The 56,338-nt window shown below is 67.5% G+C and carries 53 protein-coding genes (1 of these 53 only partly in view); 41 read left to right on the top strand and 12 right to left on the bottom strand.

The annotated features are described in order from the left end of the window. Positions 1 to 1,768 carry the 3' portion of a glutaminase A gene (gene glsA / locus FZ033_RS08040; protein ID WP_149575630.1) on the top strand. Its footprint begins 74 nt before the window's first position, so the window shows 1,768 of its 1,842 coding nt (coding positions 75-1,842); its start codon lies off the left edge, out of view; it ends in the stop codon at positions 1,766 to 1,768. 36 nt (positions 1,769 to 1,804) lie between these two features. Here the strand turns inward: glsA and FZ033_RS08035 are convergent, their stop codons facing one another. Beyond that, positions 1,805 to 2,611 (bottom strand): transglutaminase-like domain-containing protein, encoded by an 807-nt coding sequence (locus FZ033_RS08035; RefSeq protein ID WP_149575629.1) that lies wholly within the window; start codon positions 2,609 to 2,611, stop codon positions 1,805 to 1,807. A gap of 152 nt (positions 2,612 to 2,763) precedes the next feature. Between FZ033_RS08035 and FZ033_RS08030 the strand changes: the two genes are divergently transcribed. From FZ033_RS08030 to FZ033_RS08005, 6 genes are all read left to right on the top strand, one after another. Next, entirely contained in the window at positions 2,764 to 3,531 is a 768-nt protein-coding gene (locus tag FZ033_RS08030) for an N-formylglutamate amidohydrolase (protein ID WP_188079397.1), read from the top strand. A gap of 140 nt (positions 3,532 to 3,671) precedes the next feature. After that, positions 3,672 to 5,039 carry an O-linked N-acetylglucosamine transferase, SPINDLY family protein gene (locus tag FZ033_RS08025; protein ID WP_149575628.1) on the top strand — a complete coding sequence of 456 codons (1,368 nt, stop codon included), beginning with the start codon at positions 3,672 to 3,674 and terminating at the stop codon, positions 5,037 to 5,039. A gap of 131 nt (positions 5,040 to 5,170) precedes the next feature. Continuing rightward, on the top strand, positions 5,171 to 5,437 hold the full coding sequence (gene rpsU, locus FZ033_RS08020; protein ID WP_149575806.1) for a 30S ribosomal protein S21: 267 nt from the start codon (positions 5,171 to 5,173) through the stop codon (positions 5,435 to 5,437). A gap of 748 nt (positions 5,438 to 6,185) precedes the next feature. After that, entirely contained in the window at positions 6,186 to 8,369 is a 2,184-nt protein-coding gene (locus tag FZ033_RS08015; RefSeq protein WP_149575627.1) for an FAD-dependent oxidoreductase, read from the top strand. A gap of 26 nt (positions 8,370 to 8,395) precedes the next feature. Continuing rightward, positions 8,396 to 9,268 carry a hypothetical protein gene (locus FZ033_RS08010; protein ID WP_149575626.1) on the top strand — a complete coding sequence of 291 codons (873 nt, stop codon included), beginning with the start codon at positions 8,396 to 8,398 and terminating at the stop codon, positions 9,266 to 9,268. Positions 9,269 to 9,283: 15 nt separating this feature from the next. Then, positions 9,284 to 9,676, top strand: a complete 393-nt coding sequence (locus FZ033_RS08005) for a hypothetical protein (protein WP_149575625.1) — start codon at positions 9,284 to 9,286, stop codon at positions 9,674 to 9,676. A 292-nt stretch (positions 9,677 to 9,968) separates the two neighbouring features. Here FZ033_RS08005 and FZ033_RS08000 read toward each other — a convergent pair whose 3' ends face one another. After that, positions 9,969 to 10,859: a LysR substrate-binding domain-containing protein gene (locus FZ033_RS08000; protein WP_149575624.1), complete on the bottom strand. Its 891-nt coding sequence runs from the start codon at positions 10,857 to 10,859 to the stop codon at positions 9,969 to 9,971. A 109-nt stretch (positions 10,860 to 10,968) separates the two neighbouring features. Here FZ033_RS08000 and FZ033_RS07995 point away from each other — a divergent pair, with 109 nt between their 5' ends. The 10 genes from FZ033_RS07995 (at position 10,969) to FZ033_RS07950 (ending at position 23,043) form a co-directional block, all read left to right on the top strand. Next, a complete protein-coding gene (locus tag FZ033_RS07995; protein WP_041575268.1) occupies positions 10,969 to 11,718 on the top strand; it encodes an SDR family NAD(P)-dependent oxidoreductase in 750 nt (249 codons plus the stop codon). Between the two features lie 41 nt (positions 11,719 to 11,759). Beyond that, the gene (locus FZ033_RS07990) at positions 11,760 to 12,608 is read left to right on the top strand and encodes a transketolase (protein WP_149575623.1); all 849 of its coding nucleotides are present in this window, start codon (positions 11,760 to 11,762) and stop codon (positions 12,606 to 12,608) included. After that, entirely contained in the window at positions 12,605 to 13,639 is a 1,035-nt protein-coding gene (locus FZ033_RS07985) for a transketolase family protein (protein ID WP_149575622.1), read from the top strand. Before FZ033_RS07990 ends, FZ033_RS07985 begins: the two co-directional genes overlap by 4 nt. A 154-nt stretch (positions 13,640 to 13,793) precedes the next feature. Continuing rightward, the gene (locus FZ033_RS07980) at positions 13,794 to 14,672 is read left to right on the top strand and encodes an NAD(P)-dependent oxidoreductase (protein WP_149575621.1); all 879 of its coding nucleotides are present in this window, start codon (positions 13,794 to 13,796) and stop codon (positions 14,670 to 14,672) included. Between the two features lie 85 nt (positions 14,673 to 14,757). Next, a complete protein-coding gene (locus tag FZ033_RS07975) occupies positions 14,758 to 15,795 on the top strand; it encodes a TRAP transporter substrate-binding protein (RefSeq protein ID WP_149575620.1) in 1,038 nt (345 codons plus the stop codon). A gap of 61 nt (positions 15,796 to 15,856) precedes the next feature. Next, positions 15,857 to 17,716, top strand: a complete 1,860-nt coding sequence (locus FZ033_RS07970) for a TRAP transporter large permease (protein WP_408068473.1) — start codon at positions 15,857 to 15,859, stop codon at positions 17,714 to 17,716. Positions 17,717 to 17,770: 54 nt separating this feature from the next. Continuing rightward, entirely contained in the window at positions 17,771 to 19,816 is a 2,046-nt protein-coding gene (tkt, locus tag FZ033_RS07965) for a transketolase (RefSeq protein WP_232847379.1), read from the top strand. Then, on the top strand, positions 19,813 to 20,802 hold the full coding sequence (locus tag FZ033_RS07960; RefSeq protein WP_149575618.1) for a D-2-hydroxyacid dehydrogenase: 990 nt from the start codon (positions 19,813 to 19,815) through the stop codon (positions 20,800 to 20,802). The genes tkt and FZ033_RS07960 overlap by 4 nt, the downstream gene beginning before the upstream one ends. A gap of 170 nt (positions 20,803 to 20,972) precedes the next feature. Then, positions 20,973 to 21,644 (top strand): response regulator, encoded by a 672-nt coding sequence (locus FZ033_RS07955; RefSeq protein WP_149575617.1) that lies wholly within the window; start codon positions 20,973 to 20,975, stop codon positions 21,642 to 21,644. Continuing rightward, positions 21,634 to 23,043 carry a sensor histidine kinase gene (locus tag FZ033_RS07950; protein WP_149575616.1) on the top strand — a complete coding sequence of 470 codons (1,410 nt, stop codon included), beginning with the start codon at positions 21,634 to 21,636 and terminating at the stop codon, positions 23,041 to 23,043. Before FZ033_RS07955 ends, FZ033_RS07950 begins: the two co-directional genes overlap by 11 nt. 55 nt (positions 23,044 to 23,098) lie before the next feature. On the opposite strand, the gene FZ033_RS07945 is transcribed toward FZ033_RS07950, so the two are convergent. The 6 genes from FZ033_RS07945 to FZ033_RS07920 form a co-directional block, all read right to left on the bottom strand. Continuing rightward, positions 23,099 to 23,986, bottom strand: a complete 888-nt coding sequence (locus FZ033_RS07945) for an ABC transporter permease (protein ID WP_188079376.1) — start codon at positions 23,984 to 23,986, stop codon at positions 23,099 to 23,101. An 18-nt stretch (positions 23,987 to 24,004) separates the two neighbouring features. Next, positions 24,005 to 24,823 (bottom strand): ABC transporter ATP-binding protein, encoded by an 819-nt coding sequence (locus tag FZ033_RS07940; RefSeq protein WP_149575803.1) that lies wholly within the window; start codon positions 24,821 to 24,823, stop codon positions 24,005 to 24,007. Positions 24,824 to 24,981: 158 nt separating this feature from the next. After that, the gene (locus tag FZ033_RS07935; protein ID WP_149575615.1) at positions 24,982 to 26,028 is read right to left on the bottom strand and encodes an ABC transporter substrate-binding protein; all 1,047 of its coding nucleotides are present in this window, start codon (positions 26,026 to 26,028) and stop codon (positions 24,982 to 24,984) included. A gap of 276 nt (positions 26,029 to 26,304) precedes the next feature. Further along, on the bottom strand, positions 26,305 to 27,411 hold the full coding sequence (locus FZ033_RS07930; RefSeq protein ID WP_149575614.1) for a YeeE/YedE family protein: 1,107 nt from the start codon (positions 27,409 to 27,411) through the stop codon (positions 26,305 to 26,307). 72 nt (positions 27,412 to 27,483) lie between these two features. After that, on the bottom strand, positions 27,484 to 27,858 hold the full coding sequence (locus FZ033_RS07925) for an ArsR/SmtB family transcription factor (protein ID WP_149575613.1): 375 nt from the start codon (positions 27,856 to 27,858) through the stop codon (positions 27,484 to 27,486). A 39-nt stretch (positions 27,859 to 27,897) separates the two neighbouring features. After that, entirely contained in the window at positions 27,898 to 28,272 is a 375-nt protein-coding gene (locus FZ033_RS07920) for a thioredoxin fold domain-containing protein (protein ID WP_149575612.1), read from the bottom strand. Between the two features lie 107 nt (positions 28,273 to 28,379). On the opposite strand from FZ033_RS07920, the gene FZ033_RS07915 reads away from it, so the two are divergent. Continuing rightward, positions 28,380 to 29,105: a cytochrome c biogenesis CcdA family protein gene (locus FZ033_RS07915; protein ID WP_149575611.1), complete on the top strand. Its 726-nt coding sequence runs from the start codon at positions 28,380 to 28,382 to the stop codon at positions 29,103 to 29,105. 22 nt (positions 29,106 to 29,127) lie between these two features. Then, positions 29,128 to 29,700: a SoxW family protein gene (locus FZ033_RS07910; protein WP_188079374.1), complete on the top strand. Its 573-nt coding sequence runs from the start codon at positions 29,128 to 29,130 to the stop codon at positions 29,698 to 29,700. Between the two features lie 49 nt (positions 29,701 to 29,749). Here FZ033_RS07910 and soxX read toward each other — a convergent pair whose 3' ends face one another. Both soxX and soxA read right to left on the bottom strand, forming a co-directional pair. Beyond that, positions 29,750 to 30,364 carry a sulfur oxidation c-type cytochrome SoxX gene (gene soxX, locus FZ033_RS07905; protein ID WP_149575609.1) on the bottom strand — a complete coding sequence of 205 codons (615 nt, stop codon included), beginning with the start codon at positions 30,362 to 30,364 and terminating at the stop codon, positions 29,750 to 29,752. Positions 30,365 to 30,377: 13 nt separating this feature from the next. Next, positions 30,378 to 31,208, bottom strand: coding sequence for a sulfur oxidation c-type cytochrome SoxA (gene soxA, locus FZ033_RS07900; RefSeq protein ID WP_149575608.1), 831 nt, complete (start codon positions 31,206 to 31,208; stop codon positions 30,378 to 30,380). A gap of 262 nt (positions 31,209 to 31,470) precedes the next feature. On the opposite strand from soxA, the gene soxY reads away from it, so the two are divergent. The 8 genes from soxY to FZ033_RS07860 all read left to right on the top strand — a co-directional run bounded on the left by soxY (position 31,471) and on the right by FZ033_RS07860 (position 38,537). Further along, complete coding sequence (gene soxY / locus FZ033_RS07895; protein ID WP_149575607.1) at positions 31,471 to 31,932, top strand: thiosulfate oxidation carrier protein SoxY; 462 nt, start codon at positions 31,471 to 31,473, stop codon at positions 31,930 to 31,932. Positions 31,933 to 32,002: 70 nt separating this feature from the next. Further along, positions 32,003 to 32,332 (top strand): thiosulfate oxidation carrier complex protein SoxZ, encoded by a 330-nt coding sequence (gene soxZ / locus FZ033_RS07890; protein ID WP_012113545.1) that lies wholly within the window; start codon positions 32,003 to 32,005, stop codon positions 32,330 to 32,332. Between the two features lie 110 nt (positions 32,333 to 32,442). Beyond that, complete coding sequence (gene soxB / locus FZ033_RS07885; RefSeq protein ID WP_149575606.1) at positions 32,443 to 34,134, top strand: thiosulfohydrolase SoxB; 1,692 nt, start codon at positions 32,443 to 32,445, stop codon at positions 34,132 to 34,134. A gap of 117 nt (positions 34,135 to 34,251) precedes the next feature. Further along, a complete protein-coding gene (gene soxC / locus FZ033_RS07880) occupies positions 34,252 to 35,574 on the top strand; it encodes a sulfite dehydrogenase (protein WP_149575605.1) in 1,323 nt (440 codons plus the stop codon). Then, positions 35,558 to 36,343, top strand: a complete 786-nt coding sequence (locus FZ033_RS07875) for a c-type cytochrome (protein ID WP_188079372.1) — start codon at positions 35,558 to 35,560, stop codon at positions 36,341 to 36,343. The genes soxC and FZ033_RS07875 overlap by 17 nt, the downstream gene beginning before the upstream one ends. A 40-nt stretch (positions 36,344 to 36,383) precedes the next feature. Next, positions 36,384 to 36,713 (top strand): c-type cytochrome, encoded by a 330-nt coding sequence (locus FZ033_RS07870; RefSeq protein ID WP_149575604.1) that lies wholly within the window; start codon positions 36,384 to 36,386, stop codon positions 36,711 to 36,713. Positions 36,714 to 36,759: 46 nt separating this feature from the next. Beyond that, positions 36,760 to 37,266 (top strand): DsrE family protein, encoded by a 507-nt coding sequence (locus FZ033_RS07865; RefSeq protein ID WP_149575603.1) that lies wholly within the window; start codon positions 36,760 to 36,762, stop codon positions 37,264 to 37,266. A gap of 5 nt (positions 37,267 to 37,271) precedes the next feature. Next, complete coding sequence (locus FZ033_RS07860; protein WP_149575602.1) at positions 37,272 to 38,537, top strand: NAD(P)/FAD-dependent oxidoreductase; 1,266 nt, start codon at positions 37,272 to 37,274, stop codon at positions 38,535 to 38,537. A gap of 9 nt (positions 38,538 to 38,546) precedes the next feature. Here FZ033_RS07860 and FZ033_RS07855 read toward each other — a convergent pair whose 3' ends face one another. Continuing rightward, positions 38,547 to 40,145 (bottom strand): DHA2 family efflux MFS transporter permease subunit, encoded by a 1,599-nt coding sequence (locus FZ033_RS07855; RefSeq protein ID WP_149575601.1) that lies wholly within the window; start codon positions 40,143 to 40,145, stop codon positions 38,547 to 38,549. Between the two features lie 32 nt (positions 40,146 to 40,177). After that, the gene (locus FZ033_RS07850) at positions 40,178 to 41,395 is read right to left on the bottom strand and encodes an HlyD family secretion protein (RefSeq protein WP_149575600.1); all 1,218 of its coding nucleotides are present in this window, start codon (positions 41,393 to 41,395) and stop codon (positions 40,178 to 40,180) included. A gap of 147 nt (positions 41,396 to 41,542) precedes the next feature. Between FZ033_RS07850 and FZ033_RS07845 the strand changes: the two genes are divergently transcribed. From FZ033_RS07845 to FZ033_RS07780, 14 genes are all read left to right on the top strand, one after another. Beyond that, a complete protein-coding gene (locus FZ033_RS07845) occupies positions 41,543 to 42,220 on the top strand; it encodes a TetR/AcrR family transcriptional regulator (protein WP_232847378.1) in 678 nt (225 codons plus the stop codon). A gap of 424 nt (positions 42,221 to 42,644) precedes the next feature. After that, complete coding sequence (locus tag FZ033_RS07840) at positions 42,645 to 44,552, top strand: type I secretion system permease/ATPase (protein ID WP_149575599.1); 1,908 nt, start codon at positions 42,645 to 42,647, stop codon at positions 44,550 to 44,552. Next, positions 44,539 to 45,954, top strand: coding sequence for an HlyD family type I secretion periplasmic adaptor subunit (locus tag FZ033_RS07835; protein ID WP_188079371.1), 1,416 nt, complete (start codon positions 44,539 to 44,541; stop codon positions 45,952 to 45,954). Before FZ033_RS07840 ends, FZ033_RS07835 begins: the two co-directional genes overlap by 14 nt. A gap of 51 nt (positions 45,955 to 46,005) precedes the next feature. Continuing rightward, on the top strand, positions 46,006 to 46,641 hold the full coding sequence (locus tag FZ033_RS07830; RefSeq protein WP_149575597.1) for a glutathione S-transferase family protein: 636 nt from the start codon (positions 46,006 to 46,008) through the stop codon (positions 46,639 to 46,641). A gap of 230 nt (positions 46,642 to 46,871) precedes the next feature. Next, a complete protein-coding gene (locus FZ033_RS07825) occupies positions 46,872 to 47,786 on the top strand; it encodes a LysR family transcriptional regulator (protein WP_149575596.1) in 915 nt (304 codons plus the stop codon). A gap of 110 nt (positions 47,787 to 47,896) precedes the next feature. Beyond that, positions 47,897 to 48,889 carry a threonine ammonia-lyase gene (locus tag FZ033_RS07820; protein ID WP_408068472.1) on the top strand — a complete coding sequence of 331 codons (993 nt, stop codon included), beginning with the start codon at positions 47,897 to 47,899 and terminating at the stop codon, positions 48,887 to 48,889. Positions 48,890 to 48,995: 106 nt separating this feature from the next. After that, on the top strand, positions 48,996 to 50,063 hold the full coding sequence (locus tag FZ033_RS07815) for a DUF4392 domain-containing protein (RefSeq protein WP_149575594.1): 1,068 nt from the start codon (positions 48,996 to 48,998) through the stop codon (positions 50,061 to 50,063). A 10-nt stretch (positions 50,064 to 50,073) separates the two neighbouring features. Then, positions 50,074 to 50,541 carry a RidA family protein gene (locus FZ033_RS07810; RefSeq protein ID WP_149575593.1) on the top strand — a complete coding sequence of 156 codons (468 nt, stop codon included), beginning with the start codon at positions 50,074 to 50,076 and terminating at the stop codon, positions 50,539 to 50,541. A gap of 196 nt (positions 50,542 to 50,737) precedes the next feature. After that, complete coding sequence (locus FZ033_RS07805) at positions 50,738 to 51,568, top strand: putative hydro-lyase (RefSeq protein ID WP_149575592.1); 831 nt, start codon at positions 50,738 to 50,740, stop codon at positions 51,566 to 51,568. 96 nt (positions 51,569 to 51,664) lie between these two features. Then, positions 51,665 to 52,921 carry an ABC transporter substrate-binding protein gene (locus FZ033_RS07800; protein ID WP_149575591.1) on the top strand — a complete coding sequence of 419 codons (1,257 nt, stop codon included), beginning with the start codon at positions 51,665 to 51,667 and terminating at the stop codon, positions 52,919 to 52,921. Between the two features lie 35 nt (positions 52,922 to 52,956). Next, positions 52,957 to 53,832: a branched-chain amino acid ABC transporter permease gene (locus tag FZ033_RS07795; protein ID WP_149575590.1), complete on the top strand. Its 876-nt coding sequence runs from the start codon at positions 52,957 to 52,959 to the stop codon at positions 53,830 to 53,832. 2 nt (positions 53,833 to 53,834) lie between these two features. Further along, a complete protein-coding gene (locus FZ033_RS07790; protein ID WP_149575589.1) occupies positions 53,835 to 54,845 on the top strand; it encodes a branched-chain amino acid ABC transporter permease in 1,011 nt (336 codons plus the stop codon). Beyond that, on the top strand, positions 54,842 to 55,576 hold the full coding sequence (locus FZ033_RS07785; protein ID WP_149575588.1) for an ABC transporter ATP-binding protein: 735 nt from the start codon (positions 54,842 to 54,844) through the stop codon (positions 55,574 to 55,576). Before FZ033_RS07790 ends, FZ033_RS07785 begins: the two co-directional genes overlap by 4 nt. Then, the gene (locus tag FZ033_RS07780) at positions 55,533 to 56,273 is read left to right on the top strand and encodes an ABC transporter ATP-binding protein (RefSeq protein WP_393992516.1); all 741 of its coding nucleotides are present in this window, start codon (positions 55,533 to 55,535) and stop codon (positions 56,271 to 56,273) included. Before FZ033_RS07785 ends, FZ033_RS07780 begins: the two co-directional genes overlap by 44 nt. The last annotated feature ends 65 nt before the right edge of the window (positions 56,274 to 56,338 follow it).

The following is a 56,338-nucleotide window of genomic DNA, read 5'->3' as shown; positions in this document are numbered from 1 at the left end:
CCGCTTCACGCCCTTGCATGAGGGCGAGGTCGCTTCCTACATCCCGGAACTCGGCAAGGCAGACCCGGACCATTTCGGCATCGCGGTGGCCACCACCGATGGCCACGTCTACGAGGCGGGCGACACGGCTGTGCCGTTCACCATCCAGTCGGTCTCCAAGGCCATCGTGTACGCCCTCGCCCTCGACATGCTGGGGTCCGAGAAGGTGGAGGCCGCCATCGGCGTGGAGCCGAGCGGCGAGGCTTTCAATTCCATCCGCCTGAAGGCCGACAACCGCCCCTTCAACGCCATGGTGAATGCCGGCGCCATATGTTGCAGCGGGCTCTTGGCCGAGGCCGCCGGAGATGAGGCCTTCGAGCTGATCCGCACCACCCTCAGCCGCTTCGCCGGGCGCGATCTCGCGGTGGACGATGCGGTGTTCCAGTCGGAGCGCCAGACCGGCGACCGCAACCGCGCCATCGCCTATCTGCTGCGCACCTATGGCGGCGTGCGCGGCGACGTGGACCACATCCTCGACACCTATTTCCGCCAGTGCTCCGTGCTGGTCACCGCCCGCGACCTCGCCGTGATGGGGGCGAGCTTCGCCAACCACGGGGTCAATCCGGTGACCGGAGAGACGGTGGCCTCCAACTATGCCGTGGCGCGCACGCTGGCGGTGATGATCTCCTCCGGCATGTATGACTTTGCCGGCGAGTGGATCTACCGCGTGGGCGTGCCGGCCAAGAGCGGTGTCGGCGGCGGCATCCTCGCCGCTTTGCCGTCCCAGCTGGGCCTCGGCATCTTCTCGCCTCGGCTCGACGCCCACGGCAACAGCGTGCGTGGCCTGCGCACCTGCTCCGCCCTCTCCGATGCCTTCGACCTGCACATGCTCTCGCGGCGCGACGACGTGCGCACCTGCATCGCCGCCGACTACGATTTCCGCACCGTGCCTTCCAAGCCCGGGCGCCAGCCCCACGAGCAAAGCATCCTGGAACAGCGCTCCAGCTCCATCCGCGTGCTGGAGCTGGCCGGCAAGCTCTCCTTCGCCACCATGGACTATGTGACACGCCGGCTCACCGACCCCGCCGGCGTGCCGGCCTTCCTGATCCTCAACCTGCACCGGGTCTCCACCATCACCGATGCGGGGCTGCGCCTGTTCACCGGCCTGATCCGCAACCAGCTTCCGGCCTCCACCACCACAGTCATCGCCGGGGTGGAAGGCAACTCGCCGGTGGCGCCGCAGGTCAAGGCGATGAAGGAGGAAGGCGTGCGCGTGCGCATCTTCCCCACCTACGACGCCGCCGTGGACTGGGCCGAGGACCAGATCGTCTACCGCCATGGCGGCTTCTCGCAGATCGGCATCGAGGCCGACCTGTCGGGCCAGGCGCTCCTTGCCGGGCTCTCGCCGCAGGAATTGGCGGACCTATCCCGCCTCGGCACCCGGGTGGTGTTCGATGCCGGCACGCGGATCATCGACGCCGGCGAGCCGCCGGCCCGCGTCTATTTCCTGGTGCGGGGCATGGTCAGCGTCCGCTCCATGCACGACGTGCGCCTGTCGACCCTGATTCCGGGCATGGCCTTCGGCGAGCTGGCGCTCATCGACCAGCCGCGCAGTGCGGACGTGTGGGCCGACACGGAGGCCGTCTGCCTGGAGATTTCCGCCGAGCAGTTCCGCGCCTTCCAGGAGACCCATGCCCGCGCAGCAGACCGCATCATGCGCAACCTCGCCATCCTTCTGGCCGGCCGGGTGCGCATGGCCACTGCGCGCATCGACATGCTGACGGGGTGACAACCCCCGCCAGCGCGCAGGATCGGAGTGTGCCGGTCACACCACCTCGTCGCTCACCACCTTGAAGCTGGAGAGCGTCGCCGGTCCGAACGAGGTGACGATGGCGACATCGGTGGCATCGCGCCCGCGTGCCATAAGGATGCGGCCGATGCGCTGGGTGTTGTGCCGGGCGTCGAACGTGTACCAGCGGTCACCCAGATACACCTCGAACCAGGCGCTGAAATCCATGGGGTTCACATCGACGGGCACGCCGAAGTCGCCGAGATAGCCGGTGCAATAGCGTGCCGGGATGTTCATGCAGCGGCACAGGGTGACGGCGAGGTGCGCGAAATCCCGGCACACGCCGCGCCGCTCGTTGTAAGCGTCGAAGGCGGTCCTCAGCGGGCTCGCATGGGCATAGTTGAAGGTGATGTGCCCGTGGACGAAATCACAGATGGCCTGAACGAGCGGCCAGCCCTTGGGCACGTGGCCGAACATGGTCCAGGCGACGTTGCTCAGCCGGTCGGTCTCGCAATAGCGGCTGCCCAGCAGGAACAGCAGCACATCCACCGGCAGGTCGCCGAGGGGATGCTGGACCGCGCTAGGCGCCACCACGTCAGGCTTGCCGCTGTCGCGGATCACGAAATCCGAATGGATCTTGAGCTGGCCCGCCGGTGCCTCGATGACGTGGCAGAAATTTCCGAAACTGTCGTGATAGGTATTAGCCTGGATCGGCGGATCGAACAGCATCCGGTCCACGCTCTCAAGATCGTTCACCCGCGAGGGGTGGACGCTGAGCGTCAGGATCATCGGAGTGGGCTTGGGGCACGTGTGGATAATCTCGTAGCCCGCGCGAATCTTCATGGGTGGGAACCTCATTGGGTTTGCGCGAGCAGAACGCGCGGATGTCTGCTATGGCTCGCGGCAACTTCAAAAACGGCGCAGGCGACCGTGGTCGCCGCGCAGGGGTGAGGACTGATTTGGACCGGACGGTATCCCTGCTGGCGGACGACGAGATGCCGCCTGTCACCGTGCTCAATGCGGAAGGAGCCTCCGCGTTCCTCATTGTCGCGGATCATGCGGGCAATGCCTTTCCGCGATCAATGGGCCGGCTCGGCATTTCCGAGGCGGATCAAGTGCGTCACATCGCCTGGGATATCGGCATTGCGGGCGTGTGCCGCACGCTGGCGGAACGACTCGACGCTACCCTCATACAGCAGAATTACTCGCGACTCATCATCGACTGCAATCGCCCGCCCGCCGTTCCCTCATCCATCCCCCAGGAGAGCGAGGCGACGCCGATCCCGGGCAACCTTGGCCTTGGCGATGATGCCAAGGCCTTGCGCGAGCGGGATCTCTTCCAGCCCTACCATGCGCGCATCGCTGCCGAACTGGACCGCAGGGCGAAGGCCGGCCGGCCCGCCGTGCTCATCGCCATGCACAGCTTTACACCCGCCTATCACGGCGTGGCGCGGCCCTGGCACGTGGGCGCGCTCTACAACCGCGATACCCGTTTTGCGAGCGCCATCCTGGCGGCGCTCCGGCAGGAAAGCGGCCTCACCGTTGGCGACAACGAGCCATACAGTGTCGATGACACGACAGACTACACTATCCCCGTCCACGGGGAGCGCCGCGGACTGCTCCATACGGGCATCGAGATCCGGCAGGACCTGATCACCGAACCCGCCGGGCAGGCCGAATGGGCGGATCGCATGGCGCGCGCACTCGCCACAGCGCTGGAAACCTGCCCGCCGGAGCAGGTTCCCGTGCCACTGGCCGGCTGAGGCTGCCTCGACGGTCCATTTCTTGCTTTATTATACCATCTGACCTTGGAGGCGGCGGGTCTGCGACCCCCACCCTGCGCGACAGATGCCCCCGCGAAACCGCTGGGGCGAATGGCAGCGGGCAGGAGGGTCCTCGACACATGGGCTCGAATACATTCGGACGCAGGCGGCACATGTGCGAGTGGGCGGACCTTGCCGCCGATGACACGGACCTCGCCGCCGTCCTTGCGGAAGGCCACGGCCACCATCTTTCGCCCTTCCACCTGCTGTCGGTGCCGGGCATGAGCGCAGGTGACCAGCGGACATGCTCCGAACTGTGGACCCGCGAGCGGCGGGTGACGGCGCAGGTCGAGCGTGACGCCCTCGCCTTCACCTTCCCGCCCTCGGAGCGGCGCAAGATCCGCCTTGGTTACCTCTCCAACGACTTCCATGAGCACGCCACCGCCCATCTCCTGATCGAGGTGCTGGAGGCGCATGATCACGATGCGTTCGAGGTCTGTGCTTATTCTTTCGGCGCCGACGACGGCCTGCCCATGCGCCGCCGGCTGATGGCAGCCTGCGACCGCTTCGTGGACATCGCCGCCATGGCGGACAGCGCGGCGGCGCAGCTCATCTATGACGACGCGGTGGACATCCTCATCGACCTGAAGGGCTTCACCGCCCAGGCCCGCTCCGGCATCGCCCTGCTGCGGCCGGCGCCGGTGGTGGTCAACTACCTCGGATATCCCGGCACCATGGGCGCGGGCATCTGCGACTATGTCATCACCGACCCGTTCCTGACCCCGCCGGCCAGCGCGGGCTTCTATTCCGAATCGTTCGCCTACATGCCAAACACCTATCATCCCCATGGCCGGCGAACGCCCGTGGGCGACAGGCCCTCGCGCCGGGAGGCGGGATTGCCGGACGACGGCTTCGTCTTCTGCTGCTTCAACCAGCCCTACAAAATTTCCCCCCAGATGTTCGATATCTGGTGCCGGCTCCTCGCCTGCGTGCCCGACAGCGTGCTGTGGCTGCTCGACACCCCCTATGCCGCCGGGAACCTGCGCAGCGAGGCCATCGCGCGGGGCATCGATGCCCGCCGCCTCGTCTTCGGCGCCAACGTGGGCCAGGCGGAGCACCTGCGGCGGCTCCAGCTCGCCGACCTGATGCTCGACACCTCGCCGTTCAACGCCCACACCACCGCCAGCGATGCCCTGTGGGCGGGCCTGCCCTTCGTGACCTGCCCCGGGGACACCTTTCCGTCCCGGGTTGCCGGCAGCATCCTTCACGCCATCGGCCTGCCGGACCTCGTAACCGACAGTCCGGAGGCCTATTTCGACCTCGCCTACGCCCTGGCGGTGGACGAAGAGCGTCTTGCGGATGTGCGCGCCCGCCTCGCCGCGAACAGGTTGACGGCGCCTCTCTTCGACGTGACGGCCTATACGGCCGACCTGGAAGGCCTTTATGGCGCCATGTCGGCCCGGCACCGGGCCCATCTGCCGCCGGCGACCATCGGCATGCACGGATAAATCCTGCGCCGATGCGGTAAATCGCGGCATATGTGCTAAGACGCCCACTTTCCGGTATGATGCCGGGAGCCCTCGAGCGAGCGGTCGCGTTGCGGCCGGGGATTCGCGGCAACCCTCAGATTGGAACCGTTTTGCAGGTACTCGTCAGAGACAACAATATCGAACAGGCCCTGAAAGTCCTGAAGAAGCGCATGCAGCGGGAAGGTATTTTCCGCGAGATGAAGCAGCGCAAGGCGTATGAGAAGCCCTCCGAGCGTCGTGTCCGCGAAGCGGCCGAAGCCGTGCGGCGCACCCGCAAGGCTGCGCGCAAGAAGGCCCAGCGGGAAGGCTTGATCGCCGCGCCGAAGCGGACCTTGAAGCCCCGGACTGGCGCCGGCGCCGCCCCTTCGCCGCGCTGAGGCAGCTGCCCTTCGGGCCGGATCGCGATCCGGCCCGCCACTCGCGGCACAGTCCCGCAAGCCCCTTCCCCAAGCCACCTCCCGAATGAATGCCTGCGGGGCACTCCCTGCGCAGATCTCCCTTGCCACCCCCGTCGCGGCGGTAGAGCGGGACGACATTCGAGCAGGGACTTGACCTCCGCCATGTCGATAAGCCTCGTGGCCCGGACGATGCCGGCACCGAAGCACCGATCGAGGTTCACATTCTCGCGATTATCATCTGCGAAAACCCAATATTTACCGACAGTTGTGCACAAATTACCTTACGTAATGATGGGTACTTCTATACACCATGGGACTGTCCCAGACGCCGCCATGGCTCGAATCTCGCAATTGCGAGCATATTGCGAATATGTCCAAAATATGTCAGTTTTAGCGTAATTCCGCGATAGTTTCTTGCTCAGTTTGCGCATGCTATGAATATTTCAGTCGAGATAAGAACAACAACAACCGAAACGAGGATGCCGACCCACTCTCGGTCCAGATAAAGACCTTTCGTTCAGGCAAGCCCGCGTTGGCCTGCCCCGAAGGACGTCTGCGACACGGCGCGACCCTGCAAGCACTAGTTTAGAAGAGCGCGCGACGCACCTGCACCCGTCAGGAGCGACATGCGGAGCGTGTCCTCTTCAAGAACCGAATGTTTCTGGAACACTGCGTCGCCGATTTCGCCTTCGGACCTGAAAGTATCGGCTGCACGAAGGAGGCCGAAATGCGGTATGCGCCATCTCCTGCCCAGTATTGTCGAGAGACTGCCGAACCCTGCACTGTCGCGATCATAGGAGGTGGACCGGGGGGTCTATTCACGGCCCGGCACCTCACCGACAAGCTCGGTGAAGCCTGCCGAATCAAGATCTTCGAAGCGAGCGAGCGCCTTGGCGGCAAGATCGTCACCGGCGAGTTCGCCGGCGTCGGGCCCTACGAGGCCGGCGTCGCGGAGATCTACGATTACTCCTCCCTCGGTCCAGATCCCCTCCGCCACCTGATCGAAACCGAGCTCGGCCTTGAAATCCGGCACATCGCCGGTGGCTCCTGCATCCTCGACGGGCAGATCATCCACGATGTGGAGCATCTGGGAGAGGTATTTGGATCCGAAGCACGGGACCAGGTCGTCCGCTTCAAGCAGAAATGCGCGGAACTCTTGAGCGTGGAGGATTTCTACGCCAGCACCCGCAACGTGGACAACCACCATTCCTGGGCCCGCAAGTCGGGCGAGGAAACACTCTATAATGAGATTACCAATGATGCGGCCCGGCGTTACGTACGCATCATGGCCCACAGCGATGTCGCCGCCCCACCGCATCTCACCAACGGCCTGACATTCCTCAAGAACGTCTTGATGGACGTGCCCGGATACATGGACGTTTTCTCCGTGGTCGGCGGCAACGAGCAGATCGTGGACGGGCTGTGCGAGCTGATCGACGCGGAAGTCCATCTCGGTGCCACGGTGAAGTCCGTGAAGCCGCTCTTCGACGGACGCTTCCAGCTGGATATCTGCACCCACGGCGCCATCGAGCATGAGGTGGTCGATTATGTGGTCGTCTGCCTGCCCCTGACCGCGCTGTCCATCATCGACTGGCGCTCGCCGCACCTCAAGGCGGCCATGGACCAGCATATCAACTACTTCGACCGGCCCGGCCACTACCTGCGTGCCACTCTGCTGTTCGAGCGCCCGTTCTGGCGCGAGCACATCTCCGGGGCCTGGTGGATGCTCGACGCCTTCGATGGCTGCTGCGCCTATGACGAGGGCGCGCGCACCCCCATCGGACCGTGGGGGGCGCTGGGCTTCCTCATCGCCGGCAACGCCGCCCTGGGCCTGGCCAACATGACCGACGAGGATATCGAGCGCCTCTGCCTCGACGCCCTGCCGCCGGCCTTCGGGGATGCCCGCCGGCTGCTGGTCGATCGCCGGATCCATCGCTGGATGGCATCGGTGAATGCGATTCCCGGCGGCTATCCGGTGCGCAGCGCCTTTGTAAACCACCGCCCCGCGGCCAAGCAGTATCCCGGCCTTCTGGCGGTGGGCGACTATATGTTCGACGCGACGCTCAACGGCGTCCTGGATTCGGCCGATGCCGCCTCCGACATCATCGTCAGCGAGGTCATGGCGCGGCGGCACTCGCAGTTCGCGCCCGCCACCGTGCGCCGCGACCCGACGACCGAAACCAGCGATACCGGACGAAACAGGGCGCTCAACGGCAGCTACCTGGCCGAGATCATGGAAACCGCATGGGGCGTGCAGCCCGGCGCGCGGATCCTGCATTTCGGCTCGGGTTCCGGCAAGCTGCTGTCGGACCTGCGGGCCCTCGGGTTCGATGCCATAGGCGTCGAGCCCTGCCGCGCCGCCTGGGAAGGCACCCCGCACCGGCTGCGCGGCCATAACCTGCGCATCTGTCCGCAGCGGCTGCCGTTTCCCGACGGTTCGTTCGATGTGGTCATCGAGACCGGCCTGTGCCGCCTCGAGCGCGACCAGCTTACCGAGGTCATCACCGAGATCCGGCGCGTCGCCTCCCGCGGCTTCATCCTCGGCTCGGTCACCAGCGACCTGCCTATCGAGGTCATCGAACGGTATGAGCTTCTCACCGGCATCAAGACGCTGACGTCGCGGTGGGGATGGTCGGACCTGCTGCTTTCGCTGGGCTTCCGCTTCGCCTTCGCCGATCCCGCCAAGCTCGACAGCGCCTGGCGCCTCTCGGTGGGGGCCGGTGTGGCGCCCAGCGAATGGTTCGAGGACGCGGAGTGCCTTCGCTACTGCACCTACGAAGCCAAGCAGGAAACCGCATCGCGGGATATCGCCACGGCTGCCGAGGTCGCGCGGATCATCGCCGAGCACCTCTACGACGACGATCGCGTCCCTGTCCGGCCCGTCGCCGCCCGGGCCGCCCTGATGCCTTGAAGCCCGAACACGAAAGGGGCCGAGTCATGCAAAGGACACTTCCCAACCCGACGGTCGAGATCGAAGCCCGTGCGTGGCGGCTTCGCTTCCTCGATGCCGCCCCCGAACGGGGGACTGCTCTTGAGGAGGCGGAGGTTTTCATAATCGAGGAGCCGCGCAGGGCTTTCGTGGTCGCCGAGCCCGTTGATGCGATAGCTCCATCGTCACGGTTTGACGATACCAACGGACGCTCCCTCTCCTTGCTCTGGATGCCGCCTCTGGCGTTCGGCGGCGACGACAACGCCTGGCTGGAAGACCTCCCCCTGGAGGGCCCCAAGGACGGTGGCCGTGTGGTTCGCGCGGGGCTGCGGACGGCGCGGGTGGTGTGGACCAACACCCGCGCCATCATCTACGCGGGCCCCGAACAGTTCGCGGACGCCCGTGACGCGCTGATCCGCTTCACGCTTCTCGAACGAAACATCTGCGAAATCGAACGCCGCATGCCCGAAGTGTGGGCTTCGATCAACCAGAATGTGAGGCTGACGCACACGGTCTGGCCCGGCGATCTCAGGCGCAACGGTGCCAAGGTCGGCCGGATGACCGAGATCGTCACCGAGATGAACAGCCAGGCCCTGCACAACGACTCCGCCCTGGAACAACTCGATCCCAGGCTTAGCCCTGGCTCGAAGCGGCTGTTCGCCGAACTCGCTCTTCAGGCCGATCTCTATGACCGCCTCGAAGCCCTCGGCGAACCCCTGGACTTCGCCTTCGAATATCACGAGGTCCTCAACACCAGGATCATCGAGGCATCCCAATGGTCCAAGAGCAACCGGATCGTGCTTTGGATCCTGGCTATCCTGGTCTTGGAACTTGCCCTCAACATCTATCCATTCGTCGAGCAGTTCGTCCCACGCAACTGAAGAGGAGAGCGTGTCATGAGACTTCTTGCTGCTGCGGCTATTGCCGTCCTGGCGACATGCGCCCACGCGTCCGACTTCGAGCTCACCGCCGATGAGATCCGCGCGCGGATGGTCGGCAATACCGTCGTCGGCATCGAGGATGGTGAGTTCTATGCCGAATACCTGAGCCCCAACGGCGCCATCTACGGCCGCAATCAACACGAGGCCTACCAGGGCTACTGGCGGATCGTCGGTAACAAGCTCTGCCTCGCCTACGACGAGGACAACGGGAAAAAGATCAGCTGGAACTGTGTCTTCGTCGCGTTGAGCGGGGACAAGATCATCTGGAACGACAACAACGAGACATCCTACGCGCGGCTACTTCCTGGCCGAGCGGAGAAGACAGCAGCGCGCGTATCGCGCAACTAGAACATCTTAATTACGCGAACTGATATCAAATTCGCTCGAAAAATCACGAGAACCAATTCCAATACACGACATCGCAGTCGGATTGGACAATGGTCTCCTGACTTAGATCCAGAGGTGGATTAGCCGCCCAGCCTGGTTTGACCTGAACAGTTCCGGTTCCACTTCTCCCCCTCCTCCTGGGCCCGCCGCAGCCTGGGAGCGAGCCCGGAGCATCGACGACCGTACTGTCGCAAGCCGTGTCGCGATGCTCCGGTGTCAGGGCTCAGGATACGGTCCGAGTTGCCTTGTGGGCTCACAGGGCCGGAGGCGGCTTCAGCCCCAGTTCCCGGGCCAGCCAGTCGGCGAAGATGCGGACCGCCTTGCGCGGCTTGGCCTTCGCCGGAAAAACTAGGAAGTGGCCCATGTAGCGAAGGTCATGGGCCACGCCGTCGAGGGGCGCCACCAGCCGGCCGTCGGCGATCTCGCGCTCGGCGAGGCGGGTGGATTCCAGCGTCACGCCAAGCCCGTCCACCGCCGCCGCAATCGCCATGAAGCTGCGGTCGAACCGGCTGCCGCGCGGGCTCGGCGGGGCAAGGCCGTTGGCGAGAAACCACGCATTCCAGCGCAGCCTCTTGTGCTCGCTCTCGATCAGCGGATGGTCGTAGAGGTCCGCCGGAATGCGGATGCCGGCCGCCATCTCGGGCGCGCAGAGCGGGCGCACCGTCTCCTCGCCGAGGGGAATGACGGTGAGGCCCTCCTGCCGGGGCGGGCCGTAGCAGATGTCCGCATCAAATTCATCATTCAGGAAGCGCGGATAATCCGTGCTGGCCGACAGGCGGATGTCGAAGCCGGGATTCTCGGCGATGAGCCGGCGCAGTCGCGGCATCAGCCACTGCGCCGCCATGCTGGGCGCGCAGTGCAGCCGCAAGTGGTTGCTGGCCCGGCCGCTGACCTGCTCAATGCCGTGCCGCAATTCGTCGAAGCCCGTGGAAACGCTGAGATGAAGCGCCTCGCCGGCTGGATTGAGCCGCACGACCCGCCCCTCCCGCTCGAACAATGGGACACCCATCAGGTCCTCCAGCTTGCGGATGGCGTGGCTGACCGCGCTCGGCGAGATGGCGAGTTCCTCCGCTGCGGCGCGGAACGAGCCGGTGCGAGCGGCAGCCTCGAAGGCGCGCAGGGCGCCGAGCGGAAGAGCATTCATGCTCCCTTAGATGAACCTAATTCACCGGTTCGCGCAATTTTTGTGTTTTTCCCGACGTAAGGTTTCCGACACACTCCGGCCAACCAAAATTGGATCGGGAGGACGTATCGTGCTGCTCAAGGGCAAGACCGCAGTCATTTCGGGTGGGGCCGGCGCGCGCGGCATCGGCTTTGCGACGGCCAAGACCTTCGCCGCCCAGGGGGCGCGTGTCGCCATTCTGGACCTCGACGCGGCCGGCGCCGCCAAGGCGGCCGCAGAACTCGGTCCCGAACATGTCGGCATCGGCTGCGACGTGACCGACAAGGCCGATTGCGCCCGCGCCATCGGCGAGGTGCTCGCCGCCACCGGCCAGATCGACATCCTCATCAACAATGCGGGCATCACCCAGGCCATCAAGGTGTGGGATATCGATCCCGAAAGCTGGGCCCGCATCCAGGACGTGAACCTGAAGGGCGTGCTCTATCTGAGCCAGGCGGTGATGCCACACATGCGCGAGCGCAAGGCCGGGGCCATCGCCTGCATGTCGTCGGTCTCCGCCCAGCGTGGCGGCGGCATCCTCGGCGGCGCGCATTATTCCGCCGCCAAGGCCGGCGTGCTCGGGCTGGCGAAGGCCATGGCCCGCGAGCTGGGCGCCGACGGCATCCGGGTGAACTGCGTCACCCCCGGCCTGATCCAGACCGACATCAACGCCGGCAAGATCTCCGACGACGCCCGCGTGAAGATCCTCGAGAACATCCCGCTCAACCGCCTCGGCGTGCCGCAGGACGTGGCGAACATCTTCCTGTTCCTCGCCTCGGATCTCTCCGCCTACGTCACCGGCGCGGTGATCGACGTCAACGGCGGCATGCTCATCCACTGAGCGCTCTGGCGCTGCGGCGTCCAGCCTTCGAGGAAATTCAGATGACCATCGCAACTTCCGGCCACAACCGGCAGCTCGCCGAACGCGCGCACGCCATCCGGCGCAACGCGCTGCGCATGGGCGAGGTGCAGGGCCAGGGCTACATCGCACAGGCGCTCGGCATCTCCGACGTTCTGGCGGCAGCCTATTTCCACGCCATGACCTACCGGCCCGAAGATCCGGAATGGGAAGGGCGCGACCGCTTCCTCCTGTCCAACGGGCACTATGCCATCGCGCTCTACGCGGCGCTGATCGAGGCCGCCATCGTCCCCCAGGACGAGCTTGAGACCTACGGCTTCGACGACAGCCGGCTGCCCATGTCGGGCATGGCCAGCTACACGCCGGGCATGGAGATGTCGGGCGGCTCGCTCGGCCTCGGCCTTGCCATCGCGGTGGGCCGCTGCCTCGGCCTCAAGCGCAAGGGCTCCGACCGCCACGTCTACACCCTGTTCTCCGACGGCGAGCTGGACGAGGGCTCGGTGTGGGAGGCCATCATGTCGGCCGCCCACTTCCAGCTCGACAACCTCATCGCCGTGGTGGACGTCAACAACCAGCAGGCCGACGGGCCGTCCACCTCGGTGCTCGGCTTCGAGCCGCTGAAGGAAAAGATGGAAGCCTTCGGCTGGTTTGTCCGCCGCGTCGACGGCAACGACCTCGAAGCGGTGCGCGAGGCCTTCGATGCGTGCAAGGCGCAGTCGGGCGGCGGCAAGCCCAGCATCATCATTGCCGACACGCTGATGGGCAAGGGCGTGCCGTTCCTTGAGGCGCGCGAAAAGAACCACTTCATCCGCGTCGATGCCCACGAGTGGCAACTGGCGCTGGCCGCGCTCGACGAGAGGAAGCCGTCATGAACCACGCGACCCGCAAGGCCGCCCCCGCCGCGGATGCGGCCGGCAAGCCCCGGCTGACCACCTCCGCGATGATCGCCTCCATCGCCGCCGAGGGCCAGCGCACCAAACCCGCCCCCTTCGGCCACGCCCTCGTCGCCCTGGCGCGCGAGAATCCGGCCGTGGTGGGCATGACCGCCGATCTCGGCAAATATACCGACCTGCACATCTTCTCGCAGGCCTTCCCCGAGCGCTTCTACCAGATGGGCATGGCCGAGCAGCTTCTGTTCGGCGCCGCCTCGGGGCTGGCCGCGGAAGGCTTCATGCCCTTCGCCACCACCTATGCGGTGTTCGCCTCGCGCCGGGCCTATGACTTCATCCACCAGACGATCGCGGAAGAAAACCGCAACGTGAAGATCGTCTGCGCGCTGCCGGGCCTCACCTCGGGCTATGGTCCCTCGCACCAGGCCGCGGAAGACCTCGCGCTGTTCCGGGCCATGCCCAACATGGTGGTGATCGACCCCTGCGACGCGCACGAGATCGAACAGGCGGTGCCGGTGATGGCGGCCCATGACGGGCCCGTCTATATGCGCCTGCTGCGCGGCCAGGTGCCACTGGTGCTGGACGAGTACGGCTACACGTTCGAGCTCGGCAAGGCCAAGATGCTGCGCGACGGCCCGGATGCCCTGATCGTTTCCTCCGGCATCATGACCATGCGGGCCCTGGAGGCCGTGGACCTGCTGCGCCAGGACAAGGTCGAGGTCGCGGTGCTTCACGTGCCCACCATCAAGCCCCTCGACGAGGCGACCATCGTGGAGGCGGCGCGCAAGAGCGGCCGCCCGGTGATCGTGGCGGAGAACCACACCGTCATCGGCGGCCTCGGCGAGGCCGTAGCGGGCGCGTTGCTGCGCGCCGGCGTGGCGCCGGCCGGCTTCCACCAGATCGGCCTGCCCGACGCCTTCCTCGACGCCGGCGCCCTGCCGACCCTCCACGACCGCTACGGCATCTCCGCCGCAGCCGTCGCGGACCAGGTCAAAGACTGGACCGGCCGCTAGCGCGGTTTCTTCTCGCGGACAGATGTCCGCTTCGCTTGAAAACGCTCTAAGCCACCACCGATCCGGGAAGGGGCCCGCCCCTTCCCACCCGATCCGCCGGAGAGCGGACGGACCAAGCAAACCATATGGCCCAAAGCGGCCAAGGGGAGGAAGAATGACAGCCATCGGCTTCATCGGTCTCGGCTCCATGGGTCTGCCCATGGCGCGCAACCTGGTGGCACGGGGCTTCGAAGTCACCGGCTTCGACCTGCGCGCCGAGGCCCGCAACGCCCTCGTGGAAGCAGGTGGCAAGGCGGCGGACACTGCCGCGGCCGCCTGCGCTGGGGCGGACATGACCGTGCTGATGGTGGTGAACATCGCCCAGGCCCGCGACGTGCTGTTCTCCGGCGGCGTGCTTGACGCCCTCGCTCCCGGCGGCGCCATCCTGCTCATGTCCACCTGCCCTCCGGCAGCAGTGGCCGAGGTGTCGGCGGAGGTGGAAGCGCGGGGCTTCGCCTTCGTCGATGCCCCCGTCTCCGGCGGCGTGGTGGGCGCTGCGGCAGGCTCCCTCACCATCATGGTGGGCACCGGCGATGACGCCTTCGCCCGCGCCCGGCCGGCCCTCGACGCCATGGGCGCCAAGGTGGTGCATGTGGGCAAGGACGCCGGACAGGGCGCCACCGCGAAGGTGGTGAACCAGCTGTTGTGCGGCGCGCACCTCGCCGTGGCGGCGGAAGCCCTGTCGCTGGCCGAGCGGCTCGGCGTGGACACAACTGCCATGCTCGACATCCTCGGCGGCTCGGCGGCGGCGAGCTGGATGCTGCGCGACCGGGGCCCCCGCATGCTGGAGGCGGACCCCACCGTCACCAGCGCCGTGGACATTTTTGTAAAGGACCTCGGCCTGGTGATGGAAGCCGGGCGCGAGGCCAAGGCGGCGCTGCCCATGGCCGCTCTAGCCCACCAGATGTTCCTCTCCGTCTCCGGTCGCGGCCTCGGCGCCGCCGACGACAGCCAGGTCATCCGCGCCTATCGCAGCCTGCAGGGCCGGGACTGACCCGCCTCCACCGACACGCAGAACGCCGACCGCCAACACGCGGAACATCAAGAAGGCCGCACAGCGGCCAATAAGGGAGAAACACATGACCAACACGCCCGCATCCAGGGGCCTTGCGCAGGGCCTCACCCGCCGCACCCTTCTCACCGCGGCGGCCGCCATCCCGCTGGCCGGCATCATCACCCGGGCCCGCGCCGCCGAATTCACCTACAAGCTCGCCACCGGGCAGGACCCGACCCATCCGGTCAACAAGCGCGCCCAGGAAGCCGCGCAGCGCATCCTGGAAGCCACCTCCGGCCGGCTGGAGATCAAGGTGTTCCCGGCCAACCAGCTGGGCTCGGACACCGACCTGCTCACCCAGGTGCGCTCCGGCGGCGTGGAACTGTTCAACCTCTCCGCCTCGATCCTCGCCACGCTGGTGCCGGTCGCCGGCATCGTGAACACCGGCTTTGCCTTCCCGGACTACGAGACGGTGTGGAAGTCTGTGGACGGCGGGCTCGGCACCTACATTCGCGAGCAGATCGCCAAGGCCGGCCTCGTCGCCCCCATCAAGTTCTGGGACAACGGCTTCCGGCAGGTGACCTCTTCCACCCGCGAGATTCGCACGCCCGAGGACATGAAGGGCTTCAAGATCCGTGTCCCACCGGCGCCCATGCTCACCTCGGTGTTCAAGTCGCTGGGGGCGGGCGCAACGCCGATCAACTTCAACGAGCTGTATTCCGCGCTTCAGACCAAGGTGGTGGAAGGGCAGGAGAACCCGCTCGCCATCATCTCCTCGGCCCGGCTCTACGAGGTGCAGAAGTCCTGCTCCATGACCGGCCATGTGTGGGACGGCTACCTCATCCTTGGCAACCGCCGTGCCTTCGCCGCGCTGCCCGAGGACCTTCGGACCATCCTGGTGCGCGAGTTCGACCGCTCCGGCGTCGATGAGCGAGCCGACATCGCCGCGCTCAGCCAGTCGCTCCGGGCCGACCTGACGGCCAAGGGCATCACCTTCATCGACGTGGATCGCGAACCCTTCCGCAAGACGCTCGCCGAGACTTCCTTCTATGCCGATTGGCGTGCCAAATACGGCAACGAAGCCTGGTCGCTCCTCGAGGCGTCCGTCGGCAAGCTGGGGTGACGTCATGGATCGCGCAATCACGGACCCGGTAATCACCGAGCCGAACATGGCTCATACCCATATGCTGGCGCCGGACGAGCCCGCCGGCGGCTGGCGCAAGGGCGTGCTCAAGGTTGAGCGCACGCTGATCAAGATGGTGGAAATTCCGGCGGCGCTTCTGGTGCTGGCGGAAGTGGTGGTGCTCTTCGTCGGCGTGGTGATGCGCTATTTCGTGCATTCACCCATCGTCTGGTCGGACGAGCTGGCCTCGGTCCTGTTCATCTGGCTGGCCATGCTGGGCTCCGTGGTGGCGCTCCAGCGCGGTGAGCACATGCGCATGACCGCGCTGGTGGGGGCGCTGCCCCTGCCGAGGCGCGCGGTGCTGGAGACGCTCGCCGTCGCAGCGCCGCTCATCTTCCTCGTGGCCATGTTCCATCCCAGCCTCGAATATGCCGAGGACGAGATGTTCGTGACCCTGCCCGCCCTCGACGTGCCCAACACGTGGAAGGCGGCGGCGCTGCCGGTGGGCCTCGCGCTCATGGGCATCGTCGCGTTGCTGAAGCTCGCCCGCAACGCCAATCCCATGCAGGTGGCCGGCGTCGTCGCCTTCCTCGCGGCGCTGACCGCGGTCGGCATCCTCGGCACGCCGTTTCTGAAGACCCTGGGCAACATCAATCTCGTGATCTTCTTCGTCGGCCTCGTGGCGGCGGGGGTGTTCGCGGGGGTGCCCATCGCCTTCTCGTTCGGCCTCGCCACGCTTGCCTATCTCTCCTTTACCACCAACGCCCCGCTGACGGTGGTGGTGGGCCGCATGGACGAGGGCATGAGCCACCTCATCCTGCTCTCGGTGCCGCTGTTCGTGTTCCTCGGCATGCTGATCGAGATGACCGGCATGGCGCGGGCCATGGTGGGCTTCCTCGCCAGCCTGCTCGGCCATGTGCGCGGCGGCCTGTCCTACGTGCTGATCGGCGCCATGTATCTCGTCTCGGGCATTTCCGGCTCAAAGGCGGCGGACATGGCGGCGGTGACCCCGGTGCTGTTCCCGGAGATGATCAAGCGTGGCGCCAAGCCCGGCGACCTCGTGGCCCTGCTCGCCGCCACCGGCGCGCAGACCGAGACCATCCCGCCCAGCCTCGTGCTCATCACCATCGGCTCGGTCACCGGCGTGTCCATCGCCGCCCTGTTCGCCGGCGGCCTGATGCCCGCCGTCGTGCTCGGCGTCATGCTGTGCATCCTGGTGCGCTGGCGCTACCGCAACGAGGACCTCTCCGGCGTGCGCCGGGCGAGCAGCAAGGAAATCCTGCGCGCCCTCGCCATCGCCATCCCGGCCATCGCCCTGCCCTTCGTCATCCGCGCCGCGGTGATGGAAGGCATCGCCACCGCCACCGAGGTCTCCACCATCGGCATCGTCTATTCGGTGGTGGTGGGGCTGCTGATCTACCGGCAGTTCGACTTCAAGCGGCTGATGCCCATGCTCACCGCCACGGCGGCGCTCTCCGGCGCCATCCTGCTGATCATCGGCGCGGCGACTGGCATGGCGTGGGCCCTTACCCAGTCCGGCTTCTCGCAGGAGCTGGCGCGGGTGATGGGCGGACTGCCCGGCGGGGCGGGCACCTTCATGGTGGTGTCCATCATCGCCTTCATCATCCTGGGATCGGTGCTGGAGGGCATCCCGGCCATCGTGCTGTTCGGGCCGCTGCTGTTCCCCATCGCACGCAGCATGGGCATCCACGAGGTGCACTACGCCATGGTGGTGATCCTCTCCATGGGCCTCGGCCTGTTCGCCCCGCCCTTCGGCGTCGGCTATTACTGCGCCACGGCCATCGGCGGGGTCAGCCCCGACGCCGGCATGAAGCCCATCGTCGGCTACATGGTGGCCCTGCTCATCGGCCTCGCGCTGGTCGCGGCCGTTCCGTGGTTCTCCATCGGCTTCCTGCCCTGATCTCCCTTTGATGCGCCGGGGCCCGTGCCCCGGCGCCAGCCAAGGTCACACCCCATGTCGCTCATTGCCTCCACTGGCTTCGCCGAAGCCGGTAACGCCGCCGTGCGTCCGAATGCCGAGGACGGCACCCCTTCCGCGCGGCGCATGGCCGACGCCATCCGCTTCCTCGCCCTCGACGCCATCGCCAAGGCCGAGGACGGCCATCCCGGCGCGCCGCTGGGCGGGGCGGAGCTGGCCACGGCCCTGTTCACCCGCCACTTCAAGTGCAATCCGGCCGACCCGGCCTGGTTCGACCGCGACCGCTTCGTGCTGTCGAACGGCCACGGCTCCATGCTGATCTATGCCTTGCTCCACCTCGCCGGATACGCCGGCATGCCCATGGAGGAGATCCGCCGCTTCCGCGAGCTGGGCGCCCACACCCACGGCCATCCCGAGCGCGACGTGGCGCTCGGCATCGAGGTCACCACCGGGCCGCTGGGCCAAGGCATCGCCAATGCGGTGGGCATGGCGGTGGCGGAAGCCTTCCTCTCCGCCACCTACGGCCCCGAGCTGGTGGACCACCGCACCTATGCGGTGGTCGGCGATGGCTGCCTGATGGAGGGCGTCGCCCATGAGGTGATCTCGCTCGCCGGCCACCTGAAGCTGGGCAAGCTCACCTTCCTGTGGGACGACAACCGCATGACCGATGATGGCGGCACCGACTTCGCCATCTCGGAGGACGTGCGCGCCCGCTTCCGCATCGCCGGCTGGCAGGTGATCGACGCCGACGGCCACGACGTGGAGGCGGTCAGCGCCGCCCTCACCCTGGCCAACCAGGATCCGCGCCCCACCATGATCGCCTGCAGCACGGTGCTGGGCAAAGGCCTGCCGCGCCTCGAAGGCAAGCGCGGCGCCCATGGCGGACGGGTGTTCCCCGAGGATGTGGTGGAAGCCCGCGCCGCCGCCGGCTGGACCCACGGCCCGTTCGAGGTGCCGCAGGATGTCGCCGCCGCGTGGCAGGCCGGCGCCGCCGAGCGCAACCGACCCGCCTATGACGCCTGGCAGGCCCGCGTCGCCGCATTGCCCGCCGACACCCGCGCCGAATTTGAGCGGCTGATCCGCGGCGACCTGCCGGCGGGCGTGCTGCCGGCACTCCACGCCCATGCCGAGGCCCTTGCTGCGGCGGCGCCCGCCCAGTCGTCCAACCAGTCCACCGCCGACATCGTGGACCTGCTCGCGGGCCTCGTGCCCGAGCTGCTGCCCGGCGCGCCGGATCTGGAAGGCCCCACCAACTGCAAGCGCGGCCTCGACGCCTTCACCGCCGAGAACCCGGCCGGGCGCTACATCCACTATGGCATCCGAGAGCATGCCATGGGGTCGATGATGAACGGCATGGTGGCCCATGGCGGCGTGCTGCCGCTGGGCGCGACCTATCTGGTCTTCTCCGACTACATGCGCCCGTCGCTACGCATGTCGGCGCTGATGGAGCTGCCAGTCATCACCCTCTACAGCCACGACAGCATCGGCATCGGCAAGAACGGGCCGACCCACCAGCCGGTGGAGTTCCTGGCCTCGCTCCGCGCCATGCCCAACATGGCGGTGTTCCGCCCCGCCGACGCGGTGGAGACCGCCGAATGCTGGCAGCTGGCGCTCGCCCGCCGCGACGGCCCCTCCTCCATCATCTGCTCGCGGCAGGCCCTGCCGGCCCAGCGTCGTGACTCGAGCGAGAACCGCTCCGCCCGTGGCGCCTATGTGCTGCGTGCGGCCGAGGGCGGCCCGCGCCGGGTGACGCTGATCGCCACCGGCTCGGAGGTGGACGTGGCGGTCCGGGCGCGCGATCTTCTCCAGGCGGAGGGCATCCCCACCGCCGTGGTTTCCATGCCCTGCTGGGAAATCTTCGAGCAGCAGGACGAGGCCTATGTCTGGGAGGTCCTCGGACCGGGCACAGTGCGGGTTGCGGTGGAGGCGGCGGTGAAGCTCGGCTGGGAACGCTGGATCGGCGCGGACGGCGCCTTCGTAGGCATGAGCGGCTTCGGCGCATCGGGGCCTGCCGACGAGCTATTCCGCCATTTCGGCATTACCCCTGCTGCCGTGGCGGATGCGGCGCGGGCGCGGCTGTGAACGCGCCCTTCCCGCCCCAGGGCCGCGTCCCGCGCATCGTCTTCCTCGATCGCGAGACGCTGGCGCCGGCCGTGACGCTCGCGCGCCCGGCCTTCGCCCACGACTGGGTGGAATACGAGCGCACCGCGCCGGACGAACTGATGGAGCGTGCCCGCGACTCGGACATCCTCATCCTCAACAAGGTGCGGCTGGACGCCGAAGCCATCGCCCGGCTGCCGCGCCTCGCCCTGGTCGCGGTGGCGGCCACGGGCACCGACTGCGTGGACAAGGCGGCCTGCGCCGCCGCCGGCATCGTGGTGAGCAACGTGCGCGGCTACGCCAAGGCGAGCGTGCCGGAGCACACCTTCGCGCTCATCCTCGCCCTGTCGCGCGCCATCGTGCCCTATGCAGCGGACGTACGGGCCGGCGCATGGCAGGCGGCGGGGCAGTTCTGCTTCCACACCCATCCCATCATCGATCTTCACGGCCGGCGGCTCGGCATCTTCGGCTCGGGCGATCTCGGCCAGCAGGTGGCGGCCCTCGGACGCGCGTTCGGCATGGAGCCGGTGTTCGCCGGCCGCAAGGGCGCGAGCGAGGCCCGGCCCGGCTATATGCCGTTCGCCGAGGTGATCGAGACCGCGGACGTGCTCACCCTGCACTGCCCGCTGACGCCCGAAACGCGCGGGTTGATCGGCGCGCCCGAATTCGCGCGCATGGGCCGACGGCCCATCCTCGTCAACACCGCCCGTGGCGGCCTCGTGGACGAGGAGGCGCTGATCGCAGCACTCGACGCCGGCCAGGTTGCCGGGGCCGGCATCGATGTCGCCATGCCCGAGCCGCCCCCCGCCGACAGCGCGGTGATGCGCCTTGCCCACCACCCGAAGGCCATCGTGACGCCCCACGTGGCCTGGGCCTCCATCGAGGCGCAGCAGGCGCTGGCGGACCAGCTCATCGCCAACATCGAGGCCTTCGCCGCCGGCCACCCGGTGAACGTCGCCGCCCCTTAGGCCGGAGGAATCGCCCTTCTCGGCGGTCGGGTGCTGCATTTTACCAATGGACCATGAGCTTTTCTCATGGTCCATTGGTCAAGCCCGCGCGGCGCCTGAGCGTGGCCCTCTCGGCATCGGTCGAAGACCGAGGCCGTTGGCATTAGTCTGCCCGCCGGGACAGGAAACGCATGCGCCTTCTTCTGGTCGAGGACAATCTGGAGCTCGCCGGCTGGCTGGCGAAGATCCTGCGGCAGGACAATTACGTGGTCGACGTCTTCCACGACGGTGAGGAGGCCGACCACGCGCTCGCCGTTGCCGTCTATGACCTGGTGATTCTCGACCTCACGCTGCCGAAGATCAACGGCATGCAGCTCTTGCGCCGCATCCGCAGCCGCAAGGATGCCGTGCCGGTCATCATCCTCACCGCCAATGCGAGCCTCGACGGGCGCGTCGCCGGCCTCGACGAGGGGGCGGACGACTATCTCGCCAAGCCCTTCGACATCGCCGAGCTGGAAGCCCGCATCCGCGTGCAGTTGCGCCGCTCGGCGCGGCGGCCAGACCCGGTGATCAGCTGCGGGACGCTGGCCTTCGACACCAACACCCGCCTGTTCGCCCTCTCCGACGCCCCGCTCGCCCTCACCCCGCGCGAGCATGCGGTGCTGGAGATCCTGCTGATGAAATCGGGGCAGACCGTCAGCAAAACCCAGCTCTCCCAGAGCATCTTCGGCCTCGACGACCTCGCCGATCCCAGCGCCATCGAGATTTACGTGCACCGCGTGCGCAAGAAGCTGGAAGGCAGCGACGTGCGCATCGTCACCCTGCGCGGCCTCGGCTACCTGCTGCAACACGATGCGCATTGAGAGCCTGCGCCTCCAGCTCCTGTGCTGGCTGCTGCTGCCGCTGGCGGGGCTGGTGGCGCTCAATGTATGGACCAGCGGGCACCAGGCCCGCGCTACCGCCGACCTCGTAACCGACCGCACGCTGGATGCTTCCGCCCGCGCCATCGCCGAGGATGTGCGCCTCGACCGGGGGGTGATCGATGCCACCATTCCGCCCGTGGCGCTGGAGATGTTCGACACCGGCCACCGCGACCGGGTCTATTACCGCGTGGACACCGCCGAGGGACGTCTTCTGACCGGGTATCCCGACCTGCCGCGGCCGAAGGCGACGCCGAAGGAAGGTGTTCCCCTGCACTTCTCCGCCCCCTACCGCGACCAGGAGCTGCGCCTCGTGGCGCTCCAGTATCCGGTGGTGGGCGCCCATGACGGGGAACGCGTGACCGTGGTGGTGGGGGTGACGCTGGCAGGCCACGCCGCCATGGTGCGGGAATTGTGGGTGGGCGGCTTCAGCCAGCAGCTGGTGCTGCTCGCCGCCGCTGGCCTGCTTGTATTGGTGGGGCTCAGGCAGGGCCTCGCCCCGCTGCTGCGCCTGCGCGACACCGTGATGAACAAGGGCCGCGACGACCTCGCCCCCATCCCCGATGCGGCGGTGCAGAGCGAGCTGAGGCCGCTCGTGGCCGCCCTCAACACCTATATGGCCCGCGTGGAGGGGCAGATGGCGGCGCAGCGCCGTTTCGTCGCCAATGCGGCGCACCAGTTGCGCACGCCGCTGGCCCTGCTCGCCACCCAGGTCACCTATGCCCGCCGCACCCCCGATGCGGCCGAGCGTGAGGAGGCCCTGTCCGGGGTTCAGGAAAGCACGCGGCGTCTTGCGCGCCTTGCCAGCCAGTTGCTGACCCTGTCCCGCTCGGAACCCGGCAGCCGCCGGCCGCGCGACGAGGAGATCGACCTTTCAGCGTCGGCGCGACTGGTGCTGGAGGGGCTGGTGGACCTCGCCATCGAGCGTGGCATCGACCTCGCCCTGGATGCGGACGCCCCCGTGCTCACCCGGGGCGACGGCGCCATGACCCGCGAGGCCATCGTGAATCTGGTGGAGAACGCCCTGCGCTACACGCCCTCGGGCGGCAGCGTCGCGGTCAGCGTGCGCGCGGACGACGGCTGGGCAGTGCTGCTGGTGGAGGATTCCGGGCCGGGCATCCCACCGCAAGAGCGCGACAAGGTGTGGGAGCGCTTCTACCGCGTGCCGGGCACCCCCGGCGAGGGCTCGGGCATCGGCCTCTCCATCGTGCGCGAGGTGGTGGACGGCGCCGGCGGGACCCTCAGCCTCGGCACGGCGGAAGCCGGCGGGCTGAGGGTGGAAATGCGTCTGCCGGCAGCTTCCGCCACCGGCAGGTTGGAGGATGGCATCCGGGGCGCCTGATCGCCAGACCGGGTGCCCTCGCTCGCCGACAGGGTCTCCGACGACTACCCGTTCCTCAGTTCTGCTCGCTGTAGGGCACGGGCCGCCACTTCACGAGCCGGTTCTCCACCAGGGTGATGAAGAACTCCATCACCAGCGCCAGCACGGCGAGGATGATCATGGCCGCGAACACGCCGTTGGCGTTGAACGCGCCCTGCGCCGTGGCGATGAGCAGACCGACGCCCTGCTTGGCCCCCAGGAACTCACCCACCACCGCACCCACCAGCGCGAAGCCGAAGGAGACGTGCAGGGAGGCGAGGATCCAGCTCATGGCCGAGGGGATGATCACCGAGGTGGTGATCTGGAACGGCGAGGCACCAAGGATCTGGGCATTGGCGATCATGGCGCGGTCGGCCTCGCGCACGCCCTGGAAGGCGTTGGCGAACACCACGAAGAACACCATCACCACAGCGAGCGCCACCTTCGACGCCATGCCGAGGCCCAGCGCGATGATGAAGATGGAGCCCAGCACCACGCGCGGGATGGAATTGGCGATCTTGATGTAGATGGAGAACACGTCCGCGAGCAGCTTGTTGCGGCCCAGCACGATGCCGCAGACGACGCCGCCGATGGCGCCGATGAAGAAGCCGAGAACGGTCTCTTCCAGCGTGACCAGGATCTGCACCCAGAGCGACCCCTGCGAGGTGCCTTCGGTCATCCATACCCAGATCTGCTCGGCGATGCCCGAGGGGCTGGCGAAGAAGAAGGGATCGATGAAGCCGGTCTGCGCGCCCAGCTCCCAGATGCCCAGCACCGCCACCAGGATGGCGATGCGCAGAGAGATGACGAGGGTGCGCCGGGCCTTGAGGCGGGCGCGGGCCTTGGCCTCGATCTCGGCTTCGGTGGGAATCGCGCGGGGGGCCGCCTTGAACGGGGCGGACGGGGCTTCTGCCTGCATGGTCATTGTAAGTCCTCCCTGTCTTCAGTGGCCGGTTTCAAGGGTGCGCTGCTGGCCGATCTGCACTTCCTCGCGCAGGTCGCTCCAGATGGTGCGGCACTTCTCGACGAAGGCGGTGTCGTAGCGGATCTCCTCCATCACCCGCGGGCGCGGCAGGTCGATCTGGTAGACGCTCTTCACCGTGGCGGGGCCGGCGGTGAGCACATAGACCTTGTCGGCCAGCGCCACCGCCTCTTCCAGATCGTGGGTGACGAACACCACCGAGGCGCCGGAGCCCGACCACAGGTCCAGCAGTTCGTCCTGCATGTTCGAGCGGGTCTGCACGTCGAGAGCCGAGAAGGGCTCGTCCATGAGCAGGATCTTCGGCTCGTTGATGAAGGTCTGGGCCAGCGCCACGCGCTTGCGCATGCCGCCGGAGAGCTGGTGCGGGTAGTGGTTCTCGAATCGGGAGAGACCGACGCGGGCGATCCAGTCGCGCGCTTTCTCGTAGGCCTGTTTCCTCGGAAGGCCGCGATAGAGCGGGCCGGCCGCCACATTGTCGAGCACGCTGCGCCACGGGAACAGCGCGTCCGCCTGGAACACGAAGCCCACGTCCTTGTGGATTCCCTCCACCGGGCCACCCATCACCCGCACCTCTCCGGCGCTGGGCTTGGCGAGGCCGGTGACGAGGTTGAGGGTAGTGGACTTGCCGCAACCGGTCGGGCCGACCACGCAGGCAAACTCGCCGCGATCCACCGTCATGGTGAAATCGCGCAGCGCCGTCATGGACTTGCCGTTTGGCGTCAGGAACCGGCGGGTGACGTTCTCCAGCTCGATGGCCGGCGAGAGCGCGGCGGCGGGCATGATTGGCGGACGCACGTCCGCCACGGCTTGAAGAGACATGCGTTTCCTCCCATCGCCGGCGTCAGCCGCGCGGCGACCTTGGTCTTGCGGGTGTTTGCGGGTCTTGGTTCGGGACGGCGGGCGCCGAAGGTCAGGCGCCCAGCGTCAATTCCTAAGGCTCAGTTGCCCAGCGTCTTGGCCGCGTTGTCCACGAAGAGCGTCGTGTAGGTCTTCGACAGGTCGATCTGCTTGCCCTGGACGTTCTTCGAGAAGGCGGCGAGCACCTTCAGCACCGTCTCCGGGCCATCCGCCGGCATGCGGCCATCCGGCGTGAACTGGGCTTTGCCCTCGGCGAGGCCCTGGATGTAGAGGTCCTTGTCGCCCACGAGGTAATCCTTGGGCATCTTCTCGGCGATCTCGGCAGCGCTGTGGCTGGCGATGAAGCGCATGGTGCGCACGAAGGCGTTGGCAAGCTTCTGCGCGTCCTCAGGATGGCTGTCGAGCCAGGACGACTGCACATAGAAGGACGCGGCTGGATAAGGACCGCCCAGCGCCGCCACGGTCTTCTCGGGGGTGCGCATGTCCACCAGGATCTTGGCGACGCCGGTCTTCACCAGCTGGCCGATGGTGGGTTCCGTGGTCATGCCGGACTGGATCTGGTCCTGCTTCATGGCCGCGATGAAGGTATTGCCCGCGCCCACCGGCAGCAGGGAGAAGTCACCGGGCTTCAGGCCCGCCCGCGCGGCGAGATAGCGGGTGAGGAAGTCCGTGGAGGAGCCGAGGCCAGTCACGCCCAGGGTGTGGCCCTTGAAGTCGGCGGGCGACTTGATCTGGTCTGAAAACTTCGCCGAGACCATCTGCACTTCGCCCGGTGCCTGGCTGAACTGCACCACGGACTTCAGGAACTTGCCCTTGGCCTGGAGGTCGATGGTGTGGTCATAGAAGCCCACCACGCCCTGCACGGCGCCGGCAAGCAGCTCGTTTTCCGCCTCGACGCCGGCGCGGGTGTTGATCAGCTCGACATCAAGCCCCTCGTCCTTGAAGTAGCCCAGCTCCCGGGTGAGCACGGCCGGCAGATAGATCTGCTTTTCCATGCCGCCAACGATGATGGTGAGCTTTTCCGCCGACGCCGCGCCAGCAGACAGCAGGCCGGCGGCGACGATGAACGACCCGGCGACGACGCGCAGGCTGCGTCCCGCGTGGCGGAACGGGGAGAAATGGGGCATGGGTCGGCCTTCCCTGAAGGGCGCTTTGCGCGCGCGTTTCCTCGAATGGTGATGCCTTGCGGCATTCTCTTGGTCTTGCGGCACCCGTTGGCGAAAGGTGGCCGTGGATCGTTCTAAGCCACCCAAACTTTCAGTCGGCTTTCATGTCCCGCGCGATTTGAAAGGATATGCGTCATACCAACGGCCTCGGTCTTTGACCGATGCCGAGAGGGGTGCGCTCAGGAGCCGCGCGGGCTTGGCCAAGGGCCGACGAGCCGAACTCATCGGCCCTGGGTATCAGGGCCCCGCCCGCCAGCGCCCGTGCGCCTCGATCATGCCGCGCACCGCGTGGATGAACGACCCCTCCATCAGCAGCGCGATGCCGAGCCGCGCGCCCACCACCATGCCGGCGATGGCCAGCGGCCAGGACAAGGCCAGAAGCGATCCCGCCGTCAGCCCCTGCCCGATGGTGCAGCCCCCGCACAGGATGCCGCCCACGCCCATCAGCACCGCGCCGAGGAGATGGCGCTTCATCTCGCGCGGATCGTCGAACGCCTCCCAGCGAAAGCCGTCTGACCGCCGCGCGGCGGCGAACGCGCCCAGCGCCACGCCAAACACGCTGCCGGCACCGAACTCGGCAAGGCTCGCCTGGTCGAACAGCAGGCCGAACAGGGTCCGCGCCACCGGCGACACAAACGTGAGGCTCTGGGGCGCCGTGGGGTGGGCGAACTCGTCCACCAGAAGGGTTGTGGCCAGCCATCCCGCGACCACGCCGAGGCCCAGCACGACGCCGGCGGTCATCAGCCGGGGTGCGCGCCGGAGGCGGCGGTCGGCGCAGGCGGGCAGGATCAGGACGAGGCCCGCCAGCGCCCCCATCCAGCCGCGCAGATCCTGTCCCGAGACCCGCCCGATGAGGGAGGGAAGATCCGCCTGCGTGCCGGCGGGAAGGGCGAGAGCTACGCGTTCCAGCCCATCCACCCGGAAGCCGGAGAGGACCCCGCGCAAGGTGGCGTAGGCCGCCGCGCCGAACACCATCAGCACCACGAGGCTTCGCAGGTCGCCCGAGCCGAGGCGTACTAGCGAGCCGAAGGCGCAGGTGCCCACCAGCGCCATACCGAGGCCGAACAGCAGCCCGCCCAGCAGGATGCCGAGCCACGGCAGCGCCATGGGCACGTAATTGGTGCGTTCGGGCGCGAGGATGCCGGCGAGGGCCAGCGCCTGCGTCCCGGCGATGGCAAGGCCGAGAGCGAGGGCGAACACCTTCATGCGCCGCCAATCCTGGCCCACCATGGCGTCCTCGAGGGCGCCGAAGGTGCACAGCCGGGCGCGGAACACGCAGAAACCCGCGATGCCTCCCACCAGGAGGCCCGCGAGCGCGGTCCACCAGGGGCTTGAAATATCCATGCGCCGCCTCCTCCCGTAGATGGCAGGCGCAGGACTTGTGTCGTCCCGTCGCCGGCCCGGCGCTGTTTTGTCTTACTTCTTGTCGGCGCGTGCCGACCCGCAATACATGTCGTAGATCACCGAGATGACCCGCCGCACGTCGTCATTGGCGAGGCTGTAATAGATGGTCTTGCCGTCGCGGCGCGTGGTGACGAGATTGTCCAGCCGCAGCCGCGCCAGTTGCTGGGACACCGTAGGCTGGCGCAGCGACAGGATATTCTCCAGCTCGGTCACCGACCGCTCGCGCTCGGCCAGCAGGCACAGCAGCAAGAGCCGGTTCTCGTGGGAGAGGGCTTTGAGGAAATCGCTCGCCTTGCGCGCGTTGCGCATGAGCTGGTCGAGTTCCGGCGAAATCTCCGGGCCTTCGCGCAGTTCGTCCTCGATCCGCGTGGACACGATGGGCGGCATGGTCTCGAACCTCTCACAAATCGACGATGCTCTCCGGCCTCACGGCCGTTTGGGCGCGCCCTGTTGCGTCAGCGCGCCGAGCAGACCCCAGAAGGCTTCATCTGAAGCATAGCCCGTAATGCGCCCGACCTCGCGTCCTTCATCCACGAGCACGAAGGTGGGCGTGAAGCGGACCGGCCGCGCAAGCGCGACATCCGCCGGCACCCCGCCGGAAAGGTCCACCCGGCGCAGCGGTGCGCGACGGCCTTCCTCGGTCTTCTGATAGATGGGCGCCACATCCCGATCGAACTGGAGGCAGTAAACGCAGCCCTTGCGCTCGAACATCACCAGTTCGCTCGCCCGCGCGGGCACCGCCGCACCGAGCACGACGGCAAGGACGCCCATGAGGGCCAGCAAGGACAAGGCGCGACGCATATTCCACGCTCCAGAAGCGCGATTTCACTTCTCATATTATCGCATTCGCATATATCTTGAGCAAGCTCGGAAACCGCATCGGCTCAACGCATGCGGGAGGGAGGATCATGTCGCTGGATATCGGCCTGCCCGGCGCCTTCCTAGCCGGGCTCCTGTCGTTCGCCTCACCCTGCGTGCTGCCGCTGGTGCCCGCCTATCTGGGCTTTCTCACCGGGACGGTCGCGGGTCGCGAAGGGCAGGCCGCGCCGCGCCGGCGGGTGATCGCCGCAGCGGCTCTGTTCGTTCTCGGCTTCTCCACCGTCTTCATCCTGCTGGGTGCCACCGCCTCCACCCTCGGCCAGATGCTGATGCGCCATGTGGAGGCGCTCACCCTCGTCTCCGGCGTCCTGCTGGTGCTGTTCGGCCTGCACATGACCGGCCTCGTGCGCATTCCCCTGCTGTACCGCCAGGCGAAGATCGATGCCGCCACTACGCCTGCGGGCCTCGTCGGCCCCTATCTCATCGGCCTCGCCTTCGGCTTCGGCTGGTCGCCCTGCGTCGGGCCGGTGCTCGCCGCCATCCTGATGGTGGCGGGTGCGGAAGCCTCGGTGGGCAAGGGCATGGCGCTGCTGGCGGTCTATGCCGCCGGCATCGGCATCCCGTTCCTGATCGCGGCAGCCTTCACGGGCCCCTTCCTCGCCTGGGCGGCAGCGGCGCGGCGGCGTCTGGGCCTCATCGAGAAGGTGGCCGGCGCGCTTCTCATCCTCACCGGCCTCGCTTTCATGACCGGCTTCATGCCCGAGGTCGCCCAATGGCTCATGGACCAGGTGCCGGCCCTCGGCGCCATCGGCTGACGCAAACCCCGGAGGGACCTTGATGTCGGATGCATCCCACCTCACCCGCCGCGGCCTCCTGCGTGGCGCCTCCGGCCTTGCGGCGACAGCGCTCACGCCCGGCGCGGCGAAGGCCGTGACGCGGCTCGGCGATGACGGCCTCTATGCGCAGAACTGGTACCTGGACAGCTTCCTCGACCTCTCCGAAGATCTTTCCGCTGCCATCTCGAAGGGGCGCCACTTCGCCCTGCAATGGAGCCAGCGCGGCTGCATCTATTGCAAGACGTTGCACACCGTCTATTTCGCCGATCCCGCTCTCGCCGACCCCATCCGCGCAGCGTTCGACATCGTCCATCTCGACCTGTTCGGCGCCCGCGAGGTGACGGCCTTCGACGGCGCCCGCCTCTCCGAAAAGGCGTTCGGACAGCGCGAGCGCATCCGCGCCACGCCCACCTTCCAGTTCTTCGCGCTGGACGGCGGAACGGCGAAGGAGGTGGCCCGCCTGCCCGGCCTACTGCCGCAGACGGAGTTCGCCGCCATGTTCCGCTATGTGGCCGAGGGCGCCTACAAGGACGGAACGTTCGACGCCTTTCTCGCCCGCCGGGGCCGCACCTGAAAAAAGGCCCCGCGCGAAGCGGGGCCCGGGAGGAAGCGGACGGGCGGCGCTATTTCACCGGCTTGTTCACCGGTGAGTCGGGGTCGAACAGATACGCCACCACGTCCTTGATCTGCTGTTCGCTGAGCACCCCGTTGTGCCCGAAGCGCGGCATGGGCGAGCAGGCGAAGGCCGCCTGCGGATTGAACACCTTGGCATAGGCGGCCTTGGCATCGGCCGGCGCGAACTTGCGATCCGCGCCGTAGTTGGTGAGGCTGGGGCCAAGCGTGCCGTAGCTCACCTCGCGCGGGTCCATCTGGTGGCAGGCATAGCAATTGCCGCCGCTCACCGTGCCCGGCGGATCGGAGAACTGGCCGCCGCGCCCGTTCTGCGCGACCTTCTCCCCCTCCTTCCAGCTGCCGATGACGCTACCCTCGGGCAGCTTCACGGTCTTTGCCTCCCGCGCCATGATGGCGTCCGCCTCCTTGGCCGAGGGCTGGTTCCGTGTCACCGAGCACAGCTGCATGGTTTCGTCCGGCACGAGCCGTTGCGCCCAGCCGTCGGGAAGGTTGGTGAAGCTTTCCTTCACCACGCGGTCCACCACGACGGGCGACGCCGGCGAAATCTGCTGGGCATGGGCCAAGCCGGGCAGAACAAGCGCGGCGGCGATGAGTATCTTCTTCATGATGCCTCTCCCCTCAGCGCTTGATGGACGGAACGTTGAGCTCGCCGCCCGCCGCCTGCGCGTTCAGGAAGACGGTGAGTGCCGTGACTGCCTCTGAGCCGTAGTCGGGCGCGGGCATGCGCATCTGGCGGTAGCAGTCCCACAGACGATGCTGCATGGTCCTCAGCGCGCTCTGGGAGACCCGGTAGGTGGGCCAGGAGGCCATGGTCAACTGCGCGTCCTTGCCGGGCTTGTCGAGCTGCGGCAGGCCTTGCAGGCGGATGCGCTTGCCGGCGTCCGCATGGCAGGTGGAGCAAGAGAAATCATTGATGGCGGAGCGGCGGAAGAACAGCGCCTCGCCAATAGCATAGGCCTCCTTCTCCCTGGCATGATCGAGCGGCACGGCGATCGCCATGCCGTTGGACTTGTTGGCGATGAAGGCGACGAGATCCTCCATGTCGGAGCCTCGGCCCGGCCCGGAAAAAGGCTTTGCCATGATCGGCTTGATGTCGAGGCCCTGGATCTTGTCCATGCACCACAAGAGCCGCTGCTCCAGGTCCATCACCTTGTCGGCGTCGGCGAAATAGCGCGGCAGGGTGGCGTAGGCACCCTCCAGCTTTCCGGCTCCCAGACCGAGGTCGCAGCTTTCCAGGGAAACGTTTTTCGTGCCTCGCTTTTCCGCCCACAGGGCCTCGCCCCGGTCCACCGCGAGGTAGCCGGGATTGGCCATGGGATCGTTGATCATGGCGCGGTAGCGCTCGATTTCCTTCTCGCTCGCATCCTCCTGGGCGCCGGCCCGCAGGGTAGGGGCGAGGAGGAGAGCGAGGGCGCACAGACATGTGAGAAACGGGACTTTGGGTCGCATATATCCTCCCGGTCTTGACGGGCCGAGGCGCCGGGCTTTCTGGTGAAGCCCTTGAAACGCAACGGCCTTCGGCCCCGCGGCGGCCAGTGATAGGCAATCGCGATGACCCGATGGAGGCTACTTTACATTCAAAGAAATCGATATCACAATATGTGAAATTGATTGGCGATGGCGCGGTGCGCCTGCCTTCAATCATCAAGCAAAAATAAGCATTTAAGGCCTCATCCAGGGGCCCCCCAGGAGGAAACGGATGACCCTTCACATGGATTCACCCCTTCTTGCCACCCGCCGCCGGGCGCTGCAGCTGGCAGGCGTTGCGGCCCTCGCCGCGGTGCTGGCGCCGCGCATGAGCTTCGCCACCGAGGCGCAGGTGGCGGAGGAGATGAAAAAGCTGTTTGGCGGCAAGGCCATGGGCGAAGGCAAGATCAAGCTGGACGTGCCGGAGATCGCCGAGAACGGCCTCGTCGTGCCCATCAACATCGACGTGGACAGCCCCATGACGGAAGCCGATTTCGTCAAGTCTGTCCACGTGTTCGCCGACGGTAACCCGCTTCCCCAGGTGGTCACCTACACCTTCACGCCGGAGAGCGGGAAGGCGTCGGCTTCTGCCCGGATGCGGCTGGCGCAGACGCAGAATGTGATCGCGGTGGCGGAAATGTCCTCCGGTGCGCTGTTTTCCGCAAGGTCGCAGGTGAAGGTCACCATCGGCGGCTGCGGCGGCTGAGTAAATCTCAAAACGAATCACAATAATCGCGGGCGACAATCGCCCCACCTGAAATATCGGGAGGATACCCATGGCCATCAAGTCCGCGCCCCGCGTGCGCGTCCCCGCCCAGGCGAAAGCCGGCGAGATCATCGAGATCAAGACCCTGATTTCCCACGAGATGGAAAGCGGCCAGCGCAAGGATGCCGCCGGCAAGACGGTGCCGCGCGACATCATCAACAGCTTCCAGGCCGCGTTCAACGGCAAGACCTTCTTCACCGCCGAATGGTTCCCGGCGATCTCGGCCAATCCCTTCCAGTCCTTCTTCTACAAGGCCAGGGAGAGCGGCGAGTTCACCTTCTCCTGGAAGGACGACGCTGGCGCCGAGCAGAAGGCCACCGCCAAGCTCACCGTCGCCTGACGTCAAAGCAAAAATCCGCCACTCATCCAGCTTTCGGAAGCGCTATACATCCGGATCACGCACTGATCCGGACGACGCCACTCCCATGACTTTTGGAAAGCGCGATCACCATGATCTCAAGGCGCGATTTTCTGTCCGCCGGGACGGCGCTCGCCGGCCTTCTCGCCGCCTCGGGACCGGGGCTGGCGCAGGCCATCGGCGGGCAATTGACCCAGAATGACCTGTTGAAGTTCGGCAGGATCGGCACGTTCACCATTCTGCACGTCACCGACATCCACGCCCAGCTCAATCCGCTCTACTTCCGTGAACCGTCTATCAATTTGGGCGTCGGCGATGCGCGGGGCGTGCCGCCGCACTTAACCGATATCGCCTTCCTCAACTACTTCAACATCAGGCCGGGCACGCGCGACGCCTATGCGCTGACCTCGGAGGACTTCACGGCGCTTGCACGCAGCTATGGCCGCATGGGCGGAGTGGACCGCATCGCCACCCTCATCAAGGCCATCCGCGCCGAGCGGGGGGCGGACAAGGTTCTACTGCTCGACGGCGGCGACGGGCTTCAGGGCTCGTGGTCGTCGCTGCAGACCAAGGGCGAGGACATGGTGCGGGTATTCTCCGCCCTCGGGCTGGAGGCCATGGTCGGGCACTGGGAGTTCACCTACGGCGCCGACCGGGTCACAGCCATCAAGGAGCAGGCCCCCTTCGCCTTCCTCGCCCAGAATGTGCGCTCCACCGAATGGGGCGAGCCGGTGTTCGATGCGGTGAAGACCTTCGAGAAGGGCGGCGCCAGGATCGCCGTCATCGGCCAGGCCTTCCCGCGCACCCCCATCTCCAACCCGCGCTGGATGATCCCGGATTGGGAGTTCGGCATCCGCGAGGAGGAGATGCAGAAGCAGGTGGATGCCGCCCGCGCCGGCGGCGCCGACGTGGTGGTGGTGCTCTCCCACAACGGCTTCGACGTGGACCGCAAGATGGCCGCGCGGGTGAAGGGCATCGACGTGATCCTCACCGCCCACACCCATGATGCCATGCCCGCCGCCACCGAGGTGGGCAAGACCCTGCTGATCGCCACCGGCTCCCACGGCAAGTTCCTGTCCCGCCTCGATCTCGACGTCCAGGACAAGAGGGTCACCGGCTACAGGTTCCAGCTGATCCCGGTGTTCTCGGACGTGATCGCGCCCGATCCGGAGATGACGAAGCTGGTGACGGAAATCCGCGCGCCGTTCGCCAAGGACCTTGCCCGCGAGGTGGGCCGGGCGGAAAGCCTGCTGTACCGGCGCGGCAACTTCAACGGCACCTTCGACGACATGATCTGCGACGCGCTCCTGCAGGAGCGGGACGCGGAGATCGCCCTTTCCCCCGGCTTTCGCTGGGGCGGCACGCTGCTGCCGGGCGATCCCATCACCTTCGAGACCATCTCCAACGCCACCGCCATCACCTATCCGGCCTGCTACCGCAACACCATGACTGGCCGGCAGCTGAAGGATGTGCTGGAGGATGTGGCCGACAACATCTTCCATCCCGACCCCTATTTCCAGGGCGGCGGCGACATGGTGCGCGTGGGGGGCGTCGGCTACGCCATCGACGTGTCGAAGGGCGTCGGCCAGCGCATCTCCGACCTCACCTTCCTGAAGACCGGCAAGCCGCTGGAGGCGGACAAGACCTATACGGTCGCCGGCTGGGCGTCGGTCGCCCAGACCGTGGAAGGCCCGCCCATCTGGGAGGTGGTGGAGCGCTACGTGGCCGGCGCGAAGACCGTGAAGATCACGCCCAATGCGTCGGTGAAGGTGACGGGGGCGTGAGGACAACGCCGACTTGCCCCAGAGCCGACTTGCCCCCGACAAGCCGAGCCCCCTCAGGCACCCGACTCCGCCAATAATATTCAAACAACCGAATAAAAAAATATCAGGGAGGACACCATGTCCGATAACCAGCTCCCGGAGACCAGCCGCCCCGCCGGAAACGGTGTCGCTCCGCCGCTCTCGCGCCGTCGTTTCCTGTCCGTGGCAGGCCTTGGGGCCGGTGCGGCTGCGGCCGGCGCCGGTGCTTTGCGCCCAAACCCCGCAGCCGCAGCCGGCCCCGACCCCAACATCGTGCCGGTGCCGAGCTGGTCGAAGACGCTGGGCGCCGGCGTCAACGTCAATCCCTACGGCAAGCCCTCGAAGTTCGAGAAGGACGTGGTGCGGCGCGAGGTGACCTGGCTCACCGCCAGCTCGGAAAGCTCGGTGAGCTTCACCCCGCTCTACGCGCTCGACGGGGTCATCACGCCCAACGGCCTGTGCTTCGTGCGCCATCACGGCGGCGAGGCGGAGATCGACCCGGACAAGTACCGCTTCATGATCCACGGCATGGTGGACAAGGAACTGGTCTTCACCCTGGAAGACATCAAGCGCATGCCGGGCCGGGTGAACCGCGCCTACTTCCTCGAATGCGCGGCCAATTCCGGCATGGAGTGGCGCGGCGCGCAGCTCAATGGCTGCCAGTTCACCCACGGCATGATCCACAATGTGTTCTACACCGGCGTGCCGCTGCGCGCTTTCCTCGACATGGCCGGGGTAAAGCCCAAGGGCAAGTGGGTGCTGGCCGAGGGCGCCGACGCGGCGGTGATGACGCGCTCCATTCCGATCGAGAAGGCGCTGGACGACTGCCTCGTGGCCTTCGCCATGAACGGGGAAGCCCTGCGGCCCGAGCAGGGCTATCCGGTGCGCCTCGTGGTGCCGGGCTGGGAAGGCAACATGTGGGTCAAGTGGCTGCGCCGCATCAAGGTGGGTGACCAGCCGTGGCAGCAGCGCGAGGAAACCTCGAAATACACCGACCTGCTCGCCGACGGCCGCTCGCGCCGCTTCACCTTCATCATGGATGCGAAATCCGTGGTGACCAGCCCGAGCCCGCAGGCGCCCCTGCGCCAGAAGGGGCCGAACGTGCTCACCGGCATCGCCTGGTCCGGGCGCGCCACCGTCAAGAGGGTGGACGTGTCGCTGGATGGCGGGCGCAACTGGACCACCGCGCGCATCGACGGGCCGGTTATGCCCATGGCCATGACGCGCTTCTACCTGGATTTCGACTGGACCGGGCAGGAGCTGATGGTGCAATCCCGCGCCATGGACGACACCGGCTATGTGCAGCCCACCAAGAATGAGCTTCGGGCCGTGCGCGGCACCAATTCCATCTATCACAACAACGGCATCCAGACCTGGCTGGTGCGCTCCAACGGGGAGACGGAAAATGTGGAAGTCGGCTGAGGCGCTGCTGGTCGCGTCCGCGCTCCTGCTCGCGGTCCCGGCCGGCGCCGCGCCCGAGGCGAAGGGCGCGCCCGCCAAGGCCGGGGGTCAGAACGCCGGGGGGCAGAAGGCCGCGCAGGAACAGGCAAAGCCGCAACAGGCGGTGAATGTCCCCACCGCCGCGCCGCCGGCGCCGGCCGCGAAGGCCATCGCGCTGGGCCGGCCCGCTTTGCCGGAGGAGATCGCCGCCTGGAACATCGACGTGCGGGCGGATGGCGAAGGCCTGCCCGAGGGCAAGGGATCGGTGAAGCAGGGCGAGGAACTGTTTCTGCAGAACTGCGCCGTCTGCCACGGCGAGTTCGGCGAGGGGGCGGGACGCTGGCCGGTGCTGGCGGGCGGACAGGGCACGCTGAAATCGGACCGGCCGGAGAAGACCATCGGCTCGTTCTGGCCCTATGCCTCCACCGTGTTCGACTATGTCCACCGCGCCATGCCGTTCGGCAACAACCAGTCGCTGACGGCTGACGAGACCTATGCCATCGTGGCCTATCTGCTGAACCTCAACGATCTGGTGCCGGAGGGCTACGTTCTGTCCAAGGAGAATTTCCCCAAGGTGGCGCTGCCCAACGAGGCGAACTTCTATGAGGACGACCGCGAGACCACCGAAAAGGCATTCTGGAAGAAGGCCCCCTGCATGACGAACTGCTCCGGCGAGGTGCACGTTACCGCCCGCGCCCAGATCCTCAACGTGACCCCGGACGGCGAGGCGCCCAAAGGCAATCTGGAGTGAGGGCACCCCCCACATGCCGAGGGTCCGTTTGACGAGGGCCATGCCCGGTCTTCACGGCATCAGCAGCGGACTGGCGCTGATGCTGGCCTTCACGCTTTCCCTGGGCCTCGCCCCCGCGCGGGCGTCAGGCGATGTGGAGCTGGGTGCCTGGCTCGCCGGGGCCTGCGTCGCCTGCCACCCGGCGGGGGCGGCATCGGGGGGCGTGCCGGCCATCGCCGGCCTGCCGCAGGCGGCCTTCGTCGCGGCCATGGAGGACTATCGCAGCGGGGCACGGCCCTCCCCCCTCATGCACGCCCTCGCCTCGGGGCTGTCGGACGCGGAGATCGCCGCGCTCGCCGCCTATTTCGCAGACGTGAAGCCCGCACGATGACGGGTCATCCATAAGCTCGGCAAAAGTCCGGGCCCGGGAGGAAACCATGCCGCAATTCGATCGCCGCGCCTTTCTCGGCACCCTGGCGCTGGCCGGGGCCGTTCCGGTGGCGGCCCACGCCGCCCAGAGCGTGGAACTGAAAGACATCGCCAAGGAAGCGGACACCGCCTGCCTCTACCATTGCGACTATGGCGACCACGAGCGCTTCGCCCAGACCCTGAATAACATCTCCAACCATTATGCCGCCTATGGCGCCGACCCCTTCGCCATCCAGCTGGCACTGGTGGCCCATGCCGGCGGGGTGAAGTTCTTCCTCGACAGCCTCGCCGGCACCATGTGGGAGAAGGAGACGCTGGACCCAAGCTTCCCCGAGAAGATCGACGCCCTCGCCAAGAACGGGCTGAAGATCTACCTGTGCTCCTTCACCTTCGCCCGCAACAAGATCGACAAGGAGCGGGCCCGCAAGGCGCCCTACATCGCCTTCGTGCCGTCGGGCGTGGCCACGGTGGGTGCCTTGCAGAACAAGGGCTTCGCCTATCTCAAGGTGGGCTGACCCCCATGATCGGGACAATCTCGCGCCGGACCCTGCTCGCCACCGCCGCCGCCACTCTCGCCGCGCCGGCCGTGCTGGGGCAGGCGCGGCCCCGCCTCGTGGTGGTGGGCGGCGGGCCGGGGGGGGCCACCGCCGCGCGCTACGTGGCGAAGGATGCCGCCGGCGCCATCGATGTCACCCTGGTGGAGCCGAACCCCACCTATGTCACCTGCTTCCACTCCAACCTCTTCCTCGGCGGCCTGCGCGGCTTCGACAGCCTCCTGCACGGCTACGAGGGGCTGGCGCGGGAAGGCGTACGCGTCATCCACGAGGCGGCGTCCGCCATCGACCGCGACCGGCGCGCGGTGGTGCTCTCCGGCGGCGGCCGCCTGCCCTACGACCGGCTCATCCTCTCCCCCGGCATCGATCTCGACTACGGCTCGGTCCCCGGCTGGAGCAGGGACGCCGAGGACATCATGCCCCACGCCTGGAAGGCGGGGCGCCAGACCCAGATCCTGAAGGCGAAGCTGGACGCGGTGCCGGACGGCGGGCTGGTCGTCATCGTCGCCCCGCCCAACCCCTACCGCTGCCCGCCCGGCCCCTATGAGCGCGCCTCCATGATGGCCCATGTGCTCAAGACCACGGGGCGCGGACGGGCCAAGATCATCATCGTCGATCCCAAGGAGAAGTTCTCCAAGCAGGGCCTGTTCCAGGAGGGCTGGGAGGCCAATTATCCCGGCATGATCGAGTGGATGGCCCCGGACATTTCGGACGGCCTGAAATGGGTGGACCCGAAGACCTCCACCGTGGTCACCGGCTTCGAGACCTACCGGGACGCCGCCCTCGTCAACGTCATCCCGGCGCAGATGGCCGGCGCCATCGCCCGGCAGGCGGGGCTGGCGGATGCCTCGCGCTGGTGCCCCATCGATCCCGACAGCATGGCCTCGCGCATGGATGCGGCGATCTTCGTCATCGGCGATGCCGCCATTCCCGGCGACATGCCCAAATCCGCCTTCGCCGCCAACAGCCAGGCCAAGGTCGCGGCCATGAAGGTCCGCGCCGACCTGATCGGCGCGCGCGCCTTCCCGGCCCGCTACGCCAACACCTGCTGGAGCCTCATCACCCCCGACGACGCGGTGAAGGTGGGCGGCCGCTATGCCCCCGCCGACGGCCGGATCCGCGAAGTGGAGGGCTTCATCTCGCAGACCAGCGAGCCCCCCGCCCTGCGCCGGGCGACGCAGGATGAGAACATGGGCTGGTACGCCGCCATCACCGCCGACATCTTCGGGTGATGGGGATCCTCAATGCCCGCCGCCACCCCCTGCCCCGCCGGGCTTGGGCCGGCGCATGAGCGGGGCGGCCACCACCAGGGCGAGGAACACGAAGGTGAGCAGGTAGAACACGTCGGCGAACGACATCACCAGCGCCTCGCGCCGCACCAAAAGCGCCATCTGCTTCAGCGCCGCATCGGAGGCCAAGGAGCCGAGCCCCTCGAAGGTCTTGGTGAGGCCGTCGATCCGCTCCAGCGCGGCCTGATTGCCCCATTCCACGCTCTCGTGCAGGCGGGCGAGGTGCAGGTCCCAGCGGTTGTTGAGCACGGTGTTGATGAGGGCGAGCCCCACCGCCCCACCGAGATTGCGGGTGAGGTTGAACAGGCCCGACGCATTCTTCAGCTGCGCCGGCGGCAGCGTACCCAGCGACAGGTTGTTGATGGGGATCATGGCCATCATCAGCGAGGTGCCGCGCAGCATCTGCGGGATCAGCAGCTCCCAGAAATCCCAGTCCTTGGTGATGAAGGTGATCCACCACGTGCCCAGCGCGAAGCCGGCGAAGGCAACGCCGATCATGATGCGGGGATCGAGCCGCGTCATCAGCCGCCCGGCGATGGGCGCGCTCACGAACATGAACACGCCGGTGACGAACATGGTCTCGCCGATCTGGAGCGCCGAATAGCCCCGCACCCGGCCAAGATACACGGGATAGAGATAGGTGAGGCCATAGAGCCCGATGCCCAGCACGAAGCTGAAGGCCGAGCCGATGGCGAAATTGCGGTTCACGAAGGCGCGGATATCCACCACCGGTTCCTTCGCCATCAGCACGCGCGCGAAGAAGGCCATGGCCGAGACGCCGCACACGAGGGCGAAGACCGAGATGTAGGTGTCCTCGAACCAGTCGTTTGTCGGGCCTTCCTCCAGCACGAATTCCAGGCTGCCGAGGAAGCCGGCCATGAACAAAAGGCCCCACCAGTCGAAGCGGTCCAGCAGGGCGAAATCCGGCTCGTCGAAGTCGATCAGCGTCACCGACGCGATCACCACCGCGATGCCCGGCACCACGTTCACCAGAAACAGCCAGTGCCAGGAGAACAGGTCGGTGAGATAGCCGCCCACGGTGGGCCCGATGGTGGGCGCCAGGGTCGCCACAAGGCCGATCATGGGCGCCACGATGGGCTGTTTCTCCTTCGGGAATACCGAATAGGCCGCCGCGAACACGGTGGGGATCATGCCGCCGCCAAGGAAGCCCTGGAGCGCGCGATAGGCGATCATCTGCTCGATGCTCGTGGCCGTCGCGCACATGAAGCTCATGAAGGTGAAGCCCGCCGCCGAGGCCGCGAACAGCCAGCGCGTGGACAGCGCCCGCGACAGGAAGCCCGACAGCGGGATCATCACCACCTCGGCGATGAGGTAGCTGGTCTGCACCCAGGAGATTTCGTCGGAGGAGGCGGCAAGCCCGGCCTGGATCTCGGACAACGAGGCGGAGACGATCTGGATATCCAGGATCGCCATAAACATGCCGAACACCATGCACAGGAAGGCGAACATGCGCCGCCCCTCGACACCCGGCGCGGCGGCGGGTGCGCGGGGCGGGGCGATAGGCGTGCCTTGGGTTATGGTGGTGGACATGGTGTTCGTCCTTGGGCCCGAACGGCCGACGCTCAGGAGGCGTCGGCGCGGGTGTCGACCACGGCGGTCACCGACATGCCGGGCCGCAGGTTGCGCCCTTCGAGCGCGCCGGCCTCGAAGCCGATGCGCACGGGAACGCGCTGCACGATCTTGGTGAAGTTGCCGGTGGCATTCTCCGGCGGCAGCAGGCTGAACACCGAGCCGGACGCCGGGGACACGCTCATGACCGTGCCGACGAAATCCCGGTCCGGATAGGCATCCACCGAGACCCGCACCCTCTGGCCCTGATGCAGGCGGCCGAGCTGGGTTTCCTTGAAATTGGCGTCCACATAGACGCCGGCCAGCGGCACCACGGCGGCAAGGCGGGTACCGGCCTGCACCAGCTGGCCCACCTGCACCGCGCGGTTGCCCACCACCCCGTCGATGGGCGCACGCACCACGGTGAAATCGAGGTCGCGCTGGGCCTGGTCGCGGGCAGTGCGGTACTGGTCGAGCACGCGCGCGGCCTCGGTGCGCTGGGCCTTGAGCACCGCCACCGCAGCCTCGGCGGAGGCGACGGCGGCCTGTCCCGCAGCCACATTCGCCTGCGCCTTGTCGCGGTCGGCGCGGGCATTGTCGAGCACCGACTGGCTGGCGAAATGGGAGCTGGCAAGCTTGTTCTGCCGGTCGAATTCGAGCTGCGTGCGCTGCAGGTCCGCCTGGGTGGCCACAAGCTGCGCCCGCGCCTGGGCGACGGCAGCCTCGGCTGCCTTCTCCTGCTCGTCGAAGCGCGACAGGGCCGCCTCCTGGGTGGCGATCTTGTCCTGCGCGGCGCGCAGGGCGAGGGTGTAGTCGCCATCGTCGATGCGCGCGATCACGTCGCCGGCCTTGACCCACTGGTTGGCGACCACGTCCACGCTCTTCACGTAGCCGCCGACCTTGGCGGCGAGGATGGAGGTGTCGGCAGCCACATAGGCGTCGTCGGTGGAGACCTCGAAGCGGCCCACCTGCCACCAGTGCGTGCCATACCAGCCGCCGCCCGCCACCAGCGCCACCAGCAGGCCGCCGAAGACGAACGGCTTCACCGAACGCTTCTTCGGGGGCGCCGCCTCGCCCGCCGGGGCCGATGCGGGTGCGTCCGTGAGGGGCTCAGCGCCGGGCGCGGCTCCGGGCCGCTTCAGCACGGTCACGCCGGCGGCGGGCGACGCGGATGCGGGCGTGTTTGGGGCCGCGTCCTGCGCGGCCGGTTCGATTCTGTTCGCCTGTGTCACGGTCGCCCTCCGGCTGGCGCGAAAAATTCCAACTGAACGGTTCAGTTCAGTATCTGGAGGGAGTATATTGAACTGAACCGTTCAGTCAAACATTTTGACAGCGCGCCCCGCCGCTCCTATGCAGGGGGTCTGTCAGGAAGGGTCAAGATGAGGCATCCCATGAAGGGCGCCGCGCCGGAAATGAAGGTGGCACCCGAACCCGCCGTGCCCCAAACCGCCGTGCCCGAGGCCGGCAAGCACCGCGACATCATCGACGGTGCCCGGCGGGTGTTCTTCGACAAGGGCTTCGACGGCGCCAGCATGGACGAGATCGCCCGCGCCAGCCAAGTCTCCAAGGCCACCATCTACGTCTACTTCTCCAGCAAGGAAGAGCTGTTCCAGGCGCTGGTGGAAACCGACCGCCGCAAGTCCGCAGAGCGCCTGTTCGAGTTCGATCCCGATGACAAGGACGTGGAAAGCCTGCTGAAGCGCATCGGCATGACCTTCATGACCATGATGGTGCAGCCCGACCACATCCGCCTCATCCGCATGGTCATCGGCGCGGCGGAGAAATTCCCGGCGGTGGGTCGTACCTTCTTCGAGACCGGCCCCTGCCACGGCGGCCGACGCCTGGCCGAGCTCCTCGGCCGGCAAACCGAGCTTGGCCACCTGAAGGTGGACGACCGCGAGATGGCGGCGTTCCAGTTCTTCAACCTCTGCCAGGGCAACCTGGTGAAGGGCCTGATGTTCGGCACCGGCCAGCAGCCGAGCCCCGACGAGATCGCCAAAACCGTCGATGGGGCGGTGCGAGTCTTCCTCGCCGCCTATGGCATTTCGCGAAATTAGACCAAGTCACCGACCGCCATCACATGTTTCCGGCAAGAATTTCGCGCCCAGGTTGTCGCGCAGCGTAAGCATGTGCCAATAAAGCGCGATTTTCGGCCGGCTGCTTCCAATTGCGCCACTGCAACCCCGGTTTGGGGCTTGATCTGCGGCGGCGGGAATGCATCGTCATACCGTCGAAACGGGAGGCGTCGGGGCCATGACCTCTATTCGCAGGCCTGGGGGTGACCCCGGGCGACCACCGGCTTTTTTCCATCACCCTGCGTCATGGCGAGTGAGCGGGGCACCACCGGTGCCCGCGCCATGGCCGATGCGGGCCGTCGCTTCGCCGTAAGGACACACTGATCTCAATGCGCGCGCCGCTGCTGCGGCATCGAGCGGCCAGCGCCTTGCGGGGCCGCAGCCGGACCCGCGCCGAGGATGTTTCATGAGCCTTTCGCCCGGCCACCGGGGGCCTTCCCCCGCGCACAAGCCGACCGCGCTCGATCAGGCCCTGCGGGCCATCCGCCCCGCCTTCGTCGCCGTGATCGTCTTCAGCTTCTTCATCAACCTCCTGGGCCTCAACGGCTCGATCTACATGATGCAGGTCTACGACCGCGTGCTGTCGTCCCGCAGCATCGAGACGCTGATCCTGCTCACCCTCATCACCGCCTTCCTCTACGTGGTGTGGTCGGCGCTGGAAGCGCTGCGCACGCGGGTGCTGGAGCGGGCCGGCTTCGCCTTCGACGCCAAGGTCCACGTGCCGGTGTTCGACGCCATCCAGCGCACCGCGGTGCGCGACCGCAGCTCCGGCCAGACCCAGACCCTGCGGGACCTGGACACGGTGCGCGACTTCTTCGCTGGCCCCGCCCTCACCGCACTGTGCGACCTGCCGTGGATGCCCATCTACGCCATCTGCGCCACCCTGCTGCATCCCTATTACGGCTATCTGGCGCTGGGCAGCGCGCTGCTCTCCGGCGCCCTCGCGGTGCTCAACAACCGGGCCACCCAGCCCAGCCTCTCCGCCTCGAACCGCGCCAGCATCACCGCCAGCACCCTGGCGACGGCGACCCTGCGCAATGCCGAGGTGCTGCAGGCCATGGGCATGGCCCCCGAGCTGCGCCGGCGCTGGGGCGCCATGCGCGAGCAGGCGCTGGGCTGGCAGGGCCGGGCCGGCGATCGCGGCACCATCCTGGTGGCCCTCACCAAGTTCAACCGCGCCCTGGTGCAGAGCGTGGTGCTCGGGCTCGGGGCCTATCTGGCCATCCACAAGGAGATTTCCCCCGGCATGATCATCGCCGGCTCGATCCTGGTGGGGCGCTGCATCCAGCCCATCGAGCTGGCGGTGAGCAACTGGAAGTCGGTGGTGAACGTGCGCACCGCCCACGCTCGCATCCAGCAGCTGCTTGCCGAGGCGCCCGATCCCGGCCGGCGCCTTCGCCTGCCGGAGCCGCGCGGCGAGATCGCGGTGGAGAACCTGTTCGTGCGCGCACCCGGCCGCGAGGTGCCGGTGCTGCGCAACGTGTCGTTCCGCCTGCCGGCGGGCACCGGGCTCGGCATCGTCGGCCCCACCGCGGCCGGCAAGTCGAGCCTGGCGCGCGCCCTGGTGGGGGTGTGGCCGGCGGTCGCCGGCTGCGTGCGGCTCGACGGCTCGGAGCTGGGCCACTGGGACGAGGCCCAGCTTGGCCGCGCCATCGGCTATCTGCCGCAGGACGTGGAGCTTTTCTCCGGCACCATCGCCGAGAATATCGCCCGCTTCGGCGAGGTCCACGACAGCGAGGTGGTGGCCGCCGCCCGCCTTGCCGGCGTGCACGACCTGATCCAGCACATGCCGCAGGGCTACAATACCCAGATCGGCGAGGGCGGCGTCGCCCTCTCGGGCGGGCAGCGCCAGCGCATCGGGCTGGCGCGGGCGGTGTTCGGCCTGCCGGCCTTGATCGTGCTCGACGAGCCCAATTCCAGCCTCGACCCGCCGGGCGAGGTCGCGCTCGCCGAGGCGCTGCGCCAGCTCAAGGCGGCGGAACGCACGGTGGTGATCGTGACCCACCGCCCGGCGGTGCTCGGCCAGTGCGACCTGATCCTCGCGCTCGCGGACGGCACGCCCCAGGCGTTCGGCCCGCGCGACGAAATGCTCAAGCGCATGACGGGCGGCAGCCCCCAGCCGGGGGGGCCGTCCGGCGCCCATCCCATGGGCCACCCGGCCGCCCAGCCCATGCCCCAGCCCGGGCCTCAGGTGATCCGCACCCGCCCGCCGCTGGCGAGCGTTCCCGGCGGGGCGGCGGCGGGCGAAATCGCGCCCAATGCGCCCGGCGCCCCCAGGCCCCCGGCGATGGAGGATGGCCATGCGGTTTCTTGAAGGCTGGTTCAGCCCCCGCGCCGCACTGGCCGGACCGGACATGGGTGCTGCCACCGGCGCGCCGCCGGCCGCACCGGTCCCTGCGGCCACACCAGGTGGGCCCCCGCCGCCCTCGGGCGACTACAACGCCATGGTGCGCGTCGGCTACGCCATCATCGCCTTCACCTTCCTCGGTGTCAGCGGCTGGGCGGCGCTGGCGCGGGTGGACAGCGCCGTCATCGCCCCCGGCGTGGTGGCGGTGGAAAGCAAGCGGCAGGTGGTGCAGCACCTGGAAGGCGGCATCGTCGCGGAAATCCTCGTCAAGGAAGGCGAGGATGTGGTGAAGGACCAGGTGCTGTTCCGCCTCGACCCGACCCAGTCCAAGGCCAGCGACGACGCCGCCCTGGCCCAGCTGCGCGCCGCTCTCGCACTGGAGGCGCGGCTGGTGGCCGAGCGGGACGACCGGGAGGAGATCGCCTTTCCCGACGATCTCCTCGCTAATTCCGGCCATCCCGTGGTGCGCGACGCCATGGCCGACCAGCTCACCCAGTTCCGCGACCGGCGCGCCGCCTTCAAGAGCCAGACCGGCATCCTGGAAAACCGCGCCGTGCAGTCCGGCCACGAGATCGAGGGCCTCGCCCAGGAACGGCTTTCCGCCGAGCAGCAGTTGATGTTCATCGACGACGAGCTGGATTCCCTACGCCAGCTGGAGCAGAAGCGGCTGGTGAACAAGTCCCGCGTCTCCCAGATCGAGCGGGAGAAAGCGCGGCTGGAAGGCGTGGTCGGCCGCAACACCGCCGACACCGCCAAGGTGCGCGGCTCCATCGGCGAGCTCACCATGCAGGTCTCCCAGCTGCGCCAGCAGCGCGCCGAGGACATCGGCAAGCAATTGCTGGAGGCGCGCCAGAGGATCGCCGAGCTGACCGAGAAGGTGCGGGTGACCGGCAACGTGCTCGGGCGCATCGACATCCGCGCCCCGCGCGCCGGCACGGTGCAGAACATCAACGCCCGCGCCTACACCGTCGGCGCGGTGGCGCGGGCCGGCGACACGCTGCTGGAGATCGTGCCCCTGGACGAGCCTTTGGTGGTGGACGCCCAGGTGCCGGTGCAGGACATCGACCGGCTGGGGAAGGACGCCACGGTGGAGGTGCGCTTCCCCGCCTTCCACGACCGCACCACGCCCATGGTGATGGGCAAGCTCAAGACCGTCTCCCGCGACCGGCTGGTGGACGAGGCCACCCGCCAGCCCTACTTCCTCGCACGGGTGGCGGTGGCCGACACCGATATTCCCCCGCAGCTCAAGCAACGCCTCGTGCCCGGCATGAACGCGGATGTCGCCTTCTATGTGGGCGAGCGCTCCGTCCTGAGCTATCTGGTGCGGCCCGTCACCGATGCCTTCTCCCGCGCCTTCACGGAGCGGTGAGTCGGTCCCGGGGCAGGCACCGCCCGAAGCTTCGGGGCAAAGGAGATGGGGATGCTGAAGATCTGGGGCCGGCTGAACTCGGTGAACGTGGAAAAGGTGGTGTGGTGCGCGCGGGAGCTGTCCGTGCCGTTCGAGCGCATCGACGCCGGCGGCGTCTTCGGCCTCGTGGACACGTCCGCCTTCCGCGCCCTCAACCCCTACGGCCGGGTTCCGGTGATCGAGGACGACGGCTTCGTGCTGTGGGAATCCAACGCCATCGTGCGCTATCTGTGCGCCCGCCACGGCGTGGGCACCCTGATGCCCGAGGATGCCCGCCTGCGCGCCGATGCCGACCACTGGATGGATTTCCAGCTGAGCGCGGTGGCGCCCGTACTCTCTCCGGTGTTCCGCGGCGTCGTGCGCACCAAGCCGGAAGCCCGCGACATGATCGTCATCACCCGCGCCTTCGGCGAGCTGAAGGACGCGCTGGCGGTGGCCGACGGCGCGCTGGCGACGCGCACCTATCTCGTGGACGAGCGCTTCACCATGGCCGACATCCCCCTCGCCAGCGCCTGCCACCGCTGGTTCAACCTGCCGCTGGACGGCACGGGGCTGGAGCGCCCGGATTTCCCGCACCTGTTTGCCTGGTACGAGCGGCTGAAGGCACGCCCCATCGCGGCCGAGCTGATGGTGCTGCCGCTCACCTGAGCGGGTGCGCTTCCGGGGGGGCGCATTGACCTGAAACGCGGCTGGCCCCCTGCCCGCATGCGGGGGGCAGGTTCATCCGCTCCAGCCGGCGCACACCCCCTCCATCACACGCAACGCGGGCCCTTCTCCCGCCTGCGGGAGGGGGCATATCGTGGCGGGGAGGAAGCCCCGATTGCCAGCGCCCCCCATCGGCCTACAATCACGGCCCCTCCTGAGGCGTACCGCGTTCCATGGTCGATTTCCGCAGCCTTGAAATCTTCTACTGGGTGTCGCAGCTGGAAAGCTTCAGCAAGGCGGCCGAGCGGCTGAACACCACCCAGCCCGCCGTATCCCAGCGCATCGCCGCGCTGGAGACCGAGCTTAGGACACGCCTGTTCGAGCGCTCCTCGCGCTCCATCAGCCTCACCGAGAAGGGCCGGGTGCTGGTGGATTATGCCGAGCGTTTCCTGAGGCTGCGCGCGGCCATGCTGGAGGCGGTGGCGACCCCCGAGGCCATGCGTGGGGTGGTGCGCCTCGGCGTCTCGGAGACCATCGTGCAGACCTGGCTCGCCCGCTTCATCGAGCGCGCCCATGCGGTCTATCCCAACGTGCTCATCGACATCACCGTGGACGTGTCGCCGGTGATGCGCGACGCGCTGGTGAAGCGGGAGCTGGACCTCGCCTTCCTGCTCGGCCCGGTGAACGAGCCCAACATGCACAACCTCGACCTCGGCAGCTATGCGCTGGCCTTCGTGGCGGCCAGCGACCTGTCCCTCGCGGCCGAGCCCCTGTCGCGGCGGGACCTTTTGAAATACCCGCTGATCACCTATCCCAAATCCACCTATCCCTACACTTTCCTGCGCGAGATCCTGAGCATTCCCGAGATCGGATCGCCGCGCCTGTTCAGCAATTCCTCCCTCTCCACCATCATCCGCATGACCGAGGACCATATCGGCCTCAGCGTCATCCCCCCCGACGTGATCCGCGCGGAACTGGCCGCCGGCAAGCTCCGCGTGGTCGAGACCGAGGTCACCCTGCCGGACCTCGCCTTCACCGCCAGCTACCCCATGGCCCTGGGCGGCGGCATCGCCGGTCCGCTGGCCGCCCTCGCCGCCGAGGTGGCGCGGGAGGATCGGGCAGGAGAGATGGCTAATAAGCGGGCATGATTAAAGTTCATGCCAGATCATAATTTGAATGCATGCATGGAGCGTGGTGACATGACAGCCTCTCCCGCCGAGGCTCGCTCATGTCATCCCAATCCGCGCTTTCCTCCGCCATTCCCGACACTGCTCAGGTATTCGCCGCCACGATCGCTGACGTTGAGGCAGCATATGGTCGTATTTCCGGGCAGGTCATCCGCACCCCGCTCTTCGAGAATGCAGCCGTAAATGCCGCCTGCGGGGCGCGAATTCTCATCAAGCCGGAGATGTTGCAGCATACCGGATCATTCAAGTTTCGCGGTGCTTCCAATCGCGTGGCGCTGATGAGCACCGCCGAGCGCGCCGGCGGCATCGTCGCCTGGTCCTCGGGCAACCACGCCCTCGCCATCTCGGCGGTGGCCGCGCGCCACGGCATCCACGCCACCATCCTGATGCCGTCCGACGCCCCGCGCGCCAAAATCGAGGGCGCCGAACGGCTCGGCGGCACCGTGCGCCTCTATGACCGCGCCACCGAAGTGCGCGAGGAGATCGGCGCCGACATCGCCGCCCGCACCGGCGCCGTCATCATCCCGCCTTATGACGACCCCCACGTCATCGCCGGCCAGGGCACGGTGGGCCTGGAACTGGCCGAGCAGGCGGCAGCCCTCGGCGCAAGCCTCGACATGGCGCTGTTCGCCTGTTCCGGCGGCGGCCTCGTGGCAGGCGCCGCCACCGCGCTCAAGGCCCGTTCGCCAGCCACGCAGGTCTTCAGCGTCGAGCCCGACGGCTTCGACGACACCGCCCGCTCGCTTGCCTCCGGCAAGCCGGAGCGCAACGCGCCGGGCGCGACCACCCTGTGCGACGCCCTGATGGTGCCCACCCCCGGCCTGCTCACCTTCCCCATCAACCGCGCGCTGCTCGCGGGCGGCGTGGCGGTGACGAATGCGGAGGTCCGGACGGCCATGCGCCTTGTCTATGACACGCTGAAGCTGGTGGTCGAGCCCGGCGGCGTCACCCCGCTCGCCGCCGTGCTGGCCGGCAAGGTGGACGCCAAGGGCAAGACCGTGGGCGTCGTGCTGTCCGGCGGCAATGTGGATCCCGACACCTACGCCGCCTGCATCGGCGCCTGAGTCTTAGCGAAAGGGCTTCGCTCAAGCGCCGCGCGGGTGGCTCTTCGAAGTCTTCGCTCAAGCGCCGCGCGGGCTTTATGCCCCATTCCAACCGACAGGGTTCACCATGCTTGCCAAGGACACGGCCCTTTATGCGCGGGTCGCGCGCACCATCGACGACTTCATGTGCCTCGACTTCACCGGCGTCGGCCTCATCGGGCCGATCCGGGCGGCGCTGGAGCGCCGGCAACCGGGCTTCATCGCCATGGGCGCGGCGGAGATCATCGCCGCGACCCTCACCACCAAGGGCGGCCCCGCCCTCATCGCCACCGGCTTTCCCGAGGGCGGCGGCGTGCCGGAGACCGACGGGCCGGTGGGCGCCGCGCTCATCGCCCGCGCCCTGTTCCTCGGCTTCGGGGTGGAAAGCGTCATCGTCATCGACGAGGACTGGGCGGAGATGATGGCCGCCACCTGCCGGGGCGCGGGGCTTGCCCCCCTGCCCTTCCCGGCCGAAGGCGTCATCAGGCCCGTGCCGTTCCTGCGCCCGGTCTATATCCGCACCGTGCCGAAGGATGCGGAAGGTTGCCGCACCGTGGCCGACGAGCTTCTGGAGCACACCCGCCCGCAACTGCTCCTCGCCATCGAGCGGCCGGGCGCCAATGCGAACGGGCTCTACCACGGCCTCGGCGGCCGTCCGCTGGACGGCATGGTGGGCGACCTCGACTATCTGTTCCGCACCGGCAAGGCCATGGGCCTGCCCTTCATCGGCATCGGCGACGGCGGCAACGAGCTGGGCATGGGCGTGATCGCGCAGGACCTGCCCGCCTTCTCGCCCAAGGCGGCCGACTGCGGCATTCCCGGCCGTGGCGGCGTGGCAGCGGCCACCGCTGCGGGCCACCTCGTGGTGGCCAACATCTCCAACCTGGGGGCGACCGGCCTCGTCGCCGCGCTGTCGGCGCTGCTGGAAAACCCGGTGGTGTTCCACGATCCGGAGCTGGAGGTGCGGGCCATCGAGCAGTGCGTGGCGTTCGGCGGCGTCGACGGCATGTTCATGGCGCCCGAGCCGGCGGTGGACGGGCTTTCCGCAAAGGAATGGGAAGGCCTGGTGCGCACCCTCAAGCTCACCGTTGCGCGCACCCTGGGCGACAGCGTCAACTGGAAGGGCGACCGGGGCGACTGGCGTCAGGTGAAATAAGGACTCGCACATGACTGAAGCGGAAGACAAGCTCACCGCCCTCGGCCTGACCCTGCCGCAGGCCGGCACCCCGCGCGGCACCTACGTGCCGTTCGTGCGGGTGGGCGACCTGGTGTTCATTTCCGGGCAGGGCCCGCGCCGCGACGGCCAGCTGCTCTATGCCGGCAAGGTGGGCGCCGAGCGCACGCCCGAGGAGGGCTATGAGGCCGCAAAGCTCTGCGCCCTCAACCTTCTCGCCCAGCTCAAGGCCGCCTGCGACGGCGACCTCGACCGGGTGATGCAGGTGGTGCGGGTGGCCGGGCTGGTGCATTGTGTGGACACGTTCGAGGGCCACCCCGGCGTCATCAACGGGGCGTCTGATCTGTTCTGCGCTGTGTTCGGCGAGCGGGGGCGGCATGCCCGCATCGCCAGCGGCGCCTCCTCCCTGCCCAGCGGAATGAGCGTGGAGGTGGAGGCCTGCTTCGCCGTCAAACCCTGAGCCGGCGCGGATTATAAGCCTGCCTTATCCGAAACAATCCTGAATCATCATTGGACCTTGTGCGTCTTTCGTCTCGATAATGCCCATAGATCGAGCGCGCTTAATCCATGGGCAGGCCACCAAAGGCAAGCCACCAAGTGCTCTCGACGCCAGATCAGCCCGAATCGCCCCGGCGATGAACAGGACGAGCCTCACCATGGCCAGCACAGCAAGCCTGCGTATCGCGCCCCAGCCGGACGCCTATTCCGCCTACCAGACCCCGCTGGCGGTGCGCCAGGCCTGCCGCAGCGGCGCGCTCACCGGCCCCACCGCCGGCATGGCGCCGGGCTATGTGCAGGGCAACCTTGCCGTGCTGCCCAAGGATCTGGCAGAGGAATTCCTGCGCTTCTGCCATTTCAATCCCCGCCCCTGCCCGGTCATCGGCATGTCGGAGCCCGGCAGCTTCAAGGTGCCGGTACTGGGCGAGGACCTCGACATCCGCACCGACTTCCCCGGCTACCGGGTGTGGCAGGATGGCGAGGTCATCGCCGACACCGCCGACGTGACGGACTATTGGCGCGATGATCTGGTCGCCTTCGTCATTGGCTGCTCCCTGTCCTTCGAGGAAGCGCTGATGGCCGAGGGCCTGCCCCTGCGCCATGTGGAGCGCAACGTGCGCGTGCCCATGTTCCGCACCAATGTGCAGTGCGTGCCCGCCGGCCGCTTCTCGGGGCGCATGGTCATGTCCATGCGGCCGCTGGTGCCGGCCCATGCCATCCGCGCCATCCAGATCACCACGCGCTTTCCCCAGGTGCACGGCGCTCCGCTGCATGTGGGCCTGCCGGAGCTGATCGGCATCAAGGACCTGATGCAGCCCGACTACGGCGACGCGGTGGAAGTGCTCGACAACGAGCTGCCCGTGTTCTGGGCCTGCGGTGTCACCCCCCAGTCGGTGATCGCCGAGGCGCGCCCGTCCTTCGCCATCACCCACGCGCCCGGCTGCATGCTGGTCACCGACCGGCGCAACACCGAGTTCGCGATCCTTTGATCATTCCCGGGCGGCAACGCTCGGACTGACGCCGAAAACGGCGCAGACTGCAACAAATGCCTATCCAGACATCCTGACCTTCAGAGGGGACCACACATGAACCGCAGAGAGCTTCTTCTCGCCGCTTCCGCCCTGCCGCTCGTCGGCCTCACCGGCGCCGCTTCCCGTGCCTTCGCCCAGGGCGCGCCGGAAGTGGTCATCGGCGTGCTCTACGCCATGTCCGGCCCGAGCGCCCAGGTGGGCATCGACGCCCGCCACGCCTTCGAAACCGCCGCCGAAATCATCAACGGCTCGTTCGACTTCGACATGCCCACCGCCAAGGCCGCCGGCCTTGCGGGCCTCGGCGGCGCCAAGGTGCGCCTCGTCTATGCCGACCACCAGGCCGACCCGCAGAAGGGCCGCGCCGAGGCCGAGCGCCTCATCACCCAGGACAAGGTGACCGCCCTCATCGGCTGCTACCAGTCGGCGGTGTCCTCCACCGTGAGCGCGGTGGCCGAGCGCTACGGCGTGCCGTTCCTGTGCGCGGATTCGTCTTCCCCCAGCCTCCAGCGCAAGAAGCTGAAATTCTTCTTCCGCCCGGCCGCGCAGGACGAGATGTTCTCCGCCGCCATGTTCGATTTCTTCGACGCCCAGAAGAAAAAGGGCAAGAAGATCGACAGCGTCGGCCTGTTCTATGAGGACACCATCTTCGGCGTGGATTCGTCCAACGTGCAGCGCAAGCTCGCGAATGAGCGCGGCTACAAGATCGCCGCCGACATCAAGTACAAGTCCAACTCGCCCTCGCTCTCCGCCGAAGTGCAGCAGCTGAAAAGCGCCGATCCGGACGTGCTGATGCCGTCCACCTACACCACCGACGCCATCCTTCTGGTGAAGACCATGGCGGAGCTGGGCTACAAGCCCAGGAACCTCGTCGCCCAGGCCTCGGGCTTCTCCGAGCAGGTGACCTTCGACGCGGTGGGCGACAAGCTCATCGGCGCCATCTCCCGCGCCTCCTTCTCGCTGGATCTGGCCGCCAAGCGTCCGTTCATCGGCAAGGTGAACGAGATGTACAAGGCCCGCTCCTCACGCGACCTCAACGACAATTCCTCCCGCGAGCTGATGGGCCTCGTCATCCTCGCCGACGCCATCGACCGGGCCAAGTCCACCGACGGCACCAAGATCCGCGATGCGCTGGCGGCCACCGACATTCCCGGCACCCGCACCATCATGCCCTGGGCGCGCGTGCACTTTAACGACGAAGGCCAGAACCCCGACGCGAGCCCGGTTCTGCTGCAGTACACCGGCAGCAAGTTCGTCACCATCTTCCCCGAGGACGTGGCCATCGCCGCTGCCATCTGGCCCATGAACGGCTGAATCAACGGCTGACGTTCCGGCTGGAAGGACACACAATGACCGCGCAAGCGCTGATCCAGGTGCTTGCGAGCGGCCTGCTGATGGGGCTCATCTATGCCCTCATCGCAGTCGGCCTCTCGCTCATCTTCGGGCTCATGGATGTGGTGAACTTCGCCCATGGCGAATTCCTCATGATCGCCATGTACGCCACGTTCGGCCTCGTCCTGTGGACGACCCTCGATCCCATCGTGGTCGCACCCCTGGTGGTGGGGCTCATGTTCTGCGTAGGCGCGTTCGTCTATGTGGCGGTGGTGCGCTATGCCATGCGCACCAAGGCGAATGCCGGCATGGTGCAGATCTTCTCCACCTTCGGCCTCGCCATCCTCATCCAGGGCGGCGCCCAGTATTTCTTCACCCCCGACTACCGGTCCATCAAGACCTCGTGGCTCGGCGGGCACACGCTGGACCTCGCCGGCATCTTCCTGCCCTGGCCGCAGATCTATGGCGGCCTCATCTCCATCGCGGCGTTTGCCGCCCTCTCCCTGATCTCGCGGACCGACTTCGGCAAGGCGCTGGAAGCCACCCGCGAGGACCAGGGCGCGGTGGCGCTGGTGGGCATCGACCGCAACAAGGTGTTCGCGGTCGGCTGGGGCCTCGGCGCCGCCCTCGTGGGCCTCGCCGGCACGGTGCTGGCGATCTTCTACTACATCCATCCCCAGGTCGGCGCGACCTTCGGCACCATCGCCTATGTGACGGTGGCGCTGGGCGGCTTCGGCAGCGTGTTCGGCGCACTGGTGGCCGGCGTCATCGTGGGGCTGGTGGAGGCCATCACCGCCCTCATCCTGCCGCCGACCATGAAGGCGGTGGGCATCTACGCCCTCTATCTCGGCGTGGTGTTCTTCCGCCCGAGCGGCCTGTTCGGAAAGCTGTGAAGATGACCGACAGCACCCTCACCTCCCTCAAGCTGCGCGGCGATGCCTTCCTGGCCAAGCGCCGGCGCCAGCTCGTCGTCGCGGCCGCGGTGTTCGCCGCCGTGGCCTGCCTGCCCCTGGGCATCCGGGACGTCTATCTCCAGAACGTCCTCATCCTCACCCTGCTCTATGCGGCGGTGTCGCAGAGCTGGAATATCCTGGGCGGCTATTGCGGCCAGATCTCGCTGGGCCATGCGCTCTACTTCGGCATCGGCGCCTATGCGGCGTCCGTGCTCTACGTGAACTACGACATCGTGCCCTGGTTCGGCATGGTGGTGGGCGGCGTGCTCTCGGCCATTCTGGCGGTGGGCCTCGGCTTCATGACCTTCCGGCTGAAAGGGCACTACTTCGCCATCGCCACCCTGGTGATCGCGGAAATCGGCCTGGTCCTGGTCCACAACTGGGACTTTGTCGGCGGCGCCCTGGGCATCCAGTGGCCGTTCGGCACCGACAGCATCTGGACCCTCCAGTTCGCCCGGGACAAGGTGCCCTACTTCTACATCGCCCTCGGGCTGCTGGTGGTGGTGTGGTTCGTCACCTATCTCATCGAGAATTCCCGCTGGGGCTTCTGGTGGCGCGCGGTGAAGGACGATCCGGAGGCGGCCGAAAGCCTGGGCGTGGAAGTGTTCCGCTCCAAGCTTGCGGCGGCGGCGGTGTCGGCCTTCTTCACCGCGGTGGGCGGCGGCTTCTATGCGGCCTTCGTCTCCTACATCGACCCCGAAAGCGTGATGAGCTTCCGCTTCTCGCTGCTGTTCGCCCTGCCGGCGGTGCTCGGCGGCATCGGCACCCTGTGGGGCGCCCCGCTCGGCGCCGCCATCCTCATCCCCCTCACCGAGATCACCCGCTCCTATCTCGGCGGGTCGGGCTCCGGCCTCGACCTCATCATCTACGGCGCGCTGATCATGGTGGTGGCGCTGGCCAAGCCCGAGGGCCTGCTCAGCCTCTTCACCCGCAAGAGCGGAGGCAAGGCATGACGTCCGATATCCTGCTCGAGACGCGCGGCGTCACCCAGCGCTTCGGCGGCCTGGTGGCCAACTCGGATGTCTCCATCTCCATCCGGCGCGGTGAGATCCTGGGGCTCATCGGCCCCAACGGGGCGGGCAAGTCCACCCTGTTCGCGGCCATCTCCGGGGCGCGGGTGCCCACCTCCGGCTCGATCCTGTTCGAGGGCGTGGACATCACCCGCATGCCGGCGGCCGAGCGCTGCCGGCTGGGCATCGCCCGCACCTTCCAGGTGCCCCGCTCCTTCGATTCCATGAGCGTGGCCGAGAATGTGATGATCGGCGCCTTCGTGCGCAACGCCAACGCCACCCGCGCCCGTGCCGCCGCGCTGGAGGTGCTGGACTATGTGGGCCTCGACGGCCGCGCCGATGCCACCGCCGGCCAGCTGACCCCGCCGGAGAAGCGCCGGCTGGAGGTGGCCCGCGCCATCGCCACCGAGCCCAAGCTCCTGCTGCTGGACGAGGTGCTCACCGGCCTCACACCCTCCGAGGCGCGCCTCGGCATGGATCTGGTGCGCAAGGTGCGCGCCCGCGGCATCACCGTGGTGATGGTGGAGCACGTGATGGAAATCGTCATGCAGCTGGTGGACCGGGCCATCGTGCTCAACCTCGGCAAGCTGCTTGCCGAGGGCAGCCCCGCCGACATCGTCCGCAACGAGGATGTCATCACCGCCTATCTCGGGGATCGCCACCGTGCTGCTTGATGTCAAATCCCTGACCACGGCCTATGACGGCCTCATCGCCATCTCCGACATCTCGGTGGAAGTGAAGGCGGGCGAGATCGTGGTGGTGGCCGGCGCCAACGGCGCGGGCAAGTCCACTTTGCTGAAATCCATCGCCGGCATGGAGCGCCCCAAGGGCGGCACCGTGACCTTCGCCGGCGATCGCATCGACGGCATGGCCGGCCACCTCATCACGGCACGGGGCATCGCCTACGTGCCGGAGGCCAAGCGCCTGTTCCCGCGCCTGACGGTGGCGGACAATCTGCGCCTCGGCAGCTATCTGCACGCCGACAAGGCCGACCGCGAGGCGCCGCTGGAGCAGGTCTTCACCCTGTTCCCCCGGCTGAAGGAGCGCCTGCCCCAGAAGGCGGCGACGCTCTCCGGCGGCGAGCAGCAGATGCTCGCCATCGGCCGCGCGCTGATGACCCGCCCGCGCCTCCTGATGCTCGACGAGCCGTCCCAGGGCATCATGCCCAAGCTCGTGGACGAGATCTTCGACGCGGTGAAGACCATCCGCGACACCGGCGTCACCATCCTTCTGGTGGAGCAGCGGCTGGTGGAGAGCCTGGAGATCGCCGACCGCGCCTATGTGCTGCAGACCGGACGGGTGATCCTGTCCGGCTCCGCCGCCGAGGTGCGCGAAAATCCGGACGTGCGCCGCGCGTATCTGGGCATCTGACCGCGCGTCTGGCGGCGGAAGCCAAGCGATCAAGCCGTCATGGCCGGGCACGTCCCGGCCATCCC

The organism is Xanthobacter oligotrophicus (assembly GCF_008364685.1).
In the GTDB taxonomy this organism is placed as follows: Bacteria; Pseudomonadota; Alphaproteobacteria; order Rhizobiales; family Xanthobacteraceae; genus Xanthobacter; species Xanthobacter oligotrophicus.
This window is presented reverse-complemented; position numbering and strand designations above follow the sequence as displayed.

Coding starts and splice junctions, on each gene's coding strand:
- FZ033_RS08005 (WP_149575625.1), top strand. CDS start 9,284: ATGAGACTTCTTGCTGCTGCGGCTATTGCCGTCCTGGCGACATGCGCC.
- FZ033_RS07875 (WP_188079372.1), top strand. CDS start 35,558: ATGTGGAAGTCGGCTGAGGCGCTGCTGGTCGCGTCCGCGCTCCTGCTC.
- FZ033_RS08010 (WP_149575626.1), top strand. CDS start 8,396: ATGCAAAGGACACTTCCCAACCCGACGGTCGAGATCGAAGCCCGTGCG.
- FZ033_RS07790 (WP_149575589.1), top strand. CDS start 53,835: ATGACCGACAGCACCCTCACCTCCCTCAAGCTGCGCGGCGATGCCTTC.
- FZ033_RS08030 (WP_188079397.1), top strand. CDS start 2,764: ATGCCGCCTGTCACCGTGCTCAATGCGGAAGGAGCCTCCGCGTTCCTC.
- FZ033_RS07910 (WP_188079374.1), top strand. CDS start 29,128: ATGTCGGATGCATCCCACCTCACCCGCCGCGGCCTCCTGCGTGGCGCC.
- FZ033_RS07935 (WP_149575615.1), bottom strand. CDS start 26,028: ATGCCCCATTTCTCCCCGTTCCGCCACGCGGGACGCAGCCTGCGCGTC.
- FZ033_RS07800 (WP_149575591.1), top strand. CDS start 51,665: ATGAACCGCAGAGAGCTTCTTCTCGCCGCTTCCGCCCTGCCGCTCGTC.
- soxB (WP_149575606.1), top strand. CDS start 32,443: ATGATCTCAAGGCGCGATTTTCTGTCCGCCGGGACGGCGCTCGCCGGC.
- FZ033_RS07955 (WP_149575617.1), top strand. CDS start 20,973: ATGCGCCTTCTTCTGGTCGAGGACAATCTGGAGCTCGCCGGCTGGCTG.
- FZ033_RS07785 (WP_149575588.1), top strand. CDS start 54,842: ATGACGTCCGATATCCTGCTCGAGACGCGCGGCGTCACCCAGCGCTTC.
- FZ033_RS07780 (WP_393992516.1), top strand. CDS start 55,533: ATGTCATCACCGCCTATCTCGGGGATCGCCACCGTGCTGCTTGATGTC.
- FZ033_RS07845 (WP_232847378.1), top strand. CDS start 41,543: ATGAGGCATCCCATGAAGGGCGCCGCGCCGGAAATGAAGGTGGCACCC.
- FZ033_RS07865 (WP_149575603.1), top strand. CDS start 36,760: ATGCCGCAATTCGATCGCCGCGCCTTTCTCGGCACCCTGGCGCTGGCC.
- FZ033_RS07870 (WP_149575604.1), top strand. CDS start 36,384: ATGCCCGGTCTTCACGGCATCAGCAGCGGACTGGCGCTGATGCTGGCC.
- FZ033_RS07985 (WP_149575622.1), top strand. CDS start 12,605: ATGAACCACGCGACCCGCAAGGCCGCCCCCGCCGCGGATGCGGCCGGC.
- FZ033_RS07855 (WP_149575601.1), bottom strand. CDS start 40,145: ATGTCCACCACCATAACCCAAGGCACGCCTATCGCCCCGCCCCGCGCA.
- FZ033_RS07970 (WP_408068473.1), top strand. CDS start 15,857: ATGCTGGCGCCGGACGAGCCCGCCGGCGGCTGGCGCAAGGGCGTGCTC.
- FZ033_RS07990 (WP_149575623.1), top strand. CDS start 11,760: ATGACCATCGCAACTTCCGGCCACAACCGGCAGCTCGCCGAACGCGCG.
- FZ033_RS08000 (WP_149575624.1), bottom strand. CDS start 10,859: ATGAATGCTCTTCCGCTCGGCGCCCTGCGCGCCTTCGAGGCTGCCGCT.
- FZ033_RS08025 (WP_149575628.1), top strand. CDS start 3,672: ATGGGCTCGAATACATTCGGACGCAGGCGGCACATGTGCGAGTGGGCG.
- soxA (WP_149575608.1), bottom strand. CDS start 31,208: ATGCGACCCAAAGTCCCGTTTCTCACATGTCTGTGCGCCCTCGCTCTC.
- FZ033_RS07945 (WP_188079376.1), bottom strand. CDS start 23,986: ATGACCATGCAGGCAGAAGCCCCGTCCGCCCCGTTCAAGGCGGCCCCC.
- soxX (WP_149575609.1), bottom strand. CDS start 30,364: ATGAAGAAGATACTCATCGCCGCCGCGCTTGTTCTGCCCGGCTTGGCC.
- FZ033_RS07835 (WP_188079371.1), top strand. CDS start 44,539: ATGCGGTTTCTTGAAGGCTGGTTCAGCCCCCGCGCCGCACTGGCCGGA.
- FZ033_RS07925 (WP_149575613.1), bottom strand. CDS start 27,858: ATGCCGCCCATCGTGTCCACGCGGATCGAGGACGAACTGCGCGAAGGC.
- FZ033_RS07825 (WP_149575596.1), top strand. CDS start 46,872: ATGGTCGATTTCCGCAGCCTTGAAATCTTCTACTGGGTGTCGCAGCTG.
- FZ033_RS07830 (WP_149575597.1), top strand. CDS start 46,006: ATGCTGAAGATCTGGGGCCGGCTGAACTCGGTGAACGTGGAAAAGGTG.
- FZ033_RS07815 (WP_149575594.1), top strand. CDS start 48,996: ATGCTTGCCAAGGACACGGCCCTTTATGCGCGGGTCGCGCGCACCATC.
- FZ033_RS07915 (WP_149575611.1), top strand. CDS start 28,380: ATGTCGCTGGATATCGGCCTGCCCGGCGCCTTCCTAGCCGGGCTCCTG.
- FZ033_RS08015 (WP_149575627.1), top strand. CDS start 6,186: ATGCGGTATGCGCCATCTCCTGCCCAGTATTGTCGAGAGACTGCCGAA.
- FZ033_RS07860 (WP_149575602.1), top strand. CDS start 37,272: ATGATCGGGACAATCTCGCGCCGGACCCTGCTCGCCACCGCCGCCGCC.
- FZ033_RS07950 (WP_149575616.1), top strand. CDS start 21,634: ATGCGCATTGAGAGCCTGCGCCTCCAGCTCCTGTGCTGGCTGCTGCTG.
- FZ033_RS07920 (WP_149575612.1), bottom strand. CDS start 28,272: ATGCGTCGCGCCTTGTCCTTGCTGGCCCTCATGGGCGTCCTTGCCGTC.
- FZ033_RS08035 (WP_149575629.1), bottom strand. CDS start 2,611: ATGAAGATTCGCGCGGGCTACGAGATTATCCACACGTGCCCCAAGCCC.
- soxC (WP_149575605.1), top strand. CDS start 34,252: ATGTCCGATAACCAGCTCCCGGAGACCAGCCGCCCCGCCGGAAACGGT.
- FZ033_RS07980 (WP_149575621.1), top strand. CDS start 13,794: ATGACAGCCATCGGCTTCATCGGTCTCGGCTCCATGGGTCTGCCCATG.
- FZ033_RS07930 (WP_149575614.1), bottom strand. CDS start 27,411: ATGGATATTTCAAGCCCCTGGTGGACCGCGCTCGCGGGCCTCCTGGTG.
- FZ033_RS07840 (WP_149575599.1), top strand. CDS start 42,645: ATGAGCCTTTCGCCCGGCCACCGGGGGCCTTCCCCCGCGCACAAGCCG.
- FZ033_RS07975 (WP_149575620.1), top strand. CDS start 14,758: ATGACCAACACGCCCGCATCCAGGGGCCTTGCGCAGGGCCTCACCCGC.
- soxZ (WP_012113545.1), top strand. CDS start 32,003: ATGGCCATCAAGTCCGCGCCCCGCGTGCGCGTCCCCGCCCAGGCGAAA.
- FZ033_RS07940 (WP_149575803.1), bottom strand. CDS start 24,823: ATGCCCGCCGCCGCGCTCTCGCCGGCCATCGAGCTGGAGAACGTCACC.
- FZ033_RS07805 (WP_149575592.1), top strand. CDS start 50,738: ATGGCCAGCACAGCAAGCCTGCGTATCGCGCCCCAGCCGGACGCCTAT.
- FZ033_RS07810 (WP_149575593.1), top strand. CDS start 50,074: ATGACTGAAGCGGAAGACAAGCTCACCGCCCTCGGCCTGACCCTGCCG.
- FZ033_RS07795 (WP_149575590.1), top strand. CDS start 52,957: ATGACCGCGCAAGCGCTGATCCAGGTGCTTGCGAGCGGCCTGCTGATG.
- tkt (WP_232847379.1), top strand. CDS start 17,771: ATGTCGCTCATTGCCTCCACTGGCTTCGCCGAAGCCGGTAACGCCGCC.
- soxY (WP_149575607.1), top strand. CDS start 31,471: ATGGATTCACCCCTTCTTGCCACCCGCCGCCGGGCGCTGCAGCTGGCA.